This window comes from Neobacillus sp. DFD-2R (assembly GCF_057747865.1).
Window position 1 is genome coordinate 4875343 of the sequence record NZ_CM173228.1, and the last position, 57671, is coordinate 4933013.

At 39.8% G+C, this 57671-nt stretch carries 62 protein-coding genes (2 of these 62 only partly in view); 19 read left to right on the plus strand and 43 right to left on the minus strand.

Going from position 1 to position 57671, the window contains the following annotated elements; genetic code table 11:
- The 10 genes from AC3ANV_RS24465 to AC3ANV_RS24510 form a co-directional block, all read right to left on the minus strand.
- Positions 1-387 carry the beginning of a DUF418 domain-containing protein gene (locus AC3ANV_RS24465; protein ID WP_488311195.1) on the minus strand. It extends 630 nt beyond the left edge of the window, so the window shows 387 of its 1017 coding nt (coding positions 1-387); it begins with the start codon at positions 385-387; its stop codon lies off the left edge, out of view.
- A 128-nt stretch (positions 388-515) separates the two neighbouring features.
- On the minus strand, positions 516-1289 hold the full coding sequence (locus AC3ANV_RS24470; protein ID WP_488311196.1) for an SDR family NAD(P)-dependent oxidoreductase: 774 nt from the start codon (positions 1287-1289) through the stop codon (positions 516-518).
- 112 nt (positions 1290-1401) lie between these two features.
- Positions 1402-2835 carry an aldehyde dehydrogenase family protein gene (locus AC3ANV_RS24475; protein WP_488311197.1) on the minus strand — a complete coding sequence of 478 codons (1434 nt, stop codon included), beginning with the start codon at positions 2833-2835 and terminating at the stop codon, positions 1402-1404.
- A 27-nt stretch (positions 2836-2862) separates the two neighbouring features.
- Entirely contained in the window at positions 2863-4071 is a 1209-nt protein-coding gene (locus AC3ANV_RS24480; RefSeq protein WP_488311198.1) for a M20 family metallopeptidase, read from the minus strand.
- Between the two features lie 98 nt (positions 4072-4169).
- Positions 4170-5135, minus strand: coding sequence for a P1 family peptidase (locus tag AC3ANV_RS24485; protein WP_488311199.1), 966 nt, complete (start codon positions 5133-5135; stop codon positions 4170-4172).
- Positions 5135-5686, minus strand: a complete 552-nt coding sequence (locus AC3ANV_RS24490; RefSeq protein ID WP_488311200.1) for an ECF transporter S component — start codon at positions 5684-5686, stop codon at positions 5135-5137. The genes AC3ANV_RS24485 and AC3ANV_RS24490 overlap by 1 nt, the downstream gene beginning before the upstream one ends.
- A gap of 151 nt (positions 5687-5837) precedes the next feature.
- Entirely contained in the window at positions 5838-6680 is an 843-nt protein-coding gene (locus AC3ANV_RS24495; RefSeq protein WP_488311201.1) for an energy-coupling factor transporter transmembrane component T family protein, read from the minus strand.
- Positions 6664-7557, minus strand: a complete 894-nt coding sequence (locus tag AC3ANV_RS24500) for an energy-coupling factor transporter ATPase (protein WP_488311202.1) — start codon at positions 7555-7557, stop codon at positions 6664-6666. The genes AC3ANV_RS24495 and AC3ANV_RS24500 overlap by 17 nt, the downstream gene beginning before the upstream one ends.
- On the minus strand, positions 7557-8420 hold the full coding sequence (locus tag AC3ANV_RS24505) for an energy-coupling factor transporter ATPase (RefSeq protein ID WP_488311203.1): 864 nt from the start codon (positions 8418-8420) through the stop codon (positions 7557-7559). The genes AC3ANV_RS24500 and AC3ANV_RS24505 overlap by 1 nt, the downstream gene beginning before the upstream one ends.
- Positions 8421-9263: 843 nt before the next feature.
- Entirely contained in the window at positions 9264-10277 is a 1014-nt protein-coding gene (locus AC3ANV_RS24510) for a TDT family transporter (protein WP_488311204.1), read from the minus strand.
- A gap of 404 nt (positions 10278-10681) precedes the next feature.
- Between AC3ANV_RS24510 and AC3ANV_RS24515 the strand changes: the two genes are divergently transcribed.
- From AC3ANV_RS24515 to AC3ANV_RS24540, 6 genes are all read left to right on the plus strand, one after another.
- Entirely contained in the window at positions 10682-10906 is a 225-nt protein-coding gene (locus AC3ANV_RS24515) for a hypothetical protein (RefSeq protein ID WP_488311205.1), read from the plus strand.
- Positions 10907-11008: 102 nt separating this feature from the next.
- Complete coding sequence (locus AC3ANV_RS24520; protein WP_488311206.1) at positions 11009-11716, plus strand: response regulator transcription factor; 708 nt, start codon at positions 11009-11011, stop codon at positions 11714-11716.
- A 47-nt stretch (positions 11717-11763) separates the two neighbouring features.
- On the plus strand, positions 11764-12777 hold the full coding sequence (locus tag AC3ANV_RS24525; protein WP_488311207.1) for a HAMP domain-containing sensor histidine kinase: 1014 nt from the start codon (positions 11764-11766) through the stop codon (positions 12775-12777).
- Complete coding sequence (locus tag AC3ANV_RS24530) at positions 12767-13993, plus strand: molybdopterin-dependent oxidoreductase (RefSeq protein ID WP_488311208.1); 1227 nt, start codon at positions 12767-12769, stop codon at positions 13991-13993. The genes AC3ANV_RS24525 and AC3ANV_RS24530 overlap by 11 nt, the downstream gene beginning before the upstream one ends.
- A 294-nt stretch (positions 13994-14287) precedes the next feature.
- On the plus strand, positions 14288-14800 hold the full coding sequence (locus tag AC3ANV_RS24535) for a DinB family protein (RefSeq protein ID WP_488311209.1): 513 nt from the start codon (positions 14288-14290) through the stop codon (positions 14798-14800).
- 225 nt (positions 14801-15025) lie between these two features.
- Positions 15026-15457, plus strand: a complete 432-nt coding sequence (locus tag AC3ANV_RS24540) for a VOC family protein (protein ID WP_488311210.1) — start codon at positions 15026-15028, stop codon at positions 15455-15457.
- Positions 15458-15737: 280 nt separating this feature from the next.
- On the opposite strand, the gene AC3ANV_RS24545 is transcribed toward AC3ANV_RS24540, so the two are convergent.
- Complete coding sequence (locus AC3ANV_RS24545) at positions 15738-16616, minus strand: LysR family transcriptional regulator (protein WP_488311211.1); 879 nt, start codon at positions 16614-16616, stop codon at positions 15738-15740.
- Between the two features lie 109 nt (positions 16617-16725).
- Here AC3ANV_RS24545 and AC3ANV_RS24550 point away from each other — a divergent pair, with 109 nt between their 5' ends.
- Positions 16726-17820, plus strand: a complete 1095-nt coding sequence (locus AC3ANV_RS24550) for a citrate synthase/methylcitrate synthase (RefSeq protein ID WP_488311212.1) — start codon at positions 16726-16728, stop codon at positions 17818-17820.
- 99 nt (positions 17821-17919) lie between these two features.
- Here AC3ANV_RS24550 and AC3ANV_RS24555 read toward each other — a convergent pair whose 3' ends face one another.
- The 3 genes from AC3ANV_RS24555 to AC3ANV_RS24565 form a co-directional block, all read right to left on the minus strand.
- On the minus strand, positions 17920-18549 hold the full coding sequence (locus AC3ANV_RS24555; protein ID WP_488311213.1) for an exonuclease domain-containing protein: 630 nt from the start codon (positions 18547-18549) through the stop codon (positions 17920-17922).
- Between the two features lie 186 nt (positions 18550-18735).
- Positions 18736-19311, minus strand: coding sequence for a TetR/AcrR family transcriptional regulator (locus AC3ANV_RS24560; protein WP_488311214.1), 576 nt, complete (start codon positions 19309-19311; stop codon positions 18736-18738).
- Positions 19312-19323: 12 nt separating this feature from the next.
- Complete coding sequence (locus tag AC3ANV_RS24565; protein ID WP_488314328.1) at positions 19324-20025, minus strand: MBL fold metallo-hydrolase; 702 nt, start codon at positions 20023-20025, stop codon at positions 19324-19326.
- A gap of 244 nt (positions 20026-20269) precedes the next feature.
- Between AC3ANV_RS24565 and AC3ANV_RS24570 the strand changes: the two genes are divergently transcribed.
- The 4 genes from AC3ANV_RS24570 (at position 20270) to AC3ANV_RS24585 (ending at position 21535) form a co-directional block, all read left to right on the plus strand.
- Positions 20270-20590: an ArsR/SmtB family transcription factor gene (locus tag AC3ANV_RS24570; RefSeq protein ID WP_488311215.1), complete on the plus strand. Its 321-nt coding sequence runs from the start codon at positions 20270-20272 to the stop codon at positions 20588-20590.
- Positions 20577-21032 carry an SRPBCC family protein gene (locus AC3ANV_RS24575; RefSeq protein ID WP_488311216.1) on the plus strand — a complete coding sequence of 152 codons (456 nt, stop codon included), beginning with the start codon at positions 20577-20579 and terminating at the stop codon, positions 21030-21032. Before AC3ANV_RS24570 ends, AC3ANV_RS24575 begins: the two co-directional genes overlap by 14 nt.
- Before the next feature lie 116 nt (positions 21033-21148).
- Positions 21149-21328 carry an SRPBCC family protein gene (locus AC3ANV_RS24580; protein ID WP_488311217.1) on the plus strand — a complete coding sequence of 60 codons (180 nt, stop codon included), beginning with the start codon at positions 21149-21151 and terminating at the stop codon, positions 21326-21328.
- A gap of 15 nt (positions 21329-21343) precedes the next feature.
- Positions 21344-21535, plus strand: coding sequence for an SRPBCC domain-containing protein (locus AC3ANV_RS24585; RefSeq protein WP_488314329.1), 192 nt, complete (start codon positions 21344-21346; stop codon positions 21533-21535).
- A 104-nt stretch (positions 21536-21639) separates the two neighbouring features.
- Here AC3ANV_RS24585 and AC3ANV_RS24590 read toward each other — a convergent pair whose 3' ends face one another.
- Both AC3ANV_RS24590 and AC3ANV_RS24595 read right to left on the minus strand, forming a co-directional pair.
- Positions 21640-21861 (minus strand): hypothetical protein, encoded by a 222-nt coding sequence (locus tag AC3ANV_RS24590; RefSeq protein WP_488314330.1) that lies wholly within the window; start codon positions 21859-21861, stop codon positions 21640-21642.
- Positions 21862-22150: 289 nt separating this feature from the next.
- Entirely contained in the window at positions 22151-25432 is a 3282-nt protein-coding gene (locus AC3ANV_RS24595; RefSeq protein WP_488311218.1) for a family 78 glycoside hydrolase catalytic domain, read from the minus strand.
- Positions 25433-25694: 262 nt separating this feature from the next.
- On the opposite strand from AC3ANV_RS24595, the gene AC3ANV_RS24600 reads away from it, so the two are divergent.
- The 4 genes from AC3ANV_RS24600 to AC3ANV_RS24615 all read left to right on the plus strand — a co-directional run bounded on the left by AC3ANV_RS24600 (position 25695) and on the right by AC3ANV_RS24615 (position 29560).
- Entirely contained in the window at positions 25695-25994 is a 300-nt protein-coding gene (locus tag AC3ANV_RS24600; protein ID WP_488311219.1) for a YciI family protein, read from the plus strand.
- 425 nt (positions 25995-26419) lie between these two features.
- Positions 26420-26983: a biotin transporter BioY gene (locus AC3ANV_RS24605; RefSeq protein ID WP_488311220.1), complete on the plus strand. Its 564-nt coding sequence runs from the start codon at positions 26420-26422 to the stop codon at positions 26981-26983.
- A gap of 35 nt (positions 26984-27018) precedes the next feature.
- Positions 27019-28467 (plus strand): AMP-binding protein, encoded by a 1449-nt coding sequence (locus AC3ANV_RS24610; protein WP_488311221.1) that lies wholly within the window; start codon positions 27019-27021, stop codon positions 28465-28467.
- Between the two features lie 52 nt (positions 28468-28519).
- A complete protein-coding gene (locus tag AC3ANV_RS24615) occupies positions 28520-29560 on the plus strand; it encodes an acetyl-CoA C-acyltransferase (protein ID WP_488311222.1) in 1041 nt (346 codons plus the stop codon).
- A 122-nt stretch (positions 29561-29682) separates the two neighbouring features.
- Here the strand turns inward: AC3ANV_RS24615 and AC3ANV_RS24620 are convergent, their stop codons facing one another.
- The 9 genes from AC3ANV_RS24620 to AC3ANV_RS24660 form a co-directional block, all read right to left on the minus strand.
- Entirely contained in the window at positions 29683-30132 is a 450-nt protein-coding gene (locus AC3ANV_RS24620; protein WP_488311223.1) for a Gp49 family protein, read from the minus strand.
- A 173-nt stretch (positions 30133-30305) separates the two neighbouring features.
- Positions 30306-31376: a sulfate/molybdate ABC transporter ATP-binding protein gene (locus AC3ANV_RS24625; RefSeq protein ID WP_488311224.1), complete on the minus strand. Its 1071-nt coding sequence runs from the start codon at positions 31374-31376 to the stop codon at positions 30306-30308.
- Position 31377: 1 nt separating this feature from the next.
- The gene (gene cysW, locus AC3ANV_RS24630; RefSeq protein WP_488311225.1) at positions 31378-32256 is read right to left on the minus strand and encodes a sulfate ABC transporter permease subunit CysW; all 879 of its coding nucleotides are present in this window, start codon (positions 32254-32256) and stop codon (positions 31378-31380) included.
- A gap of 16 nt (positions 32257-32272) precedes the next feature.
- A complete protein-coding gene (cysT, locus tag AC3ANV_RS24635) occupies positions 32273-33100 on the minus strand; it encodes a sulfate ABC transporter permease subunit CysT (RefSeq protein ID WP_488311226.1) in 828 nt (275 codons plus the stop codon).
- A gap of 57 nt (positions 33101-33157) precedes the next feature.
- A complete protein-coding gene (locus AC3ANV_RS24640) occupies positions 33158-34234 on the minus strand; it encodes a sulfate ABC transporter substrate-binding protein (RefSeq protein WP_488311227.1) in 1077 nt (358 codons plus the stop codon).
- Positions 34235-34466: 232 nt separating this feature from the next.
- Complete coding sequence (locus AC3ANV_RS24645; protein WP_488311228.1) at positions 34467-34628, minus strand: YezD family protein; 162 nt, start codon at positions 34626-34628, stop codon at positions 34467-34469.
- 324 nt (positions 34629-34952) lie between these two features.
- Complete coding sequence (locus AC3ANV_RS24650; protein WP_488311229.1) at positions 34953-36197, minus strand: MFS transporter; 1245 nt, start codon at positions 36195-36197, stop codon at positions 34953-34955.
- A gap of 317 nt (positions 36198-36514) precedes the next feature.
- Positions 36515-36910: a sporulation protein gene (locus tag AC3ANV_RS24655; RefSeq protein WP_488311230.1), complete on the minus strand. Its 396-nt coding sequence runs from the start codon at positions 36908-36910 to the stop codon at positions 36515-36517.
- A gap of 243 nt (positions 36911-37153) precedes the next feature.
- Positions 37154-37357, minus strand: a complete 204-nt coding sequence (locus tag AC3ANV_RS24660) for a hypothetical protein (RefSeq protein WP_488311231.1) — start codon at positions 37355-37357, stop codon at positions 37154-37156.
- Positions 37358-37568: 211 nt separating this feature from the next.
- On the opposite strand from AC3ANV_RS24660, the gene AC3ANV_RS24665 reads away from it, so the two are divergent.
- Positions 37569-38036, plus strand: coding sequence for a hypothetical protein (locus AC3ANV_RS24665; protein ID WP_488311232.1), 468 nt, complete (start codon positions 37569-37571; stop codon positions 38034-38036).
- A 284-nt stretch (positions 38037-38320) separates the two neighbouring features.
- On the opposite strand, the gene AC3ANV_RS24670 is transcribed toward AC3ANV_RS24665, so the two are convergent.
- Positions 38321-39373 carry an iron-containing alcohol dehydrogenase family protein gene (locus tag AC3ANV_RS24670; RefSeq protein ID WP_488311233.1) on the minus strand — a complete coding sequence of 351 codons (1053 nt, stop codon included), beginning with the start codon at positions 39371-39373 and terminating at the stop codon, positions 38321-38323.
- A complete protein-coding gene (locus AC3ANV_RS24675) occupies positions 39370-40023 on the minus strand; it encodes an MtnX-like HAD-IB family phosphatase (RefSeq protein ID WP_488311234.1) in 654 nt (217 codons plus the stop codon). Before AC3ANV_RS24675 ends, AC3ANV_RS24670 begins: the two co-directional genes overlap by 4 nt.
- Before the next feature lie 159 nt (positions 40024-40182).
- Between AC3ANV_RS24675 and AC3ANV_RS24680 the strand changes: the two genes are divergently transcribed.
- On the plus strand, positions 40183-40593 hold the full coding sequence (locus tag AC3ANV_RS24680; RefSeq protein WP_488311235.1) for a VWA-like domain-containing protein: 411 nt from the start codon (positions 40183-40185) through the stop codon (positions 40591-40593).
- A 107-nt stretch (positions 40594-40700) separates the two neighbouring features.
- Here AC3ANV_RS24680 and AC3ANV_RS24685 read toward each other — a convergent pair whose 3' ends face one another.
- The 8 genes from AC3ANV_RS24685 to AC3ANV_RS24720 form a co-directional block, all read right to left on the minus strand.
- Positions 40701-42080 (minus strand): NAD-dependent malic enzyme, encoded by a 1380-nt coding sequence (locus tag AC3ANV_RS24685; protein WP_488314331.1) that lies wholly within the window; start codon positions 42078-42080, stop codon positions 40701-40703.
- A gap of 72 nt (positions 42081-42152) precedes the next feature.
- Complete coding sequence (gene dcuS / locus AC3ANV_RS24690) at positions 42153-43751, minus strand: DcuS/MalK family sensor histidine kinase (RefSeq protein WP_488311236.1); 1599 nt, start codon at positions 43749-43751, stop codon at positions 42153-42155.
- 37 nt (positions 43752-43788) lie between these two features.
- Positions 43789-44472 (minus strand): response regulator, encoded by a 684-nt coding sequence (locus tag AC3ANV_RS24695; RefSeq protein ID WP_488311237.1) that lies wholly within the window; start codon positions 44470-44472, stop codon positions 43789-43791.
- A 118-nt stretch (positions 44473-44590) separates the two neighbouring features.
- Positions 44591-45844 carry a C4-dicarboxylate transporter DctA gene (gene dctA / locus AC3ANV_RS24700; protein WP_488311238.1) on the minus strand — a complete coding sequence of 418 codons (1254 nt, stop codon included), beginning with the start codon at positions 45842-45844 and terminating at the stop codon, positions 44591-44593.
- A 281-nt stretch (positions 45845-46125) separates the two neighbouring features.
- Positions 46126-46449: a nitrite reductase small subunit NirD gene (nirD, locus tag AC3ANV_RS24705; protein ID WP_488311239.1), complete on the minus strand. Its 324-nt coding sequence runs from the start codon at positions 46447-46449 to the stop codon at positions 46126-46128.
- 214 nt (positions 46450-46663) lie between these two features.
- The gene (locus AC3ANV_RS24710) at positions 46664-47911 is read right to left on the minus strand and encodes a cation:dicarboxylate symporter family transporter (RefSeq protein ID WP_488311240.1); all 1248 of its coding nucleotides are present in this window, start codon (positions 47909-47911) and stop codon (positions 46664-46666) included.
- Between the two features lie 395 nt (positions 47912-48306).
- Positions 48307-48735 (minus strand): VOC family protein, encoded by a 429-nt coding sequence (locus AC3ANV_RS24715; protein ID WP_488311241.1) that lies wholly within the window; start codon positions 48733-48735, stop codon positions 48307-48309.
- A gap of 117 nt (positions 48736-48852) precedes the next feature.
- The gene (locus AC3ANV_RS24720; protein ID WP_488311242.1) at positions 48853-49239 is read right to left on the minus strand and encodes a VOC family protein; all 387 of its coding nucleotides are present in this window, start codon (positions 49237-49239) and stop codon (positions 48853-48855) included.
- Between the two features lie 56 nt (positions 49240-49295).
- Between AC3ANV_RS24720 and AC3ANV_RS24725 the strand changes: the two genes are divergently transcribed.
- A complete protein-coding gene (locus tag AC3ANV_RS24725) occupies positions 49296-49445 on the plus strand; it encodes a hypothetical protein (RefSeq protein ID WP_488311243.1) in 150 nt (49 codons plus the stop codon).
- On the opposite strand, the gene AC3ANV_RS24730 is transcribed toward AC3ANV_RS24725, so the two are convergent.
- The gene (locus tag AC3ANV_RS24730; protein ID WP_488311244.1) at positions 49435-49671 is read right to left on the minus strand and encodes a hypothetical protein; all 237 of its coding nucleotides are present in this window, start codon (positions 49669-49671) and stop codon (positions 49435-49437) included. The two genes, AC3ANV_RS24725 and AC3ANV_RS24730, sit on opposite strands and share 11 nt — an antisense overlap.
- A 628-nt stretch (positions 49672-50299) precedes the next feature.
- Positions 50300-50989, minus strand: a complete 690-nt coding sequence (locus tag AC3ANV_RS24735; protein WP_488311245.1) for a class I SAM-dependent methyltransferase — start codon at positions 50987-50989, stop codon at positions 50300-50302.
- A gap of 120 nt (positions 50990-51109) precedes the next feature.
- Here AC3ANV_RS24735 and AC3ANV_RS24740 point away from each other — a divergent pair, with 120 nt between their 5' ends.
- Positions 51110-51985 (plus strand): LysR family transcriptional regulator, encoded by an 876-nt coding sequence (locus AC3ANV_RS24740; RefSeq protein WP_488311246.1) that lies wholly within the window; start codon positions 51110-51112, stop codon positions 51983-51985.
- An 85-nt stretch (positions 51986-52070) separates the two neighbouring features.
- Here AC3ANV_RS24740 and AC3ANV_RS24745 read toward each other — a convergent pair whose 3' ends face one another.
- From AC3ANV_RS24745 to AC3ANV_RS24770, 6 genes are all read right to left on the minus strand, one after another.
- Complete coding sequence (locus tag AC3ANV_RS24745; protein WP_488311247.1) at positions 52071-52514, minus strand: ferritin family protein; 444 nt, start codon at positions 52512-52514, stop codon at positions 52071-52073.
- A gap of 225 nt (positions 52515-52739) precedes the next feature.
- On the minus strand, positions 52740-53447 hold the full coding sequence (locus AC3ANV_RS24750) for an ABC transporter ATP-binding protein (RefSeq protein WP_488311248.1): 708 nt from the start codon (positions 53445-53447) through the stop codon (positions 52740-52742).
- A gap of 13 nt (positions 53448-53460) precedes the next feature.
- On the minus strand, positions 53461-54237 hold the full coding sequence (locus AC3ANV_RS24755) for an ABC transporter ATP-binding protein (RefSeq protein ID WP_488311249.1): 777 nt from the start codon (positions 54235-54237) through the stop codon (positions 53461-53463).
- 17 nt (positions 54238-54254) lie between these two features.
- Complete coding sequence (locus tag AC3ANV_RS24760; protein ID WP_488311250.1) at positions 54255-55538, minus strand: branched-chain amino acid ABC transporter permease; 1284 nt, start codon at positions 55536-55538, stop codon at positions 54255-54257.
- 9 nt (positions 55539-55547) lie between these two features.
- The gene (locus AC3ANV_RS24765) at positions 55548-56534 is read right to left on the minus strand and encodes a branched-chain amino acid ABC transporter permease (RefSeq protein WP_488311251.1); all 987 of its coding nucleotides are present in this window, start codon (positions 56532-56534) and stop codon (positions 55548-55550) included.
- Positions 56535-56704: 170 nt separating this feature from the next.
- Positions 56705-57671, minus strand: the 3' portion of a protein-coding gene (locus tag AC3ANV_RS24770) for a branched-chain amino acid ABC transporter substrate-binding protein (RefSeq protein WP_488311252.1). The gene runs 233 nt beyond the window's last position; only the last 967 of its 1200 coding nucleotides appear in the window; the start codon falls outside the window, past its right edge; the stop codon is at positions 56705-56707.

Sequence of the window (57671 nt, forward strand, 5' to 3'; positions counted from 1 at the left end):
ATTGACTTTGTAAAACGGTAAAACTAACAGGCCGCAGCTTGCGTAAACCGTCAATGCCTCACCCGGCTGAAATAGCAAGTGAACAAATCCAAAGACAAATAAGGCTAGAATTCTTCGCAAAAACAAAAGATAACCATTTTCCCCTCTCGCATTAGCTCTTGAAATGAAAAGATAAAAGCCAATCCCAAACAAAAAGGAGAAAATAGGATAAAAGCGGCCTTCAACAAATAAATATAACAACTGCTGATAGCTAGCATCCATTGAGTGCGGGACAGGCAGTTTCACAGAAAGCAATGGAAGGATGTTTACGAGTATGATCCCAAGCAATGCAAATCCTCTTAAATAATCAAGTATATCGATTCGTTTGCTTAGTTCAGTTGGATTCATGTTAACAGCTCCTTCCCAAAAACAATCATAACTTATTTCCAAACCGTACTCAAAAAAGGGAGACAGATCTCAACACATACGTGTTGAATATCCGTCTCCCTTTTTTGTGTATGTTTTTTTCATGAACCTTATATACCTCTCCCTCCATCTATATTAAGGATGGTTCCTGTAATTTTTTGCGCGTGCGGGGAGCATAAGTAAAGGGCAGCTTCGGCGATGTCTTCGGGTTCGATCAGTTTACCTAACGGGATGCTGCTCAGAAAAACATCCTGTTTTAGCTGCTGCTCCCTTTCCCCTTCGTCAGCAGATAGGAATTTGCCAAGCATTTCCGTGTTGGCCGGTCCCGGATTAATTGCATTGACTCGGATGCCAAAAGGTGCAAGCTCTAAGGCAAGAGCTTTTGTTAACACCCCCACTGCTCCTTTAGAGGCACAGTATGCATTGAGACCGGGCCGGGCCCGTTCTGATGCAATCGAGGAGATATTCAATATCACGCCATCGTTTTGCTTTTTCATAATAGGAACAGTATATTTTGACGTCAAATAAACCGACTTAGCGTTCACATTCATAATTCGATCCCAATCATCTTCTTCTAACTCTTCGATAGACGTGAAAGCTTGCGGTAGACCTGCACAATTGACGACGATATCAATTTTCCGTTCTCTCTCATAAACATCACTGATGAGTTCTTTCACTGATTTTGCGTAGCTGACATCAACACCATGAACGAAAGCCTTCCCGATATTTTGCTCTTGAATAAGCAGAACTGTTTCGATCGCAGCATTCACGTTTATATCGGCAACCGCAACGGTTGCCCCTTCTCTAGCAAAAGATATTGCCATTGCTCGGCCCATTCCCGAACCCGCTCCTGTAATTATCGCTACTTGATCTTGTAATAGCATTTGCAGCCCTCCATTTTTTAAAAATTGAGAAAATTTTTCACGCAATTTTTCTCTAAAAGTCTCCTATTGGCGAATCCTACTATTTTATTTGCGAAATACTCTATTTACCATTTTAAAATACGTTCAGAACGACCAACCGCTCTTCCGTCATTTCTTCAATCGCATAACGCGGACCTTCCTTTCCAAGGCCGCTGTTTTTTACACCGCCATATGGCATGACATCATTTCGATATGTAGAAACATCGTTGACAATGACTCCTCCATACTCTAATTCTCTTGAGGCTTTTAATGCGAGATTAATATCCTTAGTAAAAATTCCTGCCTGAAGTCCATATTCCGATTGATTGGCTAAATGGATAGCTTCATCAATAGAGTTATAAGGAATAATGGTGACTATTGGAGCAAAGACCTCCCTGCAAACCACCTTCATTTCAGGGCTAACGTTCATTAAAACAGTCGGGTAGAAAAGAGACCCCTTTCTCGGGCTTCCATATAAAAGTTTGGCACCGGCGGCAATCGCCTCTTGAACCCACTCTTCTGACCGGCAGGCTTCCCGCTCCTCAATCATCGGGCCAACATCTGTTTCCGGATCTTTTGGATCACCTACCTTTAACTCTTTTACAATACTAAGATATTGATTTATAAAATCATCCAAAACATTCTGATGGACATAAATCCGTTGGACGGCAATACAAGCCTGACCTCCGTTATGAAAGCTGCGCCGTGCTGTCTGTTCTGCGGCCAATGATAAATCGGCATCATCATGAATAATGTTCGGAGAATTATTCCCAAGCTCCAGTGCTACCGGCCTCATTCCGCTTTTCGCTTTAATCACCGCTCCTACTTCACTTGAGCCGGTAAAGGTATACATGGAAATTCTTTGATCAGCCAGCAGCCAATCACCAACATCCTTGCCTGAACCGGTGATGACTTGAAGGTAGCCTTTGGGAAGCCCTGCTTCATGAAGCAGATTTACTAAATGGAAGGACGCAATCGGCGTCATGGTTGCCGGCTTTAACACAACGGTATTTCCTGCCGCCAATGCCGGGGCAATTTTGTGGGCGCCTAATAAAAGCGGATAATTAAACGGTGTAATCGCGGCAATAACCCCTTTTGGGACGCGAATCGTGAAGCCGAGGCGATTTTCAGAACCGGGCACTCCTTGTAATGGCACCATTTCACCTGCAATTCTTTTTCCCTCTTCTGCCGAAATACGAAACGTGCTTATGGCACGGTCCAATTCCCCTTTGGCATCCTTAACGGTTTTTCCAACTTCCTGAACTAATGAATATTCCAACAGCTCACGCCTTTGTTCCATTAACTCAGCCGTTTTTAATAAAATTTCATACCGTTGAAAGGCGGTAAGCTTGTTTTCCTTAAACGTTTTTTGCGCCGCCTTTACTGCTTGATCAACATGACTTTTCTCAGCCTTGGCAATTTTAGCGATTGTTTCGCCGGTATACTTATCTTGAACATCGGTATAGTCATCCGTCTTAACCCATTCCCCGTTAATAAACAAATGAAAAACAGGAATTTCTTTTACCATAATCCCGCCCTCCAATCTCAATTTCTCCTAATCATTTAAAAATAACAAAGCCGTTTCAGCATAAATTCGCGATGCTTCCACCAATTCAGCTAAATCAATATATTCATTGATTTGATGCGGAACATGCCTGTCCCCTGCCCCGGTCGTGACAATCGGAATCCCTGCGAGATGCAAAAATGTACCGTCGGTAGCCCCGGGAACTCCGTTATAAACAGGTTCTTTACCCACAACCGTGCGATATGACTCCACACTTGCCTTTACAATCGGAGCGTCCAAATTGGTCTCCGTCCATGGCCTGCTTTCGATGATTTCCACTGTTGCCTTAAAATCCCGGTCTTTTGAACCCAGATTTGTGAAAATATCCTCGATTTCATCCCGAAGCTGATCATGATTCTGCCCGGGCACAGTACGAATATCAAGTGTCGTCATACAATGATCAGGAATCACGTTAATTTGCGGCTCACCTTTTTCCGGACCTAAAATAATGGTCGGTGTAATGCTCGGCCACCCTAAATATTGGTGTTTACCCACCCTCTGTTTTTCCTTTTCTTCAAGCGCCATCAGCTCACAAATAATTTGCGCCATTCGGGTATTAGGGTTCACCCCAGCAAGCGGCATCGCCCCATGCGCCATTTTCCCGGAGGTTCTTAGCACCGCCCTCATAGCTCCTTTTTGCGTGATGCAAATTTGGTTTTCCTCCGGCTCGCAGATTATCGCCCCATCTACCCCCTTAGCCCAGCCCCGCTTAATAAAATGCTTAATGCCAATCATCATGCCTTCTTCATCGCAAGGAATACATAAAATAATTTTCCCATTCCATTTCAACCTACTTTTTTTGATTGCATGGACAGCGGCAACAGCAGCCGAGAGATTCCCTTTTGTATCATTTGTGCCGCGGCCGAACATCCTTCCACCCTCAATGGAGGCTCCGAACGGGTCATAGCTCCAGGAAGCCCGGTCCCCTTCCGTCACCACATCGGTATGACCCTCAAAAAGAATCGTTTTCCCCGGTCTGCCTGAATCAAGGATTCCGATTACATTCGGCCGTCCCCGCACCACTTCTTCGATGTATACTTCAAGCCCTAAATTTTTCAAATAATCATAGACAAATTGGGCAGCCCTGCTTTCATTTCCCTCGGGGTCATTTGGACGGTAAACACTCGGAATTCGTACTAACGATTGCGTTATGTTAATTACTTCCTTGTCATCAACAAAATCACTGATAGTTACAGCCACTTAATCCCCTCCCTTTTTTGAAAAGCTCTCCTATTTGATAAAAAGAACCTGATTTGGTTTTCCGAACTTTATTCGTTGTACCAACCAGGTTCATTTTTCTACATCTTTTTCAAATCACAAGAAGCAGGAATTCCTGCAATGCTTTCGGCGGATTCAACGGCATTAAGAATCGCCATGGCCATCACCTTAGCAGCCAGGCCGCCAACCACGTCGACCGGGACCCGTTCTCCTCCGGTCGCTACAGCAAAAATGGTATCACCGTCATACATTGTATGGGATGGATAAATTGTCCTCGCATAGCCATCCTGAGCCATTTGTGCCACCTTCGTTGCTTCCGTTTTGGTAAAATCCGCATTAACGGCGACCACTCCAATCGTGGTATTTGTGCCGGTTGGAATCGTTGGCCGATAGTTTTGTTCTAATAGCTTTATACTATCCAGGAGTGTGCCGGTTTCTTTCAAATAGGGACCGGCAATTATTTTCCCTGTTGAGGGATCTCGGACATCCCCTGCAGGGTTGACGGCAACAATTGCGCCAATCACGACGCCATTTTCCAAACGCAAGGAGGCCGTTCCAAGTCCGCCTTTCATGCAATGATTCAAGCCGGCAAGCTTGCCCACTGTTGCCCCGCAGCCGGCGCCCGCATTACCTGTTTGGAATATGGCGCTCGTTGCTCCAGCCGCGGCTTCGTACCCCATTTTTTTATCAGGCCGAACTTTCGGATCTCCGTGAACCAGGTCGAATAACACGGCGGCGGGTACAATCGGCACCTTTACCACCCCAACATCCAAGCCAATTTCCTGTTCCTCTAAAAATTGCATCACGCCTGAGGCTGCGTCTAAGCCAAAGGCACTGCCCCCGCTTAATGTTACCCCATGAATTTTTTCGACAAGATTAATCGGATTCAAAAGATCCGTCTCCCTGGTTCCGGGAGCAGACCCGCGAACGTCCACTCCTGCAATACCGCCATGTTCAAACAGGATGGCTGTACAGCCTGTCAATGCGTGACTGTCCTCTTTATTACCTACCTTTACTCCGGGTACATCGGTGATTTGTCCATGCATTATAAATCCTCAGAGATCTTTGATTTCTTGTTTTTACCGATTTGTTTCCAGCCTAACACAACCGCTAACGTGACGATCGTACCGACAATCGCTTCGGGAATTCCGTTTGTTAAACCAACTGTCCAAGCGACACCGGCAGTTAAATAGTTTCTTAAGACCGCCATTGTTAAAACAAGAATTGTATTTGTCAATGTTCCTAAAAAGGCTGAAACCCCAATCGCCAAATATTCATTTTTACGGCGAAGGCCGGCATACACAAGCCAGGCGACAACCCCGATAAAAAGACGCGGCAGGATGGCTACTAATGGATCTTTAAATAATGGAACCGTCGCATTTAAGAAAGACGAGATTCCAAAAATAGCGCCGACAATTAACCCGACAACCGGTCCTTGCATGATCCCGCCAATAATCGCAGGAATGTGCATGATCGTCGCGTTCCCGGCAGCAGTTGGGACCGGAATATACCCTAAACGTGTCACACCCAGAAGAATAGCCACAGCACCCAACACACCCGCGATAACGATATCACGAACCGTTAATGACTTTTTCATTTTTTTCTCCCCTTTTTTAAAAGATTAGAACGGATAAATATTTGAACTTTGATAACTGTCTAGTTCCATAAAGTAAGCTTCGGAAGCGATAGCTTTTCCGAGGAGCGCCCGGCGGCGAGACTACTTCGCTAAACGGGCGCTTCCGCTTTTCTTAATACGGAAACGGATAAAAAAGTAATAGAATAGCAAGTAAAAGTCCAATCAGTAATGCGAAATAATCTTTTGGCAGTGCTTTGTACACCGAATATGTGCTTCGGTCATTTCCCGGTGTATAGCAGCGCGATTCCATCGCTAGGATCAGGTCCTCTGCCCTTGATAAGGCGATATTAAACAAAGGGATGATAATCGGAAACATATCCTTTGTCCGTTGGATGATTCTCCACCAGCTTCCCGAACCGAAGTCAGCTCCCCTTGATGCTTGTGCTTTCATCATTTTTTCCATTTCCATCGCAAATGTCGGGACAAATCGAATCGATATCGTGGTAATCAAAGAAATTTCGTGAACAGGAAAATGGATTTTTTTTAACGGACTTAAAAGACTTTGAATGGAATGGGTTAACTCCGTAATTGAGCTTGATAGGGTCAGAACACTGCTTAAGAAAATAATTTCCACAAAACGGACGGCAGAAACCACCACTAAGCGAATACTATCGCTCGTAATCAGGATAAATCCCGAATGGAAGAAAACAGTGCCCCCTGAAAAGAGCTGCCCCTGGAACAAAAGCTGCAGGACTGCCAAAATTATAATAAACGGTATTGCCGGCTTTACGCCCGATAACCCGTAGCTAATCGGTATTTTTGAAGCCCAAAATAAATAAAAAGCTATAAAAAGTCCATAGGCATTTCCCAAATAAGAAGTATTAAAAGCAATCGCTAATACAAGAATGATAAAGCTTAACAGTTTAATTCTCGGATCTAATCGATGAATAAATGAACCTGTCGGGACATACTGACCGATTGTAATATTTCGGGACAGTTCAAACTCGCTGGACATGGTTCCCCTCCTCTCTGCCGGCCAAAACCTTTATGATTTCGTCCGCTGCTTCAGAAATCGAAAAGGCTGCAGTATTGACACTGTATCCAAGGTCTGTAAGCCGGTATAGGATCTGTACCGTTTCAGGAGTTCCAATTTGATAACGCTGCAGTTTTTCCTTGTCAGAAAAAATGGTTTTAGGAGTGCCGGTTAACACATCTGTACCGTCAGCCATGACATAAACCCGATCGGCTAAATAGGCAACCTCTTCCATATTATGTGAAACGAAAACAACCGTTAGCCCCTCTTCTTTATTTAAAAATTTGATTTTATCCAGTACCTCGTTTCGGGAGCGTGGGTCTAAACCGGCAGTTGGTTCATCGAGCACTAAAATTTTCGGCTTTAGCGCAAGTATGCCCGCTAAAGCCACTTTGCGCTTTTGTCCGCCGCTTAAGGCAAACGTTTGTCTATCCTTCATTTCTTCATAATCCAAACCGACAACGTCCATCGCCCATTTTACCCGCTCCCTCACCTCCTTTAATGGCAAGCCTAATTTAAACGGTCCATAGGCGATATCGTCACCGATTAATTTTTCAAAAATTTGGTCCTCAGGGTTTTGAAAAACAAGTCCGACTTTCCGCCTCAGTGATTTCAAATCGAGTTTTTTTTGTGATAAGTCTTCGCCATCGATGGCCACCCTTCCCGTTTCCGGTCTCATCAGGCCATTGAAATGCTGGATTAAAGTGGATTTTCCCGAACCGGTATGACCGATAATCGCGATACATTCTCCTTTTTCAACATACATGTTGGTCCCTTTTAAGGCGTTATGCTCCATTGGTGTTCCCTTCATATAGGTATGAGATAAGTTTTCTACTTCGATGATAAGGTTTTGCGGCATTAGATCACCCCCTTCGGTTTCGCCCTTTCGAATCTTTTAATTTCATTAATAAGCTCGTCTTCCTGAATTAGATCCCTTGAAAAGGTTTCGGATAATTGATTGTGGATGATTTCAGCCATTTGGCTGACAGCCGGTACTTCCAATTGCAGCTCATCTAACTCCTGCTTATGTTTAAAGATTTCACGGGGAGTATCATCCATTACGATTTGCCCGTCCTCAACCACAATGATACGGTCCGCTTCAGCCGCTTCCGACATACGATGAGTGACCGTAATAATCGTCATACCCATATTGTTCATTTTCCTCATCACCTGAAGCACTTCTTTTCGGCCGAAGCTATCGAGCATGCTCGTTGCCTCATCAAACACGATTGTATCCGGATGCATGGCCAGGACTCCGGCAATCGCAATCCTCTGCTTCTGTCCTCCCGATAAATGATGCGGAGGTCTTTTTCTAAATTCAGACATTTTTACAACTTCTAATGCTTCGTCTACTCTTTTTTTCATCTCCTCCCGCGGTACGCCGATATTTTCCAGTCCAAATGCCACATCCTCTTCAACAATGGTGGCGACAATTTGATTATCGGGATGCTGAAAAACCATCCCGACTGCTTTCCGGATATCTCTCTTGTTGCCGGCTTCCTTTGTATTCAAGCCGTGTACCCACACATCTCCTGACCCCGGGGTTAAAATCCCGTTAAAATGCTTGGAAAGCGTCGACTTTCCCGAACCATTGTGACCGATTATTGCGACATATTCCCCCGGGAAGATAGAAAAGGATACATCTTTAAGAACCGAAACGGAAGTTTTTTCATTGATTTTATAGGAAAAGGATACATTTTCTAAGCGAATAATGGGCTCCATTTAATCTCCCCTTATTTATTTATAATATTCAGAAAACTAAAGAGCATGTCTTAAATTTTAACAGGTAATACCCCTATTGGAAAGTCTAACCTTATTTCATTATACCAATATCCTCTCAATTTTCGAAATACCCTTAAGTAATACGCAGTAACGCAGAAACGCAACGAAGGCTGTGCTCCGTTGCGTTTAACTTACAATTCAGTATTCTATCTAATAAGGCTAAAAAACGCCTCGGATTGAGGCTTTCTTTCGGGTGCAGCTGTTATATTTTTTGAAATAGTATTTTCCAGATGGCTTTCTTTGGAATTTTCCGGCCAAGCCTTGAAAACCATACATTAGTACCGATTTAGTCACGAATATAAGTAATAGCTGATAATGTTTTAATCTGACAAGGGAGACAATCCCCATTTTTTTTAACAAAAATATTCCCGGATATACAAACATAATGTCCACAATGAAATTTACTAAAAAATAGCGGCGAAATTTACCCCACGTAAACTTTAAAATCCAAAGAGATCCTACAAAAAAAGGGCCTATTATTAATGGGAGTTCGCCCAATACATTGGGGAAGAGCTTTTCATAAAACCTCCACCAGTTCCTTTTATTTGCAATCACACTTTCTACGGCAACCCAAACACAAATGAACAAAGCGCCTGGTAAAAAGCGGCGAAATGTTTGTTTTTTTATAAATGGCACTGACATCCAAGGTAATAACATCATTCCCAGCAGAAACATTTTATTGTTCTTCATGATCGACATTCCTTTTTTTCTTTTAGAATGCACATAATGGAAAAAATTATGAAAATATTTCTAGGAATATTTTCAATGTAAAAAACTCCCCAATTATAATGAGGAGTTTACATTCGTTGTATTTCTATGAAGTTTAGGTGAATGAATTCGATAAATTTGGATGACATGATTTAAACAAAGGAAAATTTCAATCATCACAAGAAGGAGTATCACCCATATTCCTGTCTTGATAACCGTTTTTCGGATGAGTAAAAAAAATAGATTACTCGTGTTATTTAAATACGTGAACGTATAAAACATTCCGAAGGTAAATACTCTGCTCCATTGGCTAACATCATAGATTAGAATCCCCTTTTTCCAGCCAAAGCTTTTAATCCGCTTAACGAGTCGATAAACCTCAAGTAATTCAACGATAAAGAAAACTGTAGCTGCACAAATCCAAATAACAATTACTCCATGTGTGCTCGCCGCATGTGTCACCAAGCTTGCGAGGCCGGTAATCGATATTGCCCCATGTAAAATACAATTTGTATTATTCCAATCCACTTCAATTGAACTGGAAACAGAGCTGATGCAGTAGCGTCTAATGATTAAAAAGCTACTAAGGATGTAGAAGGTTACTCCTAAAGAGATAAACAAAATATCCATTTTCAAAGGTATATGTTTAAAAACGGTACTAATTAACAGGACAATTGATTGCGTACTTACAGTAGTTAACAGTAGAATGCCATGAACGTTTTTTGAAAGCTTTTTCCGATAAATTTCGTAAAAGGCTTTCAAGCATAAGCTGATATAGATCGACCATAAACCTACATTAAAATAGGAAATAAATTTGGCAATCAAAACCCATTCATTAAACTGTTTATAAATTAATATCCCACAAATCGATGTTCCCGCCACCCACGTTCCCATCCCAAATCGATTGATTGGACGGAAGTAATGGATTTCTCTAAATTTTTTACTAAAAAATGACATTAAAAAAGAAAAGGAAAATGAACTCCACAAGGCTAAGTCAATGATCGTAAGGGCTTTTCCGAAAACACCCTGAAAAAAGTGAGGTCCAAAAAAATTTAATAAGACACCTTGTGTAATGATTCCTAATGCCATCACAACCGCCATTGTGGAAGTATGGATATATATTTTGTTTAAAAAAAGAAAACCAACTATACAAACACTAAAAACTATAAATATAGAAAAATAAAACACCATTGATCACCCTAAAACATTCTACCTTATTACTATATTGTAACATTTATCACAGACAAAATGATTAATTTTATATTTGAAATAACTGTAAACCTCAGTAAAGTATTAACGCACTGAAGAAAAGTTTCCCAGTGCGTTAATACTTTACTGAGTCAGGAAGAAATGCCCCTTTTTTATGCTTGTGTAAAAACCCTGCTGTTCTCTATTTTTATTAAAATGTTAGACTTTTGTAATGTTTTATTTCTATACAAGTAAGATTTGTCTTTTATGATTGAATCTATCCAAAAGACAAAGGAGAGAAGAAAATGAAAAGTTTTAAAGCTTTGAGTATGGTAATGGCTATTTTAGGATTGTTATTATTAGCAGCATGCGGGAATGGTGCTATGGATGGTTCAAAATCCAGTAATATGAAACAAAGCGAAATGCAGAAAAACAAAAATAGTATCGGTAAAAACAATAAGATGAAAAATCAGGATATGAAAGATAAAAACGATATGAGCAATAAAGATACGATGGATAACGAAAAATGATGAGCATTGATTTAAAATATCAATACAGTTAACATTGCAGCTTATTTCTTTTCAATTGGGAGTGGTAAAATAATAGTAAATTTCATTAAAGGATGAATTTCTGTGACAAAGCGGATTTTACTGGTAGATGATGAGCCTTCTATTTTGGATGTTTGCACACGTTATTTGGAGCGCGAGGGATACCTTGTTTTGACGGGAAAAAATGGAGAAGAAGCGATTAGGCTCTGGCAAGATAACGATTTTACACTCATCATTTTAGATTTAATGATGCCCGTTCTGGATGGTTGGAAAGTGTGTGAAACCATTCGGGAAAGCGACGATATCCCGATTATTTTTTTAACTGCAAAAGGCGAGGAGTATGATCGCTTAGTCGGTCTTACCATTGGCGCTAATGATTATATAACAAAACCATTTAATCCAAGAGAATTAGTCTTAAGGGTTAATAGTATTTGCCGCTTATTGGATTATCAAAAAAAAACCAATGTCAATGATCATAACCATATAATCACAACCAATCCATTTACGATCAATGTGGCGAATCGTGAAGTTTTTCTAAATCAAAATCAAATTGAACTGACGATGAAAGAATTTGATTTGCTATTTTTGCTTGCTTCACATCCGAAGCAAGTATTCTCCCGTTCCCAGCTTCTTTACCAAGTTTGGCAAACCGAGTTTGATGATGATACAACAACTGTTACCGTTCATATCAGACGATTAAGGGAAAAAATTGAAGAAAATCCTTCTAATCCAAAATATATTCAAACGGTCTGGGGTATAGGCTATAAGTTTATGCCAAGTGAAAGCCAATGAAAATAAAATCGATTTTTTTCATAGCCAATAGTGTGAGTGTTCTTATTATGTTTACATTTTTATTTGTAAGCTATGTGTATATGGTACTACCAAATAAAGTGATTGTTTGGCTGTCATTGATTACTATTTTTTCTTCGATTATCTCGGGCTATATCCATTATTTATTTACAAAGCCGATAGAAGTTTCAATTCAGCTTCTCGCTAAACAATCGCAGCAAATTGCCAAAAGAAAATTTGAAGGTTCACTTCCGGAAAAAGGGCCAACAGAAATAAAGGAACTGACAAAACAATTTAATTTTATGAACACTCAGCTAAATAAAGCATTTATTCAAATTAACAAAACGGAAGCCTCCCGCAGAGAATTAGTGGCGAATATTTCTCATGACTTGCGAACGCCTATGTCATCCATCAAGGCGTTCGTATCCGCCATTGAAGATGGAGTTGTGGAGGATGATGCCACCTTCAAACGCTATTTAAAAACGATTTCATTGGAAACGGAAAGAATGGATCAGCTTATTCAACAGCTCTTTCAGCTTTCTCTGCTAGATTCAGGAGGTATTAAGCTAAAAAGAGAAAGAACAAATCTAGATGAACTATTGCTTTCCGTATTACAGCACGAACATATCCATTTAGAAAAGAAGAATATTGAAATGAAAATTGACATACCTAACCAGATTCCAGCCATCTATGTCGATCGACTCTATTTTCAAAAATTATTATTTAATCTATTAGATAATGCTATTCGATTTTCTAATGTAAATGGAACGATTAAGTTACAGGTTAACCTCCTCCCAGAACAAGAGCTTGGCATTTCAATCTGTGATTCCGGAAAAGGAATTTCTAAAGATGATCTTCCTCATATTTTTGAAAGAACATACCGCGTTGAGAAATCACGTAATCTTCAATTTGGAGGAGCAGGACTAGGACTTGCGATTGCAAAAACGATAGCGGAAAGTCATGACGGAACAATCATCGTCACAAGCGAACTAGGAACAGGAAGCACTTTTACGATTATTATCCCCATTCATAAATATAAGGAAGGAGAAAAGGATGAATTATAGATACTTTTTTCAAAGAAATTTACATTTTGGAAAAAGACTTATTCGATTGCATCATTCCAATGCGATTTTATTTCTTGTGTTAAGTGTAACTGGTTTTATCTTGTTTTCTACATCATTTCGATCATTATTTCCGTCAGTCAGGGTATGGATAAGAGATTTTCATATTTGGGTCGGCGTGATCCTTTGTCTGCCATTGCTATTTTATCTTCCTAAAATAAAACAGCATGTAAAGACACTTCAAAAAAAGAAAAATAACCGCCTCAATCTTTACTTTATATTAGTTATCTTAATTTTATTGATCGTCTCCGGTTTCTTGTTAACTTACCATAGACTATTCCCACCGATTGTAAGCTCATGGTCCCTTTTCATCCATGATTTATCCACATGGTTTGGGGTGCCGTATGCCATTTACCACAGCATTACCCGTAGCCAATGGTTTAAGCAGATCGTGAAAACAAAACCGGAAAAGAGATTACTAGAACCTTTCATAATCAATGAACAGAATCCTATTTACAAAAGAAGAACATTTTTAAAGGTGTTAAGCGGCAGCATTATTGCTATTGCTTTTTTACCTTCTATGACAAAATGGCTGCAGGCTTATCTCCCCGGTGCCGGACCGACAGAAGCTTTAACAGATGGAAATCGGCTAACGCCATTACCACAGCCTTCTGCAAATTCTTTCCCACCCATTGGCGGCGGTAAAAAGGGGGATTTTCGGTACTATACGGTCACTGAAATTCCAAAACTAACTAATGAGAATTGGAGTTTCACCCTTGATGGTTTGGTCGAACAGCCAAAACATTATAATTGGAGTGAGTTTTTAAAGCTTCAAAGGAATGTTCAAGTAAGTGATTTCCATTGTGTAACCGGATGGAGTGTATACGATATCACTTGGGAAGGGATTCCATTGAAAAAGCTTCTCCGGGATTCCATTATCAAAAAAGAAGCGAAATACGTTAAATTTTATTCGGCTGATGGGGTTTACACAGATACCTTAACCATAAAACAGGCAATGCAGGATGATATAATGGTCGCTGTTTTATTGGACGGAAAGTTAATTAATCAAAAGAATGGCGGACCTGTTCGATTACTCGTTCCTAAAATGTACGCTTACAAATCTGTTAAATGGTTAAATAGGATAGAACTGATTAAAGATGAACATACAGGATACTGGGAAAAACGAGGTTACTCAAAAGATGCCTGGGTCAATACGTAAGGAAGGAAAAGGATGACGGATCATTTAGTTGTTTTTAATAGCAATATAATAATATAGAAATTAATTCTTCCAAAAATTTCAATACACCAATATAGCTATCCTAATTTATGTGAACATTATGAATAATATGGTAGGATTGTTTTGTGTGGTTATATTGGCGTAAAGGGTTATTTTCCGCTATCCATGCCACATGTTGTTTCACCAATGGTATATAAAAATTAAAATGGCCGAGGTTCCGAGTAATATTAACTTGATTCGAGACTGATGCCGTAAAAATGGAAGGGAGAGAATCAAATGCTACAACGTCCAAATCAAAGTGAGTATCCTGAGCATTATGTTCCTTATGTTCAACTAGTTCCAGAAGGTGACCTGCTACAGACTCTAGAAAAAAATCTAGTTGCGATGGAAAACCTGTTAGAGGGAATTTCTGAAGAGGATGGTCTTTTTCGCTATGCGGCAGATAAATGGAGCCTCAAAGAGGTGCTAGGGCATATAACAGATACGGAAAGAATCATGAGTTACCGCCTTCTCAGGGTTGGCCGGGGTGATAATACGGCTTTAGCGGGATTTAATGAAACCCTCTACGTTGAAGGATCCCAAATCAACAAACTTCCTATCAAAAACATCCTTAATGACTTTGTCGCAACAAGAAGGTCCACCATCACTCTCATTCAAAATATGCCTGAAGAGGCGTGGTCCAATAAAGGAAATGCAAATAACTTCGAAATTACCGCAGGTGCCATCGCCTACATCATCGCAGGACATGAAATGCACCATCGGAAACTTATCAACGAAAAGTACTTGTAGTGCCCGACACCGTTCGTGGACAATATACTATTTTGTCCACGGGGTGAGGACATTCTCAAAATCTCTATTGCGAACAAATGTTCTTTGTTTTATAATCTATTTAGGGGGTAATAATAGGATGTATGCTGTTTTCTTTGACAAGACGAGCGGATGGCTGCCTTTCAGAGATTGGCACATAGTAGGAAAAAATAAAAAATATTTTATGAACCAAGGAGCTGTTTATTTATGTCATTGAAATTGATTCCTTATTTAGTGATGAACGGAAATGCTAGAGAAGCTATCCACTTTTATGAAAAAGCAATGGAAGCCCAAGTCCTCTTTGTTCAATCTTTCGGTGAAATGCCGGAAAATCCTGATTTTCCTTTACCGGAGGAAGCAAAGGAACGTGTGTCACACGCGACTGTAAAAATCGGCGAATCTGAACTTATGCTTTCCGACACATTCCCAGGTCAGCCACACCAAAGTGGAAATCAGGTTACTATTTGTATTTCTACTGACGACGCAGAAAAAGCAAGAAAAATTTATGATACATTAACGGATGGCGGACAAGTGACTATGCCGCTGCAGGAAACTTTCTTTAGTCCTGCTTATGGAAGTGTAACAGACAAGTTTGGTGTAAACTTCCAAATTTTTACTGAAGGTAAACCACATAAATAATTTATTGCAGCTGATGTTTCTCTGATTGGGACTTTAACCCTTATTGGCATACTCGCTTAATTACGTTTATTAGCGTTTTAATCTTGTTTAAATCAGTATTTTGAATCCTTGTATTCTCCCATACTATAACAACATGCGATTATACATACGAAAAAAAGTTATTTAATGGCTCTATATCATTTGATACAGAGCCGTTTTTCTTTCGTTTAATCAAAAAATAGCCCATCCTATGATAACATTACAAATTTCTTTTTCTCACTAAGTAGCGGGGGTCAACCTTCTACAGCCGATAGTTTGAAATAAACCTTAAAAATTCCTTTTGCGTTGAATGATCATATTTCATAATGGCATACGAGTTGGCTTCGGGTAAGGTAATCTTGTGACAATTTACCTCCAGAAGGCTTCCTTCTAATAATTCCCTTCTGACGGTCGAAGTCGGCAAAAAAGAAACCCCCAGACCTTCAATAATAAACCTTTTGGTAATGTGAGTTTGTGATACCTTCATCATTCGGACACTTGGATATTTACTTTTTACGATTCTGCAAAGATTATCCCAATATCCGGGATGATTGTGTGTTAATAGATAATTAGTTGTCAACACCTCTTCTTCATCTAATGGGACTGCTGATTCAGAATCTCTACCATCATGCGGTGCAACCAATATGACTTCATCGTTAGATAACAACTGACAAATCAAATTTGGATTGCTGCTGTTTAAGCAGGAAAGCCCAATATCGACTTCTTCCTGTAAGAGCGACTGTTCAATATGAATAGATTCGATAATTTTTACTGAAACCTCTACTTCCGGATGCTTATTGGTATAACTTTTTAAGACATACGGGAGGATGGTTTCAGCTAATAATGGGGAAATTCCAATAGATAATTGTGTTATATAACCTTGCCTAAAAGAATTTAAGTCCTCAAGACCGCTTTGATAAACCTCAAGCATTCTTTTTGCGTGAGCTAAATATCTTTTCCCCTCTTCGGTCAGTTTTATTTTTTTCCCTTCCCGATGAAACAGCTGGATACCGAGCTCTTTTTCAAGCTGTTTTATATGGACTGTTACGGAAGGCTGGGAAATATATAAAAGTTCAGCTGTTCTCCGAAAATTCCCACATTCTGCAGCTGTTATAAAGGTGTTTAGCCACTGAAATTCCATATTTCTGCCTCCTTATTAAAAAAAGTAATCAATCACTTTAAAAATATTCAATATTCTTAATTATATTTATTCTATAGAATATTACTAAATAATGAAAGGAGCGATTTTCATGATTGAGAAAGGTTTAAAAGGCATTGTCGCGGCGGAAACATTAATCAGTGATATAGATGGGGAAAACGGTCAATTAATTTATCGGGGGTATGAAATCAGAGAAATAACGAAGAGATTTTCTTTTGAGGAAGCAGCCTATCTTCTCTGGTTTGGCCATTTTCCAAATGAGGAACAATTAAATATCCTTAAAGATCAGTTAAAACGGAACCGTGATCTGCCGGAAAATATAATGGCTATTTTAGACCAGCTCCCTTCATGCATGGATTTAATGAGTGTCATTAGGACCGCCATTTCAGCGGAAAGCGGCAATTCCGATTATGACTGGAAACCGACAATCTCACAGGCTATTAGATTAACAGCAATGGTACCTACAATTATCGCCTATCGGAAAAGACAGTTAGAGGGGCAAAAATTTGTTCCTCATCGAAGCGATTTTGACTTTGTTGCAAATTACCTATATACGCTCAATGGAAAAGCACCTTTAGCCGCCCATGTTGAAGCACTTGAAACATATATGATTTTAACCCTTGAACACGGTATGAACGCATCTACCTTCTCAGCAAGAGTTACAGCATCCACCGAGTCAGATTTAGTTTCAGCCGTTACATCAGCGATTGGTACTATGAAAGGCCCACTTCATGGCGGAGCCCCGTCAGGAGTCATTGAGCTGCTGAATGAGATTGCTTTGGTTGGTGATGCTGAAAAAGTGATTCGCGAAAAGTTAACTAGAGGAGAAAAATTAATGGGTTTTGGACATAGAGTCTATAAAAATCACGATCCTAGGGCCATTGCCTTAAAAGCAAAATTATTGGAGCTGGTTGGCGTGGATGAATGGCTTGATCTAGCTATGAATGTAGAAGATATTGTCATTAAAATATTAGCGGAACTTAAGCCCGGCCGCTCACTATACACTAACGTAGAGTATTATGCGGCAGCCATCATGAAAGCAATAAATATGGGACCGGAACTTTTCACACCAACTTTTACAGCCAGCAGAATGGTTGGATGGACTGCACATGTCCTGGAACAGGCCGAAAATAACACCATATTTAGACCTCAAGCAAGATATGTTGGGACATTTTATGGTGCCTGACACCATTCGTGGACATTTCTAGAGATTTGTCCACGCTGAAAAGACAAAGCTCCAATGCTTATAAAATTCACAGGCATTGGAGCTTATTGATTCGCTATTTTACCCCATTTTCTTTCTGGAAGCGGTCGGCTGATATTTTCTCATTGGTCCATATTCGAGGACTTCTTGAAGATAGAGATTCCCGTTTGGACTCGATTTTTTGAGCAGTTCCATCAGGTATGTAATGTCGTCAAGTGCTCTATGTGTTTGGTAATTTGTAATGTTATGAGATTGCAGAAGTGTAAGGAGTTTCGCATTTGCAAAGCCATAGTTTTTCCAAGAAACACTTTTCATTGTGCAATACCATTTCAAATCATTGACCTCCGGATACATGTGATAAAGAAAGCTGCGGTCAAATGAGGCATTGTGAGCAAATACAGAATCGGTTCGATGGAAGTATGTTTTAATTTTTACATCATAAAAACTTTTTCCCCTGACAGATTCATAAGGAATTCCGTGGACTCTAAATGCTCTATCGTAGTTGTTCCGTGCGGAATTTGAAAGAGGCTCTCTTAAAAAGGAATCCTCCTCAAGCACATCGATGATCTCTCCCGTATCGGTTCGATAGGAAAATAATTTTAAAGCGAGTTCGATAACTTCATCCGTTGCCGGTCCAAGACCTGTAGTTTCAACGTCCACTAACAATCCTAATTTTTCTATTTTCCTCAAAGTAATCACCTTTTTATCCATTTGTTATTCCTATTATAGCAGAGGTTAGGCTCCTATCCTATTTCCAAAAAGCCCCTAAGGGAAACAGAAATCCTTAGGGGCTTAAAAAACGATAGAACGCGAAGTTACAAGTTCCAATCAGAGTAAAATTACTAAACTCCCTAGCACTTTAAAGGAATGGGGACTGTTCCCCGTCGCTTCAAAGTGTTAACGTGTTCTTTCTGCCATCCCTTTAAGAAAAGCCTTTATGATGATGTTTAGGCTCTCATCAGCATCCAATGCAAGGTTAAATCCACGATTTTGCTCGAGTGAGGAAAATCCATGTAAGATACTGCGCAAACCTCTAACCGCATGTATAGCATCATCCCCCTCCAAATGATAGGTATGTAACACACGAACGGATAGGTCAACAATTTGTGCCCCGGCTTGCTGTACGTCTTCATCTCCCGGAACCGATGTCAGCAATGCCGCCTCATATATTCCGGGATGATTTCGGGCAAAATTGACATACGCTTTACTTAATGCAATCGCAGCCTCTTCCCCTGAAACACCAATAGCTGACTGAGCTAATTTATCATAAAGCTTCTCAATTCCATAAATCGCCAATTTCTTCTTTAATCCCGGTAATCCATCAAAATGGTTATACAATGAAGGCGGTCGGATATTTAGCCTTTTTGCCAGGTTTGCTAAAGTGACCTCTTGCATCCCATAATGATCCGCCAGCTCCCCCGCTGCTTCAAGAATAGTCGTTAATTCGAGTCCAACTTTTGGTCTGGGTGACATGATAAATACTCCTTATATTAATTTCCGTTCTAAATTGTTTATCGCCTGTTCCATTACTTTTACAGGGTTCTCCACCATTTCCCCATGCCCGACAGCAAGCAATTTCGGTTCATATCCCACCAATTTTTTTGCACTCGCTAAGGCTGTCTTTTTACTCCAGGTACCAAAAGCCGGGAAAGGAAACCATGGTTTCATATCTCCAGCAACAGCAATCCCTCCTCTTGTTTGCAGGGCATCACCGGCAATCAAGGCATGAGTCCGTGTGTCTAAAAACGACATCGAACCTGGTGTATGACCTGGAGATTCGATGGCAGTTAACGATCCGACCTGGTCCCCATCCTTCAATAACACATTGGCTCTTGTTTTAAGTTTCTTAGGAGCGCCGCCTTTTATCGGTGTTTGGTCCTCATTTGCATCAAGAGTTTGGTCACCATTCATAAGTCTGTAATCCCGGTGAGAAATATAAACAGGCACATCTGGATAACTTTCTTTGATGGAATCAAGTGCACCCACATGGTCCACATGGGCATGGGTCAGAACAATTTTTGTAATCGGCTTTCCAATTTTTACAGCTGCCCCCAAAATACCTTTTGCACTATTAGGTAAAGCCGCGTCAATCAAAGTTAATCCATCCTCCTCCTCCACCAAATAGCAATTTACTGGAAAAACTCGGGGCATAAACGTGATTTGATACAGAAAATCATTTTTAATCATTCGCACCGTAATCCATCCTCCTTAACTAATATCGTTAGTTTTATTTTAACTAACAATATTAGTTTTATCAAGTAATTTTTGGAAATAATTCTAAGCTTTTTTTAAAGATTAAATCACCAATCCTTTGCCTTTTATGAATTCGGTGTTATATAATCCTTTATTTTTCCAAATGATACATATGTGATTTTTAATAACTTTTATTAGTTAAGTTGACACTTAATTAAGTGTTTGCTAAATTAACATCATGATTGAAAAAGTTATTCAAGCTATTGCAGAGCCAAGACGCAGAGAAATCCTTTATCTCGTTCGTGGTGGAGAGCTTACCTCCAGCGCGATTGCCTCACATTTTGACATTTCCGCTCCTGCAATTTCTCAGCATCTCAAAGTTCTCGAAGAATCCGGACTCGTCGTAGTCCGGCGATCGGGTACAAAACGGTATTACAGGATTAGAAGGGAAGGTTTTGCAGAAATAAAACAGTACATTGACCGTTTTTGGGATGATAGTTTACTTCTATTGAAAGAAACTGCAGAAGAAGAAGAAAGGAGAAATCATGAATCAGACTGACAATGAAAAAATAACGAAAGAAATTTTTATCGAATGTCGTCCGGAAACATTATTTTCATTCTTTACCGACCCCGACAAAATGGTTCGGTGGATGGGAAGACACGTCCTCCTAGAGCCAAAAATCGGCGGTAAATACCGAATCGATGTCAATGGATCAGATATCGCTATGGGAGAATATCTAGAAATTGTCCCTTATGAAAAAATTGTCATGACTTGGGGCTGGGAGAAATCAAAGGTTGTACCTCCCGGAACGAGCAAGGTGGAATTTCAACTGTCGCCGAAAGAAAACGGTACAAATTTAATCCTTACTCATTATGATTTGCCAGTTGAAGAAATCCCGTCACACCAAAATGGATGGTCTCATTACATGCCACGTATCAAGCAATTTGCAGAAGGCCAAGATCCCGGTGTGGATCCTTGGTCCATCGTAGCTATGCATTAATATATATAAATAATTTTTAGGGAGAGGTAAACTAAATGACAACTTCAAAATTGACAAGCAGTTAACCGGTTCTAAGTAGAAATTTGTTATAGATTGTAAAATTGGAGGAAAATAAAATGTCTGCAACCATTCACCAAGAAGTTGAATTCTCAGCAAGCGCGAATCGTATATATGATGCCCTTACCGATGGGAGGAAGTTTGGTGAGCTTACAGGAGCACCAACAGAGATTAGCCCTGAGGCCGTCGGCACCTTCTCCTGTTTTGGAGGCATGATTTTAGGAAGAAACATTGAATGAGTTCCAAATCGGCGAATCGTCCAAGCGTGGCGAGTTGCTAACTGGCCTGAGGGTGTTTATTCTATCGCTAAATTTGAGCTTAAAGAACAAGGCCCCAAAACACGTTTAGTTTTTGATCATATCGGTTTTCCGGAAGAAGAATGGAAACATCTTGCAGCCGGCTGGCAGAAGAATTATTGGAACCCATTAGAAAAATACTTAGTCTAACACATAAAAAAACACAAAGCGCTTTCCCTCCGGTATCTCCATGGTGTGAGGCGCTTTGTGTTTTTAAGCACATAGGATTATTTTTAATTGTTCAGAAAATGGGGTTAAAAGCTATTATCTTCCTCGCCTTTTTCAAATCCTTCCCTGTTTTCATACCAATTTGTAAGTTGGGTCAGTATGGAATAAACCAAGAAAAAATTCATTGCCCATACATTTATAAAAGGGGTTAATCCTCCAAATTCAATTGTTTGATCCCCTTTTAAATGCATAACAATCATAGACTCCAAAAAAATAAGAATAAAACCTGCAACACCCGCTACAGCCATTTTAATCAAATTCGTTTCCCCTCCCGGACCCTTCAACAGAATATTAATTTTTACTTTATCAACGGTAAAAAGATTGTAATAGCAACAAATTTGTGAACACCCTTAACCTTATTATACGGCTATATTCATTAAACAACATCCATTATTAGTTGTTAAAAAGCCGGAGGAAAAATCCTCCGGCTTTGATCTTGATTAACCTAGTAAGGGAACACCAATGCTTTAATGCAATAATCTAGTGCAGACTGCACAAAGTATTTTACCGTGCTAACACATCAGAGTCTGTACTCAATTATCTAAGCCTGCCTGATGAATCAAAATAATAGTTTTTACCCTGGATTTTAGCTTTGCCGGTGGTCATAGCTCCACTGCTTTGTAAGTAATACCAATTTCCTGCATCCCTTATCCAACCAGTAGCCATTTTACCGCTTTGAATGAAGTAATACCATTTCCCATTTATATTTTCCCACCCAATAGCCCTATCCCCGCTGCCATTTAGAAAATACCATGAGTTCCCTGATTTCAGCCAACCTTTTTGCATTTCGCCCAATTGGTTTAGGAAGTACCGCTTCCCCCCCGATTGAATCCAGCCCTTTTGCATTACACCGTTATCGTTCAGGAAATACCATTTTTTATTATAAAATACCCACCCGCGACTCATCGCACCGTTGTTATCAAAATAGTACCAATCCTGGTTATATTTAAGCCACCCCATAACCATATCGCCATCATTAGTAAAGAAATATCGACCTGTTTTCCAATCTAACCATCCCGTTTTCTTTTCGAAGGTGGTTGGGTCATAATAAACCCTTTTTCCATTTTCAAGCTGCCATTCAGCCGCCATTTGAGAATGGAATGTGTAAGTCCCTGAACCGACACTATAAACTGCATAACTTTTCTCCATTCGAAGAAACTGCACCGGCGCTTGGTTTTCCACCACTATAGAAAGCTTGTCCTTTGCAGGGATATAAACTGTCGCCGTTGTATTCACAGGAATTGAAACATCAAGGGTAAATGTTTTGTCTTCTAGTTTCCAATTGCTTTTAATCAATCCGTACCCCGATTTATATTCCCCTTTAGCATATGTAAGTCCACCGCCGGGTTTCGGGTAGATAATAATGTGTTTAAACCCCGGTTGAGAAGGGTCAGGATTTATTCCTAAAATATTTTGATACAACCAGTTTCCAACAGCGCCAAATGCATAGTGGTTAAAGGAATTCATGGAAGGATCGGAAAACGTGCCATCAGGCATAATCGATCCCCACCATTCCCATGTAGTGGTCGCACCATTTTTAATTTGATAGCCCCAGGATGGATAGGAGTCATTCAATAACAACCGATAGGCAACATCTCTATGACCCGTTTCTGTTAATACAGGCAAAAGCTCCCTTGTTCCCAGAAATCCAGTGGAAAGATGCCAATTACGTTGTTTAATTAATGTTACCAGTCGATCAGCTGCGGCCAGCTTTTTAGGATCAGGCACTAAATCCATAGAGAGTGCCAGGACATAAGCGGTTTGACTATCACCTTTGATGCGTCCATCCGCACCTACATACGCTATATTAAATGCGTTTTTTATATTTCTCTCCAGTTCTTGGTAGCGTTTGGCATCGTCCTGTTTTCCAATAGCTTCAGCCATTTCTGAAAGCAATCCTGTACTATAGGCAAAATAAGCCGTTGCTATCACATCTTTTGGAGTTTCATCACCAACGTTCAACCAATCGCCATAACCAATGGCAGGCCGTAAATATCCATTACTATTTTCTTTTAAATAATTAATCCAAGCAACCATCGCAGCGTAGTTTTCTTCAATTACTTGAATATCACCATATCGCTGCCAAATGGTATATGGAACCGTAATTCCCGCATCCCCCCACCCTGGAGCGCCTCCCTGCCAAATAATATTGGGAGCAACATCCGGAAAAATTCCATTGGTTGATTGCGCATCACGTAAATCGCTTAGCCATTTATCACCAAGAAATTTTGCAACATTCATATTGAAGGTTGCTGTACCGGCAAAAATACTGATGTCTCCCGTCCACCCCATTCTCTCATCGCGTGCAGGCGAATCGGTGGGAATACTAAAAAAATTCCCCTTTTGTCCCCAGATAATATTATGTTGAAGTTGGTTAACCATATTGTGCGATGTTTCAAATTTACCGGTACTTTCCATTGCAGTATGGATAACTCTACCTGTTATCAAACTGATGCTTGGAGCAGTAATAAGCCCGGTTACCTCAACATATCGGAAACCATGATAAGTAAAATGCGGTTCATACACTTCATCTTCAGTACTGCCTTTAAGTATATAAACATCTGTTGCTTTGATTGTTCGAAGATTAGCAGTATATAAGGTTCCATCCGGGTTAAGGACTTCACCGTGTCGAATAGTTATTTTTTGTCCGGGAGTTCCTTTTAATTGGAGCCGGACATTGCCCACCATATTTTGACCAAGATCGAAAATAAAAACGCCGGGCTTTGGTTCGGTTATTTTTACCGGTTTTATCTCTTCCATCATTTGAATAGGAGGCTCTACCTCAGCAACTAATTTCCCTGTCCCCTCATTCGCAGGTTTCACTTTTACCGGATTCCAATTTAATTCCTGAAACTCAGGTTGATTCCAACCCGGCATTTCAAGCCGGGCATCATACGTCTCTCCCATTAGCATATCTTGGGAGATTATCGGTCCATATCCCGATTTCCATGAATTGTCCGTTGCAATGATTTCAGAGGTTCCATCTTCATAGGTAACTTCAAGCTGCATGAAAAGATAAGGCTGACTGCCATAGTATCCTCTAGGAAGATGGGCAATCTGTCCTGAATACCAGCCATCACCTACTATAGCTCCAATTGCATTTTTCCCTTGCTTTAATTGATTTGTCACATCATAGGTTTGGTATTGGATGCGTTTTTTATAATCAGTCCATCCCGGTGAAAACAAATCTTTCCCTACACGGTTACCGTTTATATACGGTTCATATAAACCTAGGGCGGTTGAATATAAACGCGCTTTCTTAATCACCTTTTGAATGGTAAATTCATTTCGTATGTAAGGCGAAGGCGGCGGAGTACTACTTGCAGGTGTCTTTCTCCCATCGGAAATCCATAACGCCTTCCATTCTTTTGCGTTCAGGATGCCCATTTCCCACCAAGCAGCCTCACTCCAATCGGTTGGTTGTCCATTTTTATCCCAAACCCGGACCTTCCAGTAATATCGTGTTTTAGATTGCAAGGTACTTCCGCTATATGGAATATTTACAGAATGATCGGACAAGACCTTTCCAGTGTCCCAAATGTCTGCCTGACCTTGGTTCAATTTTTCTTCGGTTGTGGCTACCTCCACTTGATATGCAGACTGATTTTGGGCCTGTTCGTTGGATTCCATAATCCAACTAAGTCTGGGATGCATGTCATCTATCCCAAGTGGGTTTTTCGAATACTCTGTTGTTAATTCCGTTACCATTAGCCCTTTCTTCAAATTAACTTGTTCTGCCTGGCCACTAATTGGTATCATTCCTTCAAAAAATACGGTAAGCACAAGCAGACATGCCACAAAATTTATCAATTTCTTCATTTCTTTGACCTACCTCTTTGCATAGCAGTCCCTTTGATTTTTCCATTTTACGGTAAGAAAAAAACAAACAAAATTCAACGATGTTTTTTTACATTCTACTTTACTACACTTACGTATTAAAGGCAGTCGGTTCGGTATCGTTTAACTAAGACTCATTAATACAGCTCAAGTTTAACCTATTGCCGGGATTTTTTTGCAAAAAAAGCCAACTATCACTATAGTTATTTCTGTGAGACTACAATAACAAAAAGGAGTGTTGACCATGGAACTTCTATATTTTGTAGGACAGGCTAGACCAAAAAGGGAAAATTTCATTCAAAGTATGACAACGGAAGAACAGGCAATTTTTGCTCAGCATTTTGCCTATTGCGAAAAACTGCATTCAGAGGATAAGCTGCTTTTGTCAGGGGCATGCTCAGATGGGGCCTTTGGAATGGTCATGTATAAAGCTGAAACAGAGGCAGAAGCGCGCAGTATGTTTGAAAATGACCCTCTGGTCCAATCAGGAATAACCGATACAGAATTCCATCCATTTAAAATTGCAAGGCTGCAGCATCCATAAAAAAATACCGCAGTATCGTTTTAAAGCACCGGTAAAAATACACCGGTGCTTTAAAGAATGAAGATAAATTATCTATGTTCATCTTCACAATTTCCACATAACTTCCCCCTAAATTCTCCATAAGATTCATTTATTATAAAAATAACTTAATTAGGAAATAGGTTTGAAAAACTCATTTCTTAAAAACTTCCCATTTATTGATTGGTACAGTTACCAATCTTTTTTTTTGCCTATTTTAGCAGTTTAATGCGGCCAATTAGCAGTTAAACTAACCTCTGGAATATTACCTCGCAAACCCGCTGCCAAACAAACCTATAATTATATGTAAACCTAAATATTTTATAAGTTGACACAATGCCAATCCCCTGTATAAAATTAAAAATGAAAAAATGAAGAATCTACTACTTATAATTGGGAGATGGGTTATGAAGATTTTAGACATTACTTTAATCGCTTTATTTGTTGCTTTTATGGGAGCATTAGGCTTGGTACCGCCCATCATGCTTTCGTTCACACCGGTTCCGATTACCCTCCAAACTTTAGGAGTCCTTCTTGCCGGCGGCGTATTAGGTGCAAGACGCGGGGCATGGTGCATGATCGTATTTCTACTACTTGTTGCAGCTGGAGCACCTCTTTTGTCGGGAGGCCGCGGCGGAATCGGTGTATTTTTTGGACCGAGTACCGGATACTTACTCTCTTATCCAATCACCGCTTTTTGTATTGGGCTCCTTATTTCACGTTTTCGTAAATTACGATTACAAACTATTTTACTCGTAAACCTAACCGTCGGAATCTTCTTAATCTACTTAATTGGGGTTCCTGTGCAGGCCTTTGTTATGCATATTTCATTAGTAAACGCGGTTAAATTAAGCCTAGTCTATATTCCTGGAGATATCCTGAAAGCATCACTCGCTTCTTATCTCGTTTTCAGACTCTTGAAGTCCCCTTCCATTTATCGTACACTACAAAAAAATGCTGAGACACTATAAAATGTGTCTCTTTTTTTTAAAAAAGGAGAATTCACGTGTCCACCATTACTGAAACATATGCAAAACATTCCCCTGAAAAAATTGCCGTTCATACGCTCCATGACAGAATCACGTATCGGACATGGAATGAACAAGTGTGCAGAACAGCCAATTGGCTTGATTCTCTTAAGCTTTCAAAGCATACATTGGGCTTCTTACTTCCAAATGGCATACCATTCCTATTACTGTATACCGGGACTTCGATGGCCGGCTGGACTGCGGTTCCCTTTGATCTTAAGTGGACAGAGGCTGAACTGCAGCAGCGCCTGGCCCTTTCCCTCCCTTCCGTATTCATCACTACAAAAGAGTTTTATCCACATGTAAAACACCTCCATCATACTGTCATTATCTGGGAGGATTGTTTGGAAAAAATAATGCAATGCTCCGCCCTAAGAACAAAGCAGATCGACGGAAATCTGCCATTTTATATGGGCTTTACCTCAGGTACAACAGGTGAGCCGAAAGCGTTTATTCGCTCACATGACTCTTGGGTGGCCAGCTTTGACTGCAATCGTATTGATTTTCATATAACCGAAAATGACCGGGTTCTTATCCCGGGAGCACTTATTCATTCTCATTTTCTCTACGGGGCGATTAGCACCTTGTATATCGGTGGAACCGTTTTTCTGCTCGAAAAATTCTCGGCTTCTCAAACACTAGCATTCATTGAAAAACAACCGATCACTACTATTTACTTTGTCCCAACGATGATTTCGGCCCTTTTAAAACATAATCACACCATCGAAACACCAATCAAAATCCTTTCTTCCGGTGCCAAGTGGGAGGACCATTCAAAGCTACAGATGCAGAAGACGTTTCCTAAAATGACAATGTTCGAGTTTTATGGGGCGAGCGAACTCAGTTTTGTTACCTTTGTATCTGAGCAAAAAAAACCGGGATCTGTTGGAAAGCCATGTCACGACGTAGAAATTCAAATCCGCAAGGCAAACTCAGAACTTTCAGTTCCCTACGAAACGGGGAAAATTTTTGTCAGAAGCAAGATGACGTTTATTGGATACCTAATCGGAGATACGGGCACCCTCCAAACCATTCATGATGAAAATGGCTGGATCACGGTTCACGATATGGGCTACCTTGACGAAGACGGATTCCTCTATATCCAAGGCCGTGAAAAAAACATGATTTTATATGGTGCAATTAATATTTTTCCAGAAGAAATTGAAAAAGTGTTAGATGGGCATCCATGTGTCGAGGAAGTAGCAGTAATCGGTATCAATGACCCATATTGGGGCCAAATCGTGGCGGCTGTTGTTAAAGGCAGTGCTTCCAAACGGGAATTAAAAAGACTGTGCAGGCAACATTTATCATCCTATAAAATTCCCCGTAAATGGTTATTCGTCGACGAAATGCCGCATACAACGAGCGGGAAAATTGCTCGTCCAAAGGTGAGAGAATTATTTGAAAGTGAGGTGAAAAGTCATTAACAGAGCAGTTATCGTAAACGCAAAACGGACTCCAATCGGTAAAAAGAATGGCATGCTTCAAACCCTTCAGCCGCATGAACTTGCGGCACCCGTCCTCTACGAGCTTACTAGCGGCATCGAAGAACTTGTTGATGAGGTAATTTTAGGTAATGTCACAGGACCTGGTGGAAACGTCGCAAGGGTTTCGGCCCTTCAAGCCGGGCTCCCCTTTTCAGTAACCGGATTAACGGTTGATCGTCAGTGCAGTGCAGGTCTCGAAGCCATTCGGATGGCCTGTTATTTGATTCAAGGCGGAGCCGGTCAGTGCTACATTGCCGGCGGGGTCGAAAGTACGAGCACCTCCCTATTTGAAAAAAGAGCGCGATTCTCTCCTGACAGCATTGGAGATCCGGATATGGGAACAGCCGCCGAGTATGTCGCACGGAAATACGGAATCACAAAGGACAAGCAGGATCAATTTGCTTTACTAAGTTATGAACGCAGCCGGGCAGCTTTTAAAAAAGGACTTTATCAGGAAGAAATTGTTCCGATTGTGCAAATCGACCAAGATGAAGAACTTCTTAAGGAGCGAAATATGCCTGCCCTTCTAAAACGGGCAAAGCCCATTTTTATTAAAGAAAATGGCTCTGTCACGGCAGCAAACAGCTGTGGGATTCATGACGGGGCCGCGGCAGTCTTGGTGATGGAAGAGGAAAAAGCCAATAGACATGGCTTTCAGCCTATTCTTCGCTTTGTCGACAGCGAGACGGCAGGCGTGCACCCTCATTATCCGGGAATCGCCCCCGTCCCCGCCATCCGGACTCTATTAAATAGAAACAAGCTGACAGTTGAGGATATTGATTTGTTCGAAATCAATGAAGCATTTGCCTCGAAAATAGCTGCCTGCTCACAGGAACTCTCTATCCCATATGAAAAATTGAATGTGTCAGGAGGCGCCTTAACCATCGGCCATCCATACGGGGCGTCTGGTGCCATCTTGGTGACAAGGCTTTTTTATGAAGTACAACGGAGAAAAAGGGCTAAATACGTACTTGCCGCGATTGGTAGCGGCGGTGGAATTGGGGTTGCATTGTTATTTGAAGTTCTCAAGTGAAGTGATGTGGTCTTTAACGATAAGTTGTAGTAGTAAATCATTTCTATGTTGTTTAAAAAAAGGATAGATAAAGCATTATTGAATGCTTTTATCTATCCTTTTTGAAGCAATTACAGTTATCTCTAATATTCAGGTAACATGCTTTGTAATTTGTAAGCTTCTAATTCCCAAATTTTATTTTTAATACGTTCTAAGCATATTTGTACATTTATCTCTTTATTATAATTTGCAGGATCATCACAAGTACTTGATTCGGTAATAATAAAACCATTCTGGAGCTGAACAGCGACCACTGTGCATTTACCAAACAGTTCGATGATTTCCATTTGTGATTTATCTAAAATCGTATCTATATCCGTTTGTGTTATCTTCTGATTCATCACTTGGCCCTTTACTTTTTCAACGGCTGCAGCTGTGTATCCTGATGGCTCAAATGCCATGTCAAAGGCTAGTTGTGTTGTTTCGATGATTTCATTGTTTGCTAAACTTCTTACCTTTACCGTCCCATTTGGTGTATACTCCAACAATTCCACTTTATTACCGGGTGTTCCTTTTACTTGGTATAACCTCATCTTCCACTCCCCCATTAAATATTCTTTTATTAAAGAAACCCAACACTTAAATAGTTTATTCATTAAATATTTATGCTATGAAACTTATACAAAATATGAAGGCCCATAACATAAAAAGACGGGGCTCAATGGAGCCCCGCCTAATTATTTTTTACTTACTATTTATTTCTATTTTAAATCGAATAGTCCTCCGGTATAAAAACCCGCAGCTGTTTTGGTTTCACAAACACTTCCTCACCGGTTTTCAAGTGTAAAGTGCGAAAGCGTTCCTTCGTTAACTCCGCTTCTAAAAATTCTCCGGTATCTTTTCGGATCAATTCAAGCTGGACGGCTGCTCCGACTAAATGAATATGACTAATTTCAGCTGAAACTGCATCCTTGCCGGATTCTCGCTCGATACTAATATCATGCGGCCGAACATAACCAATTGCTTCTTTATTTTCCGCTCCCGCGAACTCAGGTGCATCGACTTCAAAATTGCCATGCTTTAATTTCCCATTGTGCAAACGGCCTTTAAATAAATTGACATTCCCTAAAAAGTGATAAACAAACGGACTTTTTGGAAATTCATAGACTTCTTCAGGGGTTCCGATTTGTTCAATTCTCCCTTCATTCATGACGACAATCCGATCAGCAACATCAAGCGCTTCTTCCTGGTCATGCGTAACAAAAATGCTGGTAATTTGGTAATCATCATGAAGCTTCCGTAACCATCTGCGAAGATCTTTACGGACCTTTGCGTCCAGGGCACCAAACGGTTCATCTAATAACAGAACCTTTGGCTCAACCGCCAATGCTCTCGCAAGCGCGACACGCTGCCGCTGTCCTCCTGACAAATGGTTCGGATAACGATGGGCAAAAGCCTCCAGCTTTACTAGCTTAAGCAGTTCATTAACTTTCTCTTCAATCTCCTGTTTGGAAGGGCGCATTTTTCTAGGACGCACTTTTAATCCATAGGCGATATTTTCAAACACCGTCATATGGCGAAACAAGGCATAATGCTGAAACACAAAGCCGACTTTACGTTCCTTTGGACGAATGTGGGTCATGTCTTCCTCACCAAACAAAATGGCTCCCTGATTAGACGCCTCCAATCCGGCAATAATCCTTAGAAGCGAGGTTTTTCCTGACCCGGATGGTCCAAGAAGCGCAATAAGTTCACCGGTTTGAATATCAATATTAATATTATCAAGTGCTTTAAACGCACCGAACGATTTTGAGATATTTTGTATTTGAATGCTCATCTTAGGAATCCCCTTTTAATGACTTTTTCGCTTTCCGTTCAACTAAATTTTTCACAATTAACGTGATAATAGCAAACATTGACATTAACGAAGCAACTGCAAACGCTGCGGAAAATTGATATTCATTGTATAAAATTTCAATATGAAGCGGCATTGTATTTGTCATCCCGCGAATATGACCTGATACCACCGACACGGCACCAAATTCACCAATCGCACGGGCACTGCACAATATGATTCCATATAATAAGCCCCATTTAATATTTGGCAGAGTCACCAATAAAAACGTCTTCCACCCGCTTGCACCTAACGTCAATGACGCTTCCTCATCGGCAGTTCCTTGTGTCTGCATCAACGGAATTAACTCCCGGGCGACAAAAGGCAATGTCACCAAAAGCGTCGCGAGGACAATCCCCGGCACTGCAAAGATGATTTTTAGATTATGATTCATCAGCCATTGTCCAAACAAGCCGTGGGCACTGAATAGTAAAACAAAAACCAACCCCGCAATCACAGGAGAGATTGCAAATGGGATGTCAATAATCGTAATCAAGAGACTTTTTCCCTTAAATTGAAATTTCGTGACTGCCCAAGCAGCGGCAATTCCAAATAGCGCATTCAGCGGAACCGTAATCAGTACAATTAGAAAGGTTAACTTTATCGCTGATAAAGCATCAGGATTGCTGATGGCGGAAAGAAATATAGCACCGCCCTTTTCAAATGCATTGATAAAAATTGCCAGAAGAGGCAGTACCAAAAACAAACATAAAAATCCTAATGCCACCGTAATCAGTACCCATCTTACTATTCGTGGTTCAGAAGCTTTGTTTGCGTTCTGAAGGGGGGTACTTGAATATTGCAACGATACACTTCCAGCCATATATACACCTCTATGTTTAAATAAATTTTTTGTTAGTCCACCATTGTAATATATTAATAATTAGTAGAAGAATAAAAGAAAATATAAGCATAACTGCTGCAATGGCCGTAGCCCCTTCGTAATCATATTGTTCCAGCTTTGTCATGATTAATAGCGGGGTTATTTCTGTATGCATCGGCATATTCCCTGCAATAAACACCACCGAACCATACTCCCCAAGGGCCCGGGCAAATGCAAGGGCAAATCCCGTAAGAGCAGCGGGAAACAATTCCGGAAAAATAACTTTTACAAACGTCTGAAGCCAGTTAGCTCCTAAACTTGCAGATGCTTCTTCTATTTCTTGATCCAGGCTTTGCAAAACAGGCTGCACCGTGCGTACCACAAAGGGTAATCCGATAAACGTTAAAGCAATCGTTATCCCAAGAGGTGTATAAGCCACTTTAAAGCTGAGGAACTTGCCAATCCAGCCATTTTGCGTATACAACGTCGTTAACGCAATCCCCGCAATTGCCGTTGGTAAAGCAAATGGTAAATCTACAAGTCCATCGATTATTCCCCCTCCCTGAAACCGATAGCGAATCAATACCCATGCGATTAAAACGCCAAAAATAATATTAATAAACGCGGCTGCAAAGGAAGCGCCGAAACTTAGCCGATAGGAGGCAACCACTCTTGGGTCTGAAATGGTTTCCCAAATTTTTGACCATTCAACGGTGAAGGAATTAATAAATATCATCGATAATGGTAGGATAACTAGAATGCTAATATAAAACATCGTAAACCCAAGAGATATTCCAAATCCGGGGAGGACACTATTTTTCTTTATACGTAGAATTCGAGCCATGGAGTTGACTCCTTTCGTAAGGGGATCTACCTCTCAGATTTGGTCCCCTGTTAATTTTTACTTTGGTTGATAGATTTGATCAAACGTACCGCCATCATTAAAGTGCTTTTCCTGTGCTTTTTTCCAGCCGCCGAAGTAGTCATCAATCGTCACTAAATTCATTTTTGGAAATTGCTCTTGATACTTCGCCAGAATCGTTTGATTTCGCGGGCGGTAATAATTTTTTGCGATAATGTCCTGCCCTTCATCTGAGTAAAGATAATTCAGATAAGCTTCTGCTACCTTTCTGGTACCTTTTTTATATACATTTTTATCAACTACGGCTACAGGAGGTTCCGCCAGAATACTAAGGGAAGGAATCACAATTTCAAATTTGTCCTTTCCTAATTCATTGAGCGTTAAGTAGGCTTCGTTCTCCCAAGCAATTAAGACATCTCCAATTCCCCTTTCAACAAAGGTGGTCGTTGCACCACGTGCTCCGGAATCCAATACCGCGACATTTTTATATAATTGACTCATAAATGACTTAATTTCTTTCTCATTGCCTTTATATTTTTCTTGCGCATAAGCCCAAGCCGCCAAGTAATTCCATCTTGCTCCACCTGAGGTTTTAGGGTTTGGAGTGATAACGGAAACGCCTTTTTGGGTTAAATCATCCCAATCCTTAATGCCCTTTGGATTCCCTTTTCTGACTAGAAACACAATTGTTGAAGTATACGGTGTTGAATTATCCTTTAGTTTTTTTTGCCAATCGTTCGAGAGCAGCCCCCCTTTATTAGCGATCTCATCGATATCATGGGCCAATGCTAATGTAACAACATCGGCTTCGAGTCCATCAATTACCGCACGTCCTTGACTTCCCGAACCGCCATGCGACTGTTTAACCGTAACAGGTTGGCCTGTTTTACCTTCCCAATATTTAGAAAATGCCTTATTAAACTGTGAATAGAGCTCCCGGGTTGGGTCGTATGATACATTCAATAATTCAACCGGGGTTTTCTTTTCTGTGGTTTTTTGGCTTATTGTCCCGCTGCTTTCACTGCTTGACTTATTACTGCTGCATGCTGCGAGAAAAATGGTCAATACGATTAGAACCAGTGCAAATTTGAATGAATTTTTTTGATTTTTCAACATTTGATTTCCCCCTTTTTTTATATACAAAAAGGCTGCATACTTTTTTTGTAAATGTAAAGGAGGCTTGTTTTGTTTCGACTTATGCGCCAGTATAAAGCACTTGAAAGTCCAATTAACAAGCATCCTTAACACAATCAAAAAAAATAAGCAGCCTTCAGTAGACTGATCGGCTAATTTAAGATAAGTAATGATAATGAATTTTGTGAGTGTTGACACCTATATATATTTCTATTTAATTTTTTGAAAGAGGCTTTTTAACCCCAAATCGGGTTTTCTCTGTCTTATCTATTTGAGTGATAGTGCCCTCATGAACTGTAATATTGACAGAACCATACTCCATATTCTTCAAAGTTGATAAGATAAAATTTATCTTCGCTTGATCAACTACCGCCATTTTATCCTCTCCTAACTTTTCAATCTCTTAATATCTTATAAGATTACTAGGTTTTTATGAAAAAAAAATCTTATGAATTTTTTTAAACAAGTAACAGTGCGTTTTTAAAACAACAATACGGACTGTACTTACTAAGAGGATGGATCATACTGCTCAGGCTCCTTTCTACTAAAAAAAGGCTTATACTCATGTTTGTGAGTATAAGCCTTTGGTTATCCAATCAGCTTAATATAAAATGTTTTAACAGGCTTCCGCTTCGTAATTGGAAATCCTTTAAATTATTTACATTTTATTCTGACTTTTCCTACGTGTCAAGTAGGCTTTTTAAACTTTTTCGCTATTTTCCAATACTCTAGGAGCTCGCTTAAAAAGCGGTACGAGGGCCAGAACACCGATAAATAATAACAGTGCCGAGGTTTCATACATGGCAAGAAGCGAAAAGGTTTGTTTCAGCCAGCCGCTGGCACTCATGCTGATAACCATCGTCCCCATAAATAACGGGTTTAAAATACCGTTTACCCTGCCAATAAAGGCTTCTTCTGTGTTTTGCAAAATCATCGTATTGATGCCGATGTGAATGCAAGGCATAAACAAGCCGCTGATAAATTGTGCTATTAAGGTGAGCCACAATTGATCAGACAGCCCAACTACAACTAATCCGACAGCATTGACAGTCATACCGACAGCTAACAGGATTTGAGGAGGAGTTTTTTTCGCCAGTCCCATCGTAAGGCCGCCGCCCAAAATCATCCCGATTCCAAAAGCAGCCATCAACCACTGCAGCTGCTCTTTCGGCAACTCTAATCGCTCGGTAATAATGAAAACCCCAAGCGGCTGCGTCAATCCCAATGCCAAACCTGCTGCCGCAAAACAGCCTCCAAGCAATGTCAGCGCCCTGCTGTTCCAAACATAGCTGAAACCTGCCTTCATTTCCTGCATCAGGGTTGATTTCACCTGACTTTCTTCAATTTCCCGGTCAGGAGGCAGCATAAATAGAATACCGGCAGAAAGCATAAAGGCAATTCCCATGATGGCAATGGCTGCACTAATGCCATAGTGCTGATAAACAAAGGTTCCGATAATTGGACCAAGAATCATAAATACAGCAAATATGGTTTGATACATCGACATACCGAGCTGAATCAGTTCTTCCTTTACATGAAGCTTGAACAATTTCATGCCGGATGGCTGTGAAAACTGCGAAAGAATGGACGAAACAAGTGTCGCGAAGAATATAACCTTCCAGCTTCCAAACAAAAGCGTGATCAATACGACAAAAATCGAAACTCCACTAAGGAAATCACACCAAATCATTGTTCGTTTCGGGCGCCACCTGTCCGCAAATGTCCCACCGATAAATGAGAATAGAAAAATCGGCGCAAATTCGGCAACAGAAATAAGCGACACCGCCACAGGATTTGCATGCGTTTGTTCAATCACGTACAACAGGATCGAGTAATTGCGCACCCAAATGCCAATTTGAAGAAAAAACGCTGACAGTAAAATGGTGCGGATCACTGGATTTTGGAACAATGCCCCCATGTTAATCTCTGAATTTGTGTTCGTCATAAAAAAACCTCCTTATCCATCATTCCGGACAGGAGGCAGACAAAAGAATCACAAAAAGGCGAAATGCACCAAATTTTCTGTAAATTCTTTTATATTAAAAAAGCCCGCACTAAACCTATCCAGAAATATGTTCGTTTTTAATACGAATTTTTTTCTAAAAAATAGGATTAGTAGATCATCGGCTTAATGGTCACCCTTTCAAATCATCGTCCTTTTATCTTAATTCATTCGATTTTAAGTTTCAAGAGGTAATTTGTTATTTAATGGAATTTTTTCATTAGAACTGGGATTTCTTTCTTATTGATTGAACAAAACTTCTAAACCTTACTTATAATTTTTATAATATCCTGGTCAAAGCTTTCAACACCTTTTGTAAAAGTAAGTTTTGTCCTTAAACGGTACGATATTTTTTCCGAGGAAACGGGGACCGAACCGGGCAGCTGAAAAGTAAATTCAATTTTATTTGATTCCTCAGGATCAATACGGGTTGTTAACAAAATAGTAGTAGTGTCAATTACTTCTTCTTTTTTCTTGACTTTGTCGATTAAGACCAGCTCACATTCAATTTGTTTGATTTGCTGTTCAATTGTTCCTCCTTTAATTAAAAAATAACCTTGAACAGAATCACCTTGCCTATATGTTACCTTTTGAAGGACGAGATCAATCTGTGCTGATCCAATTCCTAAAAGAGACAAATACTTCCTCAATATCATTCTGTTACCCCCTAGTTAACTTTTACTGCTGATTTAACATTTATATGGCTTAACATTTTTTTCATCCCTTTACTTTTTGAATTTTTTTAGCTGAAGGAAAAAAGAAACGGCTATCTTCCTGACAACCGTTTCTTATGATGCTATTTATTTAATACCGTTTAGACCGTCCACAGGTAAACGATGTTTTTATTTTCATGAATTGATACATTAAAGTTGCATTCCTGCCTTTTTGTGTTTGGGGATTCATTTTCCTGCGAAGGCATCCCATAAATTCGTAATCACAGCGGCATGATGCAATCCCTTTACTAAGGCATAGATCATGCCGCTGGCAACAGGCATCAACATCATTAATTGGAGCACCCGGTCCGCTGCATCCCGGACCGCACCATCGATATCCCGGAAAAATACAGAGAGGTATCGTTTTTCTTCTTCGCATTGCCAACACATCTCCTAAAAGTTTTATTCCTATATAAATATGAGTGATTTAGGAAAGTGAATTGGCTAAACCCCATGCTTGTACACTTTTATTTTAAAAAAGGCCCTAGGAATGGGTTCGGCAAATTTGTCGAGTTTTGTTGAAAAGTTAATTTCCAGAGATTTGGTAATTTTAGTATAGGGTCCTTCATTCGGGGTAATTTAAACTAAAAAGGAAATATCTATGATAGGACTAATAGCTGCGATAATCGTATATAACTTTATTGCCTTTAAGACTAACAAAAAACTGACAGCGAACCAAATTGTTCATATTTGGACATTTACAATTGCTTTCCAGTCACTTTTTGATTTGTTTGTAGAATTCAAATACCACGGATATTGGTATTTTGCCAAAGGAGTGGAATGGACAGGAGTGCTTCCGCATATTTTTTTGGTACCGGCTGCTAATATAATATTTTTAAATTGGTATCCTCATAAAAACACTGTCATTAAAAAAATGTTTTTTGTTGCTCTTTTTGTTATTGTTATTTTAATTTACGAAATAGTAACCTTACTTCCTGAGCCATGGGGTTACTTCCATTACGGCTGGTGGAAGATTTGGCATGCAGTAATTCTTAACCCGATTCTCTTGCTTATTTTGTTAGGATATTATAAATGGATTTGTAAACTCGAAAAAAAAGCTGTTTGCTAGTTGGCCATTTGCACCGGGCTCAATTAAGCAAAATGAGCTTGCAAATTTTAATTAATAGGCTCTATTAAATTTGCCTGTTAATTTCCGCTCCAGGCATTCGCTTTCCGCGGGCGGCCAGGGAGCCTCCTCGGCGCATGACGCGCCTGCGGGGTCTCCCTTGACCCGCTTTTCCCGCTGGAGTCTCGCGCCTTCCGCTCCAATCAACATAGTGAGCAAAATCAACAATGAGCTTTAACATAGCCAATTAATAAAAAAAATCGTAGAATTGTCCTACGATTTTTACATTATCGAAAAATTTCTTGTAATGTCTTATTCTCATCCAAAAATTGCAGCGCTTTCTTCCGATACACCTCATTATGCAAATAGGTGTATCGGTTCGGTTTAACTGTTGGAGCCAGTTCAATGGCTTGACGGTATTCTTCTTTATTTAAACTCAGCCCTTTCACATAATCAAAAAAGCCCGTTCTCGTAAAAATTTTTGTCATTCGTTCAGCACGATGCTGTTGAATATTTGCGATTATATAGGTAGCGATACCGACTTGAATTCCGTGCATTTGGGGGTGCTTTGAAATTTTATCAAGCGCATGGGAAATCAGGTGCTCTGAACCGCTTATAGGTGAACTATTCCCGCTAATGACAGTTGAAATACCGCCAAGCGTAAGCGAACTGATGAGTTCTTTTAGGAAAATAGGGTCTTTTATGTTGGTCATAGGCGTCCGAATAAAACTATTAACTGCTTTTTTACTGAGCATATAGGCGAAATGATTCACACGAGCGACCTCATGCTTTTCCTCGAACTCCCAATCATAAAGGGCCGTGATGTTGGACATCAAATCACCAATCCCCGCCAAAATAAATCGGTCAGGAACATGTCGGATGATTTCGAGGTCGGCAATAATCCCATATGGCACCCTCGCAGGAACAGTTGTTTTCTTTTTGTTCACAATAAGGGAGCAATTGCTACTGGCAAAACCATCATTGGAGGCAGAAGTCGGTATGCTAAGGAAGGGGCTTCTTCGTGAAAAGGCAATATATTTTCCGTAATCAATTACCATCCCGCCGCCCATGCTAATGACAACATCATATCGCTCCATCTCAAAAGCCTTTTTAATCAACTCCTGAATGTCCATATTCGAAGGCATTAGGAGAGCTGTTATTTTGGTTAAGGTAATCGAATTAAGTATATCTTGTTTATACGTTTGAAACGTAAAATCATCAAACAAGAATACGGCATTCATGAAGCCGTGTTGTTTCAATATCTTATCCAGATTAAAAACTGTGCCTTCACCAATCTCTAAAATCGCAGGTATCGGAACACTCGTTACAGCAGTCGTCACGAAGGCATTACCCCTTTTTCAACCAAATAATTTTCAACCTCTTTAAAATCATTCACTGCAATAAAAGGCTGCTTTTGTTCACGCAGCAGATCTTGTAAACCGTTTTTAGCAAAGGTAACATCGGCAACTTTTGCAGGGTGCGAGTCCGGTTCACTATCACCGATAAAATAAACAGTTTCATACTCTTCCTTCAATTTCTGAATCACCTTGGATTTGTCGATTCCATATCGCTCGGAATAATGCCACTGATTTTTGTCAATGTTCATATGGACGTTTTTTTCACGGTAGTAGCCTTCGTTTGAAAAAACCTTTACATTTTCAACACCGTATTTTTTCAAAATATGATAAATATAATAGTCTGTTCCGGCACTTAAGATATAAAAATCCGCACCATTCTTTTGTACCTTCTTAATAAAATCGGTCACATACTCATCTATTGGGATGGATAACGTATCCTCAATAATTTTTTCTTCCTCTTGATTGATGGATTTAAAAACAGTGCCTAGGAAATCTATATCCATCATCTCCCCTGCTTTCCATTTTTTAAAAAGCTCACGGCCTTCCGGGAAGTATTTGTCCATCATGATGATATAGAAATCCTGTTTCGAAATAGTACCGTCAAAATCAGAAACAAACGCCCACTTTTTCACTTATTAACCCTCCATGGCATTAGTTTTTTATTATATATATTGCCCAGATTACCACAAGCTGTTTCAGAAATGAATGTTAGAAGGATTAACCAACATATTTTTCCGTAGAAAATACAAACTAAAAACTGTTGTTCATTCAACAAAGGGAGATGGTTTATTTTGAAATGGCAAATGAGGATTTTATCGATGATCCAAAAAAGAGAAGATAAAAAAATAGCCCTTGCAGTTGATACCTCTACGGTCGAAGTTCGTTCCATACTCATTAATAACATTGTGAAATTATTTGAAACGGTTAAACCCGATACCATTCTCGTTCAGGCAGACTTTAAAATACGCAGCATTACCCCTGTGAAATCCGATACCATCAAATATTATACACACGGAAAATCTTCCTATACCGATGTACTTGAATGGGCCAAAAATGAACAGATTGATACACTATTTTATATTACGGATGTAACGGGTTATATTTATGAAGAAATAAAACATGTAGACTTTGAACTTTACTGGTTAGTTCCTGATGAATATCTGCCTAAAGTACCATTTGGGAAGGCGATAAAGGTTGCGTAACAGTGGTTAGCGGGAGTATCGCTATAATTTTTTAATCGAAAAAGGTACCTGTCCCTAAACATCCCGGGACAGGCACCTCACTTGCAGCTTTCATAACATTATGTTTTCTAAACGCGCGGTTCTTTACGTGCGACTCCTGTTTGTTGTGCCGCTTTGACAACTGCTGCTTGTACACGCTTTACCACCTTGTCATTGAACACACTCGGGATAATATACGATTCATTCAGCTCCTCGTCCGTTACAACGGAAGCAATCGCTTGAGCTGCAGCTACTTTCATTTCCTCATTAATTTCACTTGCACGGCAATCCAGAGCACCGCGGAAAATTCCCGGAAAACAAAGTACATTATTGATTTGATTTGGAAAATCGGACCGGCCGGTTGCCAACACCCTCACGTACGGCTCAGCAAGTTCAGGATCAATTTCCGGCTGAGGGTTGGCCATGGCAAACACGATCGGATCCTTTGCCATACTCTTTACATCCTCGACTGTTAAAATTCCGGGAGCGGAGACACCGATAAATACGTCTGCCCCGGCAATCACCTCTGAAAGTGTTCCTTTTAGATTATCCGGATTGGTCATCTTTGCATAGGCATTCCAATGAGGATTTTCATAGTGAACATCACGGTGAATAGCACCCTGTCTGTCCACCCCAATAATATTGCGAACACCTGCGGATAGAAGGATTTTTGTACAGGCAATTCCTGCTGCACCTATTCCCGTGAACACTACCTTGATATCTTCAATCCTTTTCCCGGTGATTCTTAAGGCATTTAAAAGTCCTGCAAGAAGAACCACTGCTGTTCCATGCTGATCATCATGGAACACAGGGATATCAAGCTCTTGCCTCAGTCTTTCTTCAATTTCAAAGCATCTAGGTGCTGAAATATCTTCTAGGTTGATTCCCCCAAATGCCGGTGCAATCGCTTTCACAGTACGTATAATTTCTTCTGTATCCTCCGTGTCCAAACAGATTGGGAAGGAATCGACATTTGCGAGCTGTTTAAAGAGCATGGCCTTTCCTTCCATCACAGGCATCGCAGCGGACGGTCCAATATTACCAAGTCCGAGGACTGCCGTTCCATCCGAGATAACAGCAACGGTATTCCGTTTAATTGTCAATGAATACGCTTTTTCCGGCTCTTCTGCAATCGCGGTACATACATTCGCTACACCCGGAGTATATACCCTGGCCAAATCCTCCCGGTTCTTAATCCTGGTTTTTAGCGCTGTTTCAATTTTTCCACCGATATGCATAAGGAAGGTACGGTCGGAAATTTGCAATACCTTGACACCTTTCAGCTTTGGAAGCAACTCACCAATGAGCTCCCTTTGCTTTATTCCATGAACATTTACCGTGATATCGCGAACCGATTGGGTTTTACTTGAGGAAATAACGTCAACTCCGATAATATCTCCACCTGCAGCACTAATACAGCTGGCAATTTCGCCAAACGAAAAAACCTCAACATCTAATTGTAAGCGCATAATAATATGTGTGCTTGTACCTGTTCCTATTGACAAGTTAATCTCCTCCTGCAGTTTAAAAAATTTCTAACTTTACTCTTTGATTGGATAGGGAATCGTAAATATAAATCTTGTTCCTTCTCCGGCTTTCGTTTGAAGCTCCATGTTACCATGCAGTTTTTCCAAGCTTCGATTGACTAGAAATAAACCGATTCCACGATTGGTTCCTTTGGTAGAAAATCCTTTTGTAAATACTTTGTCTACGATTTCATCCTTTATTCCGGGACCATTATCAGCTACCTCTAATAAAAGTTCAAAATCATCGTATTCGAAATGAACCGAAAGCTTTTTGTTCTCCTGCTCTGTAAGAGCCTCTAAAGCGTTATCCACCAAATTTCCTAAAATCGTGATTAATTCGTGAGTCACTTCAGGCATTTTTGGTTCGGGAAGTACACCTTCTCCCGTGAAGGATAGTTCAGCACCGAATTCTCTTGCATAGCTCATTTTTCCGAGAATGAATCCGGCTAAAACCGGGTCCTTTAGTTTACTTACGATATACCCGACCTCATTTTGAAGATGGTCTGAGATCCGGTTAATGTATTCGGCTAGCTTTTCATAACGCTGTAAATGAACCAGTCCTAGAACAACGTGAAGCTTATTCATGAACTCATGGGATTGTGCCCTTAAAGCTTCCGCATAGAGCTTCACACCAGTAAGCTCTTCCGCTAACAGGTTCATTTCAGTTTTATCACGAAACGTGGTAATCGCTCCAACAATTTGACTTCCCACACTGATTGGCAGGTGATTTGCCAGTAAGGTAATGCCTGATAAATCAATCTCTTCGTTTATTCCGGGGCTGCCTGTTTTCAGCACGTTTTTTAAATGAAGTTGCGGTATGTATTCCTCCACTAAGTGCCCAACCGGATTGTCCTTGATCCCTGCTTCTTCGAATAGCCGCAGTGCTTCATTATTTATTAATGTGATGCGTGCGTCCTGATCGACCGCCAGAATTCCTTCCTTTGTCGACTGCAGCATAGCGCTTCGCTCTTCAAGTAGTTTTCCGATCTCAAAGGGCTCAAGTCCAAACATACTTCTTTTTATTTTACGCGCTAAAATAATAGCCCCGATCACCCCTATTAATACTCCGAAAATAACGGCTAAATAGATAACTTTTTTGCTGTTCCTTACGTCCTGCATTACCTTATCCAAGGATATACCAACTGCAACAGCGCCAATTTGTTTTCCATTCGCTAAACGGACTGGTGTAAAGGCCCGCAAAGAGTATCCTAACGTACCTTTCGCCGTGGAGATATGTTCATGGCCATGGAGCACAGGACCCTCATCGCCACCAACAAACCTTTGGCCAATCTGATTCGTATTAGGATGTGATTTTCGAATCCCCTTCATATTCATGACCACGATGAATTCGACATTCGTTATTTTTGTCATTTCATTGGCATACTTTTGAATGTCCAGCTCGCTTCGCTTGCCGCTCAGGGCTTCCACGATAATGGAAGAATGGGCGGCCATCCTGGCAATATTTAATGCTTTTTCTTCCTGATTTTTTTGTGTAGTATTCCCAACTTCTTCACTGATTAGCAGGTCCGTCACAAATAATGCCAAGGCCACAACGCTGCAAACCAGTAAGGTAATGGTCGTTTGAAGACTAAGCAGAGGCTTTTTCCTTCGCACAGGTATCCCCTCTTTCACGGTGTTTTTTTGGGTCGACTTATAACCTGTACTTATTGATTGGCCTGCCAACGGAGCCATACTGAACTTCCATTACGATATCGCCCTTTTTCTCCAAATACTCTAAATAACGGCGGACCGTTACCCTTGCTAACCCTGTGCCTGAGGCAACATCTTCAGAGGAAAGCGGTGCCACTTGTCCTTCTAAAAATTGCAGGATTTGCTGCAAGGTTCGATCGTTCAACCCTTTTGGCAGAAGCTCTTCAAATAATACTTCGGATTGATATGGCTGGATTCTTTTGATGGCATCCAAATCCGCCTGATCAAATGGCCTATTTTCCTTAAATTTTCTAAATGTAAGGCGGTACTGTTCCAGTGCTGTTTGAAAACGATCAAATTGGAAAGGTTTGACGATATAATCCACAACACCTGCCCGAAAAATCTCCTGGATATGCTGCGGATCCCGATTGGCGGTTAGAAGAATGACATCCATTGGATAGTTATGTGTACGAATGTCCTGTAATAGAGAAAGTCCATTCGTGTCCGGCAAAAAATAATCTAGCAGAACGAGATCAGGACGTAATTCTTTAATTAACGAGATTGCTTCTTTGCCATTGAATGCCTTTCCTGCTAACTCAAAGCCCGACAGCTTGGAAACAAATTCAGCGTTAATCTCCATTACCATCGGATCATCCTCGACAATCATTACGCGGATTGGCTGCATGAATGCTCTCCTTTAAAACTTTTTCTTTCATTATAGACAACTTATTTTCCTATAAGCAAAGAAACAGCCACGGAATCCGTGGCTAAATCTTTTTATACTCAATTCTTGTAAACGATAGTTAAGCAGTCTTCTCAACGGATTGGTCAATTAACATATTCTCATCGAACTCATTTTCCATTTTGGATACTACAACTGTTGCTACACCATTGCCAATTAGGTTGGTCAGGGCACGGGCAGTAGACATGAAACGGTCAACGCCTAGTAGCAAGGCTATTCCTTCCACCGGAACACTTGGGAACGCAGCCAAAGTCGCGGCCAAGGTGACAAAGCCGGAACCTGTTACACCTGCTGCCCCTTTTGAAGTAAGCATCAAAACACCAAGTAACGTTGCTTCTTGTCCAATGCTTAGGTTTACCCCAAATGCCTGAGCAATGAACAGTGCTGCCATGGAAAGATAAATGGATGTTCCATCGAGATTAAAGGAGTAACCCGTAGGAATAACAAGACCAACAACAGACTTGGAGCAGCCGTATTTCTCAAGCTTTTCAACCATTTTTGGCAAAGCGGATTCAGATGATGATGTACCAAGAACTAAAAAGATTTCGTCTTTGATATAACTGATAAACTTGAAGATGTTAAAACGATAGAATTTCGCGATCGCACCGAGTACAACAACAATAAATACGACCATCGCACATACTGTTAAACCAAACAATTTTCCAAGGGATACGAGTGAACCAATCCCGAATTGACCGATCGTATAGGAGATTGCACCAAATGCTGCAATTGGAGAGTAATACATAATAATGTTAACAATCCGAAAGAATGTGTCCGATAGTTTTTCAAATAGTGCAATAACAGATTTTCCTTTTTCGCCAAGTCCGGATAACGCAATTCCAAAAAGTACTGCCAAGAAAAGAATTGGAAGGAGCTGGCCGCCTGCTAAAGCACCCATAAAGTTATCAGGTATGATTCCCATAATAAAATCCATAATACCATGGCTTCCCTGTGCTGCTGCTTTTGTAAATTGGGTAATGTCACCCTTCGCGCTGTGTGCATTCACTCCTGCTCCAGGCTTGAACACGGTCGCAAACAGAATTCCTAAAGCCAAGGAGACAGTGGAAACGATTTCAAAATAAAGAATTGCTTTTCCGCCAATCCGTCCGACTTTCTTCATATCCCCCATACCCGCAATTCCCACTACGATAGTTAAGAAGATAATCGGCGCAATGACCATCTTGATCATTTTAACAAAAATATCAGATAATACCTTCAATTCCGCCCCTGTTTTCGGAAACAAGGCTCCAAAGATAATTCCCAAAACAATAGCAATCAAAACCTGTGTTGTCAGACTCTTAAAATTGATCTTCATTCAACCATTCCCCCCATTTTATTAATCATAAATTTGTAAACACTTACAAAACCTAATATTTGAAAGTGATCCAACATGTTTATCACCTAAACATAGTATATAAATTTCACAAATAATCTGACAATATTTTGGTTATATCGTTCTTTTTGGTGATTTTGGTCACAATTTGTTCACAAGTTAACACACTTGTAATAAAACGTAACACAGCCGTGTATTCGAAGTGACAGGCACCAAAAAAGCAGCGGGGATTCCTCCCGCTGCTTTACCTAGATGAATTGCCCTTATAGAATCACGATTACGTCCTCGCCCTGGATTTCAGTTTCATAAGTTTTGACACATCCGACATCAGGCGCTTGGACCTTTCCATCTATTAAACTAATTTTCCAATCATGCATCGGGCAGAAGACATTCTTCCCGCTAATTATCCCTTCAGCTAAAACGCCCCCTTTATGCGGACAACGATTTTCTATGGCTCGAATTTCCCCATTTGCAAGACGGAAGAGAGCAATCTCAAGCGGCCCAATTTTTACAGTTTTACCTAATTTTCTTGGCAGCTCATTAATAGTCGCCACTTTTATTCGATAACGGATCTTTTCCACGCCCATTCCCCCATAATTAGAATTCGGTAGGTCCTTTTACAATGATTTAGTTTTCTTAATATAAACAAAATGGTAATTTTATTTGCCCTACAGTTCAACAATCATGTAACAAAACCTAACACACAATTGTTACGGAGGTGCCTGTCACCGCAAAAAAGGCGCCTGTCCCTAATTAATTAGGAGCAGACGCCTTTTCTTTTCGTTATAGGTTGTCTTATCTTTATGCTACTTTTTCTTCTACTTCGTCTTTGAGCTTATGGCCTTCCCATTTCGCAATGACAATGGCAGCAAGGGAGTTTCCAACAATGTTGACTGCTGTACGGGCCATATCCAGAATCCGGTCAATCCCGGCAATAAAAGCAAGTCCTTCTACCGGAATACCAACGCTTCCTAATGTTGCAAGTAAAACGACAAACGATACACCCGGAACTCCAGCAATCCCTTTGGAAGTAAGCATCAATACCAGAACCAGTGTGATTTGATGCCCGATACTCATGTGAATTCCATACATTTGGGCAATAAAAAGTGCCGCTATCGCTTGGTATAATGTGGAACCATCAAGGTTAAAGGAATAGCCGGTTGGAATAACGAAGGATGTAATCGCCTTTGGACAACCGAGCTTCTCCATTTTTTCCATAATTCTTGGGAGTACAGTTTCCGAACTCGCTGTTGAATAACCTAATAATAATTCGTCTTTTAAATACTTGATAAATTTAAAAATGTTAACCCCGGCAATTTTTGCAGTTAATCCAAGAACTACAAGAATAAAGAATATCATGGCACCGTATACAACAAGAACAAGTTTCCCAAGGGGAATTAATGAAGTTAATCCGAATTTGGATACGGTGATACCGATTAAAGCAAACACACCGATTGGAGCAACTTTCATAATCTGATTTGTTACGTAGAACATAGCATCTGCTGTTCCTCGGAAGAAGTCGATAATCGGCTTTCCTTTCTCTCCGATTGCTGCTACACCTAGTCCAAACATGACAGAGAAGAAAATGATGGCAAGCATCTCACCATTTGCCAGTGACTGAATAATATTAGTCGGAACAATATTCACAAATGTGTCGGCCATCGAATGGGATTCTGTTGTTTTAGCTGTAGTCGCATAGGTACTAATATCCGTTTTCGTTAAATGGGAGCGATCGACGCCTGCACCCGGCTGAAACACGTTCGCCGCCAAAAGTCCTACTACAATGGCGATCGTCGTAATGATTTCAAAATAAAGAAGGGTTTTCCCCCCAAGCTTCCCCAAGGACTTGATATCACCAACGCCTGCAACGCCAACGATAAGACTTGAAATAACGATCGGAACAACAATCATCTTAATTAAGCGAATGAATATATTTCCAATCGGCTGAAGATAATCTGCCACATGCGGATTTCCATAAAAGATCGCACCGACAACAATACCAAGAGCCAGTCCAATGAAAATTTGCCAAGCCAAACTAATTTTCTTCAAATGTGCTTCTCCCCTTTTTGTATAAATTGGTTAAATAGCAAGTGAATGCTACTAAAACACAAATTAACGGTAAAAACCTTTAATACTTTTTTATCATTTGCTATACTAGTATATTTTAGTTAAAATTATCTAATTTCACAATATGAAATTATTCTCATTTCAATATTTTCAGTTTTTAATTCGTAAAAAAGCAGGGGCTGTCCTGCTTTAAGCGTAGCGGTATACTAACAATAAGGTTATGCAAATACTTACAAATAAGAAAAAGTAAAAATTCTAATACAAAGATGTTTATTACCATGATTGTTACGTTTTATGTTTTACTAAACGCATTGGTTTTAATAAAAAAATGTAAAGAGCTAGGAATCCCCAAGTTCCTTTGGATTTTTTCCATTTAATCACATTCCCATTTCTCCATTGTCATAATTAAATTGCCAATGGATTCCAAACTTATCTGTTAATTGACCGTAGCATTTACTCCAGAATGTTTCTTGAAGGTCCATGCTAACAGTGCCGCCTTCCTTCAGTTTATTAAAGGATGATTTTACATCATCCATGTTCTTACTGACAAATGAAAGACTAATGTTGTTCCCTTCAATAAAAGTCATACCGGGAAAAACATCTGAAAACATTACAGTGCTTCCATCAATATTTAGCCGTGTGTGCATAACTAAATTTTTTGCTTCCTCCGGAAGAGGGTATTCCGGGTTAGGCGGCATTTCTCCAAAAGTCATAATATTTGGCTTTTCAGTTCCAAAAACCTGTGCGTAAAATTCAACAACTTCACGGCAGTTTCCATTAAAATTAAGATAAACATCAACAGACATTTTCTTCACTCCTTCGATTTATTTCTCCTTGTCATATATTACTGCTATGGTTTCAGAGGAAAGTAGGTCAACCTCAATAAGTATTTCCGATTGGCGGTTACATAACCCTTTTATGTCTTAGTTTTTCACAAGGTTTAATTGCCAAGAAACGCCATATTTATCTTGTACCCAACCGAACCGTTCACTAAACGGAGTTTCATCTAACGGCATTAACACTTGCCCTTCCAGAGATAACTTCTCAAAAACCTCATCTATTTCTTCTACTGAACCACATGTTACAAACAATGACATTGCAGGAGTAAAAGAATGTTCTTGCCCGCTGCTATTATCAATACACATGAATGTTTGTCCTTTTAATGTAAAAACTGCATGTAATACAGTTCCATTTTCATGATGAAAAACATTATTTATTTCAGATTGATCAAAAACGGAGGTGTAAAAATTCATTGCCTCTTCAGCCTTGCCAGCGAACATGAAAAACGTAGTAATTTGTTGATTCACCATAACAACTCCTTTGATTTCTGTCATTTCCATTTTATTTTACATGGAAACCCTATCTTATGGAAAAAAAAACAGCCTATATCGTAAAAAAGAGTAAAAACCCCATTCCGGCAAAAGTAAAGAGCCCTTCTCAATTGAGAAGAGCTCTTTACTTTTTAGTTCCAAAGGTTGGCGGCAAATTAAAAAACGGAAATGTCATTATTCAATAGAATGGTGTCTTTTTTGCCTATTTCTCTGTAATTCTCCTTGTTTCCAAATGTATTTTTTCATATATAACGTTAATACATCCTTCATTGTCTTTCCGTTTCTTTCTACTGCATCTCGAAAATCATCTCTAATCGATTCCTGAATTCCGATACTTAAACGAACGGTTTTTCCCTGTATTTTCTTTACTGTTTTTCTCCTTGTTATTTTTCTAGTGCGTATCTGCTGCATTAAAAATACCTCCGAGTGCGTTTCTAAGATAACTGGTACTTCTTCAAAATAGGTATTGGCAAAAGATTAAATATTTTAAATATTCGATAGACAGAATCGATTTTACCAACTGAAAGCGGATACACCGAAATAATATTTATCGATAAATATCGACATTTTTTCGTAAGACAAGCAGGAAAGGGGGAGATGACATTAGTTGGTGCCGGTTTCCAATGACGGAAAGATCATTAATAAAGATGGTCCGTCCAATATGTACTGAATGGATTTTGGCTGTTATAAAGACTAAAAGAATTTATATAATTGAACTAGATGTCTTTTGCTTATGAAAGGGGCTGGATGTTGTGAACAGAAATAAAAATACGGCTCTAATCATTTTTTTGACCTTCACCTTACTTATATTTCTTGCTGTGAATGGGTTACGCCACATTACTGTATACTTTGTATATAGTTCAGGGTTAGGTCCTTTAATTATTACAGTGGCAATAATTATTACAATAATTCTTCTACTTTTAAGGGCTCTATAAGCAAATCGGATTGTATTTTCAATAATCAAAATCATTAATAAAAGCAGTGATTTTTTTTGTATGAAATCTCACTGCTTTTAACATTATTTTTGGAGCTTCCTCCATTATTTCCTTCCAAAAAGGACAACAAAATTAAAATATTTAAAGATACAGTCCACGTCCTCGAATCCACTTTCTTTTAACCAGTTTAATTGGTCATCTAACGGGGACATCTTATCCAATTTTGTCCGTTCATAGGCTGATTGGACTTCTTCTTGTGTTAAGCCGCTGTTTTCGACCTTGTTTTTCCAATCATTTTTGTAAATGGCATCAAGAAAAGGTGTGCGCCCCAACACCTGGTCAGCATTCAGAAACATTCCATCCTTATTTAATAAAGAATAAACTCGCTTATATAAACTTCTTTTTTCCTTATCAGTCAAATGATGTATGGATAAAGACGATACAATAATATCAAAGGTAGTATCAAATTCATGCGAGGTGTAATCATCAATAATATAATTTATATTTGAGCTACAGGAGAACCGTTTTTTCGCGATATCAATCATTTTCTCAGAAATATCAATGAGCGTTATATTCGCTTCAGGATATTTTTTTAAAATAAAGGATGAAAACAAACCAGTTCCTGCCCCAATATCAAGGATATTTGGGGCTATTTTATGAGTTTGCATGATTGATACAGGAATCGAATAAAAATCATCAAAGCAAGGAATCAATTTGCTTCGTTGAGAATCATATTGATTGGCATTTTCATTAAATTTTTCAACAACGGATTGTATAGAGTGATTGCTAGTCATATGTAACTCCCCCTTTAATTTTGTTAATTGAATTATAAAGAATATTATTTATAATGGGAATTAACAAAAAATACAGTTTTTAATAACAATTTGTTATTAAAACAATGGGAGAAGTATTTTGTGGAAATAAAATGGATGAAAACATTTATTAGTAGTGCTGAGTATGAGAATTTTCGAAAAGCCTCAGAAGAACTGTTCTTAAGCCAGCCTGCTGTAACCAAACACATCAAATTGCTTGAAAAACATCTTAATATACAGTTGTTTGAAAGAATGGGAAAAACCGTTGTTCTTACTTCAGCAGGTTATAAGTTTCTTCCTTATGCAAAAGAGATTATTGCAAAATATGAGCAAGGAATAGTTGACTTTGAAGCGTGGAAACAAGGGTATCAACGGAAGCTTATTATTGCAGCTGCACCACAGATTGCCTCCTCTCTTCTCCCTTCACTGTTACGGAATTTTATCGATAAAAATCCTGATATAGAGGTGATCATAAATGTTCTTAAATCCTATGAAATTGGAGAAGAAGTCAGTGCCGGAAGAGCTGGCTTGGGATTAACAAGGATACAACCGCTACAAACAAATATTAAGAGTGAAATTGTCCATAAAGACCCGGTTATATTGGTCGGGCCTAATGTTGATACAGAAGAAAATTATTTAGATGAAAAGATGGCTTTGCATCAATATAGGTTGATCACACACAACCATCCAAACTATTGGGATCAGCTTTTAAACGACATTAAAAAGGAATATCCCACTATTCGAACAATGAAAGTGGATCAGGTAGAAGTAACAAAACGGTTTATCGAAGAAGGGCTGGGCGTTTCCTATTTACCGCTGACAATGGTTAAAGATGAAGTACGAACGAATAAATTAGTAGAAATCAAGCCAAATAAAGTCGCTCCACCCAAATCTACAACTTATTTGTTAACGAAAGTAGAAACCGATGAAATAATTATTTTTACGAATTTTTTAAAAGAGGCTATCTCAGAGTTTTAATTTGCTTTTCGATCACTTTGTGTGAAGTATATCCAACGTATCATTTCCGTCAAAATGTACAGAACGATTTATTAAAACGTTTGAACTATTTTTTATTTTTTGAAAAGTAATAAAGGAACCACACGGCATGATTTTGTTCATCCGCGGCTGCACGAAGAAATGCTTGTTTGATGTGTTGATTTGTGGAACTATCGGCTATTTCCATGTAAAAATCCACGGTTTTTTGCTCATCCTGCAGTGCAAATTCTAAGCCATCTAAATAAACATTAGGACATTCTTCAACGATCTTTGGCTGAGGTTGTTTCCCGGTGAGACTCAAAAAAATCTTTTCAAATTGTTGAAAATGTTTTATTTCATCCTTACGAATTTCAAGTATCCGTTTTCGTTCATCCACACTCGAAGTTAAATTTGCCAGCTTGCCATAACAATGTATGGCGCTATACTCACCATTAATGGCCTTTTCAACGTCATTAATCAATTTATTCGATGGTCTATTTAAAGCATCATGATAATTTGTATAAGGATACATACCTTGACCTCCCCGTTTTATTCTCATTCTATCCTACGGGTAAATTAGGTGCCGTGTGCATATATTTTAGAATGTTCTTCGCTCGATTAGTTCACATCATACAAGAAAATTTTAAAACTATGGTTGCAAAAAAAATAAAAAACGAGTCCGGGCTCCCAAACTCGTTTTTTGTATTCAATGTAATCAATCCAAGCCACCTGGATTTTTTTGAAATAAAGCAGCTCCTTATGCCAAATACGCTTCCTGGACTTGTTCATTGGTCATTAGCTCTTTTCCATACCCTTCAAGAACAATTTCACCTGTTTGGATCACATAACCTCTATCGGCAATTTGTAAGGATTGAAAGGCATTTTGCTCCACCAGTAAGATAGTCATACCCTCTTTGTTAAGTTCTTTTATGATTTCAAATATTTGTTCTACAATAATCGGGGCCAGTCCCATGGAAGGCTCATCTAACATCAATAATTGCGGATTCATCATTAATGCCCGGCCAATCGCCAGCATTTGCTGCTCGCCTCCGCTCATGGTTCCTCCTTTTTGATCGAGCCTTTCCTGCAATCTAGGAAAATAGTGAAAAACTCGTTCCATTCTTGTTTCAACCGTTTTTTTATCTTTTACTGAAAAAGCACCAATAAGTAAATTCTCTTTCACGCTTAGCTTAGGGAAGATCCTCCTTCCTTCCGGAACTTGTGCGATCCCCAGTAAGGACGTTTGATGGGCCGGGACATTCGTAATATCCTTACCTTTATAATGGATGGTTCCATTTTTTAATTTTATTTGTCCGCTAATCGATTTTAATGTTGTAGACTTCCCTGCGCCATTACTTCCAATTAAGGTGACGATCTCTCCCTCATCAACAAATAAATGCATATCCTTTAGCGCTTGAATGCCCCCATAGTTTGCTTTGACATTTTTTAAATCAAGTAAATGCATGCTCCTTCCTCCTTTACGCAAGTGATAACGCCCCTTTGCCTAAATAAGCTTCAATTACCTTAGGATTTTTTCTTATTTCACGCGGTTTTCCTTCAGCAATTTTTTCACCATGATCTAAAACAAAAATTTGATCAGAAATTCCCATTACCAATTTCATATCATGCTCGATTAAAATAACGGTAATATCCAGCTCATTCCTCAGAGTATGAATTAAGGACGTCAATTCCTTAGTTTCCCTTGGATTCATTCCTGCCGCCGGTTCATCTAACAGCAACACACTAGGCTTCGTGGCGATTGCACGGGCAATCTCTAACCTACGCTGCGCACCATAGGAAAGGTTCCCGGCATTTTCATTTAACAAATCTGCTAATCCTACAATTTCCAGTAATCGATAGGCTTCTTTTTGTGCCGACTCTTCTTCCTGCCTTACTTTTGGTAAATTCAAGAACAAACCCAGCCAATTGGTATGTAAATGGTTATGCATTCCTACCAAAACATTATCCAAAACCGGAATCCGGTTAAAAAGTCGTATATTTTGAAATGTACGGGCAATCCCTCGTTTTGTTACGGCATCAGGCTTTAAGCCGACCAATGATTTGCCATTTAACACAATCTCGCCGGAAGTAGGCTTATAAACACCCGTAATCATATTAAAGAACGTCGTTTTTCCGGCACCATTTGGCCCAATAACAGCCGTAATGGAATTTTTCCCGATGCTCATGTCGATATTTGAATTGGCGAAGAGTCCCCCAAAACTTTTCGTCAACCCGGTTACTTCCAAAACATTCACTGGTTTTCCCTCCCTGCTTAAACCTTCAATTTTTCTTTTGCTAAAAGTAAAAATTTTGTACTTTTGCTCTGCATTTGTTTCAATTTCTCCTGGTTATATTTAATATTTTTGGCGGGCATAAGGCCTTTTGAACGGTATAATGCAAAAACAATCAATAAGGCCCCAAAGATAAACCGCTGCATTTTAACTGGTGATAGCGCATCGGGAATCGATAAAACGCCATTATTACTTAACTGATTCAACCAATTGGTTATTTCCGTCAATACTTGTAAATTTAATATCGTAACTACTGCAGCCCCCAAAATGACTCCAGGTACACTGCCCATCCCTCCTAGAAGTACCATTACGAGGATTGTGGTAGATTCCAAAAGAGTAAAACTAGTTGGATCAACAAATGTTTGTTTGGCTGCGAATACGACTCCCATCATTCCCGAAAATGAAGCACCAATTGCAAAAGCTGTCAGTTTTGTTTTAACAAGAGGGACACCCATTGCCTGTGCAGCTATTTCATTTTCCCTTACCGCTTTCCAGGCACGGCCGATTTTGGAGTATTCTAATTTTCGAACCAGATAAATGACGAGAATCACAATAATTAGGACCACATAGTAAAATTGATTTGGATAAATCAATTCGATGCCAAATATTTTTGGAGGCGTAATGGAGGTAATCCCCATTGCTCCATTGGTGATATTGACTGGCTTATCCATATTATTAAAAACAATCCGAATGATTTCACCAAAACCCAATGTAACAATCGCTAAATAATCGCCTTTTACGCGAAGAACGGGGATTCCAAGCAGGATCCCAAATATAGCAGCAACAACACCGCCGATCAAAATAAAGACCCAAAAGCTTTCTCCTGAGAGCGGGAAGTTGCCAAAGGGCATAAAATTTGCTGCTTGAGTGGTGGAGAAGATGGCGTATGTATAGGCTCCCACGGCAAAAAAAGCAACAAATCCCAGATCCAGTAATCCGGCAAAACCCACAACAATGTTTAAACCTAATGCCATAGCTACGTAGATCCCAACTAACGTCGCTATTTCCATATAGGATTCGTAAGATGAGCCATGACTTGCAGAGAAAGGAAGCAGGACCCCAAGAATCAGCAGGCCAATCATCCATTTCAGTTTGTTAGGAAGGTTTAAAAAATATAAAATCAGAACGGAAAAGATCAATAACAAAAAGGCAACAACTGATTTTTCGGCGAGATACAAACTCGTTGTTGTAACCAATACATATGCAAAAAATAATAGTATTTGTACTGAACGATTATGAGATATTGTATTTACTAGTTTTTTCACGATTCACACCTACACTTTCTCAATGATGGCCTTTCCAAACAGCCCTTCCGGTTTGAAAATGAGGACAATGATTAGAATAATAAACGCAAATACATCTTTGTACTCTGCACCAAAGACTCCGCCTGTCAAATCTGATAGATTAGCAGCGGCAAACATTTCAAGCATCCCAAGCAGCATCCCGCCAACCATGGCACCGCGAATGTTTCCAATCCCACCGAGAATGGCAGCCGTGAAGGCTTTAATTCCAAGAATAAATCCGATATAGGGATCAATGGTTCCATATTGAACTGCAAATAAAACACCTGTTGCACCGCCAAGTGCGGATCCGACAAAAAACGTAACAGAGATGACTTTGTTTACATTAATCGTCATCAGTGAGGCTGTATCACGATCTTGAGCAACAGCCCGCATTGCCATACCCCACTTGGTGCGATTAACAAAAAAATCAAGTCCTATCATCATCACTATGGCAACAACCAATACAACGAGAAACGTACTTTTAAATGAAGCATCATGCAATTGAGGTAAGATCGCTGAAGTCTTTAATTTAATTTGATTCGTGAATAAATCTGGACCGGTAATAATATAGTTCCCTTTCTTAATCTCAGCAATAAAGCGAACTATATCCTGAAGCAAGAAAGAAACACCAATAGCTGTGATGAGTGTTATTAGTTTGGGCGCATTGCGGAGCGGCCGGTAGGCTACTCGTTCAATCCCCATTCCGAGAAATCCTGTTAGAATACCGGTTGCCATTAGGACGATGATTAGCGCGACTACGGCAGGCATCACCGAAAGCCAGCCTACGCCGGTAAATGTTAGTAATAAAGCGGTTCCTATAAAGGCTCCTGTCATAAAAACCTCGCCATGAGCAAAATTAATCAGCTCGAGTATTCCATAAACCATCGTGTATCCAATGGCAATGACAGCATAAACCGCTCCTAATGTAAGTCCATCTACAACCACCTGCGGAAGGGATTGGATCACTTCTGTAAACATGCTTTTCACCATCTTTCATTTTAATAAGAAAAGCACACGCGCCCGTTTAGTAAAGTACACTAGTCGCTGGGCCCTGGAGCTAGACAATTCTCAAAGTCAAAAATTTATACTTATACTTTAAAAAAGGGGTACGCCCTACTACAGTTCATACCCTCTTTTAAACCTACAATCTATTTGCTTATTTCTCCGTCCATAGTTGCCGGGTATGAAACTTTAGTAAACTTATAGATAAAGATTTTTGCATATTTATTATCACCTTTATTATCGAATCCTACCTTCGTCGCAACACCTTGGTAATCCTGAATTGCACGAACAGCATCTCTTACCTGGGCACGGGATGGTAATTTGCCGCCATTCTTTTCGATCGCATCCATTAGACCTTTTAATAAAATTCCCATACTGTCATAGGCATAAGCAGAATAGGATTCAATATTTTTGTTATATTTTTTCTTGTAATCCTCTGCGAATTTTTTACCCTCCGCTGTTTTGGTCGCGTCCCCTGCAACAGATGTCAGGTAGGCATTTTTAACGGCATCTCCGGCAATTTCCACAAAGGAGGAAGAATCTAAACCGTCGCCGCCCATAAACGGAATATTGATACCCTTATCATGGGCTTGTTTAACAATTAGTCCGCCCTCCGCATACAGACCGCCAAAGTAAATCATATCCGGTTTCTTTGATTCTACTTGGTTTAAAACACCATTAAAGTCTTTTTCACCGACAGTAATCCCTTCATAAGCTACAATTTCAGCACCAAGATCTTCTGCCGCTTTTTTGAATGCGTCAGCTAGACCGGATCCATATGCTGTTTTATCTTGAATAATAAAGATCTTCTTCGCTTTTAGCGTCTTCACCGCATAATTTGCACCTGCCGGCCCTTGAAAATCATCACGGGCAACCACACGATTCGTCACTTTTAATCCGCGATCGGTCACTTTTGTTGCGGTTGCTGCCGGCGACACCATCGCAATTGAATATTTTTCATAGGTTTCAGAAGAAGGAATGGTCACACCTGAATTCAAGTGTCCAATAACCCCCAATACATCTTTATCAGATGCAATTAATTGAGCATTCGCTACACCCTTTTTCGGATCGCCTTGATCATCATAGGGAACAAGCTGTAAATCAAACCCTTTT

What these genes read in the sequence shown, in the direction of transcription:
- AC3ANV_RS24560 (WP_488311214.1), bottom strand. Translation starts at nt 19,311, where the DNA reads ATGTCACCCAGACCAAAAGTTGGACTCGAATTAACGACTATTCTTGAA.
- AC3ANV_RS24490 (WP_488311200.1), bottom strand. Translation starts at nt 5,686, where the DNA reads ATGAAAAAGTCATTAACGGTTCGTGATATCGTTATCGCGGGTGTGTTG.
- cysW (WP_488311225.1), bottom strand. Translation starts at nt 32,256, where the DNA reads ATGGCTGGAAGTGTATCGTTGCAATATTCAAGTACCCCCCTTCAGAAC.
- cysT (WP_488311226.1), bottom strand. Translation starts at nt 33,100, where the DNA reads ATGGCTCGAATTCTACGTATAAAGAAAAATAGTGTCCTCCCCGGATTT.
- AC3ANV_RS24665 (WP_488311232.1), top strand. Translation starts at nt 37,569, where the DNA reads ATGATAGGACTAATAGCTGCGATAATCGTATATAACTTTATTGCCTTT.
- nirD (WP_488311239.1), bottom strand. Translation starts at nt 46,449, where the DNA reads ATGGGCGTGGAAAAGATCCGTTATCGAATAAAAGTGGCGACTATTAAT.
- AC3ANV_RS24525 (WP_488311207.1), top strand. Translation starts at nt 11,764, where the DNA reads ATGTTTACATTTTTATTTGTAAGCTATGTGTATATGGTACTACCAAAT.
- AC3ANV_RS24730 (WP_488311244.1), bottom strand. Translation starts at nt 49,671, where the DNA reads ATGCAGCAGATACGCACTAGAAAAATAACAAGGAGAAAAACAGTAAAG.
- AC3ANV_RS24725 (WP_488311243.1), top strand. Translation starts at nt 49,296, where the DNA reads ATGGAAAAAAAAACAGCCTATATCGTAAAAAAGAGTAAAAACCCCATT.
- AC3ANV_RS24555 (WP_488311213.1), bottom strand. Translation starts at nt 18,549, where the DNA reads ATGGATAAAAAGGTGATTACTTTGAGGAAAATAGAAAAATTAGGATTG.
- AC3ANV_RS24505 (WP_488311203.1), bottom strand. Translation starts at nt 8,420, where the DNA reads ATGGAGCCCATTATTCGCTTAGAAAATGTATCCTTTTCCTATAAAATC.
- AC3ANV_RS24580 (WP_488311217.1), top strand. Translation starts at nt 21,149, where the DNA reads ATGTCTGCAACCATTCACCAAGAAGTTGAATTCTCAGCAAGCGCGAAT.
- AC3ANV_RS24660 (WP_488311231.1), bottom strand. Translation starts at nt 37,357, where the DNA reads ATGTGTTGGCAATGCGAAGAAGAAAAACGATACCTCTCTGTATTTTTC.
- AC3ANV_RS24625 (WP_488311224.1), bottom strand. Translation starts at nt 31,376, where the DNA reads ATGAGCATTCAAATACAAAATATCTCAAAATCGTTCGGTGCGTTTAAA.
- AC3ANV_RS24735 (WP_488311245.1), bottom strand. Translation starts at nt 50,989, where the DNA reads ATGACTAGCAATCACTCTATACAATCCGTTGTTGAAAAATTTAATGAA.
- AC3ANV_RS24620 (WP_488311223.1), bottom strand. Translation starts at nt 30,132, where the DNA reads ATGAGGTTATACCAAGTAAAAGGAACACCCGGTAATAAAGTGGAATTG.
- AC3ANV_RS24595 (WP_488311218.1), bottom strand. Translation starts at nt 25,432, where the DNA reads ATGAAGAAATTGATAAATTTTGTGGCATGTCTGCTTGTGCTTACCGTA.
- AC3ANV_RS24500 (WP_488311202.1), bottom strand. Translation starts at nt 7,557, where the DNA reads ATGCCGCAAAACCTTATCATCGAAGTAGAAAACTTATCTCATACCTAT.
- AC3ANV_RS24540 (WP_488311210.1), top strand. Translation starts at nt 15,026, where the DNA reads ATGTCATTGAAATTGATTCCTTATTTAGTGATGAACGGAAATGCTAGA.
- AC3ANV_RS24570 (WP_488311215.1), top strand. Translation starts at nt 20,270, where the DNA reads ATGATTGAAAAAGTTATTCAAGCTATTGCAGAGCCAAGACGCAGAGAA.
- AC3ANV_RS24685 (WP_488314331.1), bottom strand. Translation starts at nt 42,080, where the DNA reads ATGCGCTTACAATTAGATGTTGAGGTTTTTTCGTTTGGCGAAATTGCC.
- AC3ANV_RS24575 (WP_488311216.1), top strand. Translation starts at nt 20,577, where the DNA reads ATGAATCAGACTGACAATGAAAAAATAACGAAAGAAATTTTTATCGAA.
- AC3ANV_RS24605 (WP_488311220.1), top strand. Translation starts at nt 26,420, where the DNA reads ATGAAGATTTTAGACATTACTTTAATCGCTTTATTTGTTGCTTTTATG.
- AC3ANV_RS24720 (WP_488311242.1), bottom strand. Translation starts at nt 49,239, where the DNA reads ATGGTGAATCAACAAATTACTACGTTTTTCATGTTCGCTGGCAAGGCT.
- AC3ANV_RS24600 (WP_488311219.1), top strand. Translation starts at nt 25,695, where the DNA reads ATGGAACTTCTATATTTTGTAGGACAGGCTAGACCAAAAAGGGAAAAT.
- AC3ANV_RS24715 (WP_488311241.1), bottom strand. Translation starts at nt 48,735, where the DNA reads ATGTCTGTTGATGTTTATCTTAATTTTAATGGAAACTGCCGTGAAGTT.
- AC3ANV_RS24615 (WP_488311222.1), top strand. Translation starts at nt 28,520, where the DNA reads ATGCTTCAAACCCTTCAGCCGCATGAACTTGCGGCACCCGTCCTCTAC.
- AC3ANV_RS24655 (WP_488311230.1), bottom strand. Translation starts at nt 36,910, where the DNA reads ATGATATTGAGGAAGTATTTGTCTCTTTTAGGAATTGGATCAGCACAG.
- AC3ANV_RS24650 (WP_488311229.1), bottom strand. Translation starts at nt 36,197, where the DNA reads ATGACGAACACAAATTCAGAGATTAACATGGGGGCATTGTTCCAAAAT.
- AC3ANV_RS24545 (WP_488311211.1), bottom strand. Translation starts at nt 16,616, where the DNA reads ATGGAATTTCAGTGGCTAAACACCTTTATAACAGCTGCAGAATGTGGG.
- AC3ANV_RS24640 (WP_488311227.1), bottom strand. Translation starts at nt 34,234, where the DNA reads ATGTTGAAAAATCAAAAAAATTCATTCAAATTTGCACTGGTTCTAATC.
- AC3ANV_RS24590 (WP_488314330.1), bottom strand. Translation starts at nt 21,861, where the DNA reads ATGGCTGTAGCGGGTGTTGCAGGTTTTATTCTTATTTTTTTGGAGTCT.
- dctA (WP_488311238.1), bottom strand. Translation starts at nt 45,844, where the DNA reads ATGAAGATCAATTTTAAGAGTCTGACAACACAGGTTTTGATTGCTATT.
- AC3ANV_RS24645 (WP_488311228.1), bottom strand. Translation starts at nt 34,628, where the DNA reads ATGGCGGTAGTTGATCAAGCGAAGATAAATTTTATCTTATCAACTTTG.
- AC3ANV_RS24565 (WP_488314328.1), bottom strand. Translation starts at nt 20,025, where the DNA reads ATGATTAAAAATGATTTTCTGTATCAAATCACGTTTATGCCCCGAGTT.
- AC3ANV_RS24750 (WP_488311248.1), bottom strand. Translation starts at nt 53,447, where the DNA reads ATGCATTTACTTGATTTAAAAAATGTCAAAGCAAACTATGGGGGCATT.
- AC3ANV_RS24470 (WP_488311196.1), bottom strand. Translation starts at nt 1,289, where the DNA reads ATGCTATTACAAGATCAAGTAGCGATAATTACAGGAGCGGGTTCGGGA.
- AC3ANV_RS24530 (WP_488311208.1), top strand. Translation starts at nt 12,767, where the DNA reads ATGAATTATAGATACTTTTTTCAAAGAAATTTACATTTTGGAAAAAGA.
- AC3ANV_RS24485 (WP_488311199.1), bottom strand. Translation starts at nt 5,135, where the DNA reads ATGCATGGACAAATCACCGATGTACCCGGAGTAAAGGTAGGTAATAAA.
- AC3ANV_RS24475 (WP_488311197.1), bottom strand. Translation starts at nt 2,835, where the DNA reads ATGGTAAAAGAAATTCCTGTTTTTCATTTGTTTATTAACGGGGAATGG.
- AC3ANV_RS24515 (WP_488311205.1), top strand. Translation starts at nt 10,682, where the DNA reads ATGAAAAGTTTTAAAGCTTTGAGTATGGTAATGGCTATTTTAGGATTG.
- AC3ANV_RS24745 (WP_488311247.1), bottom strand. Translation starts at nt 52,514, where the DNA reads ATGTATCCTTATACAAATTATCATGATGCTTTAAATAGACCATCGAAT.
- AC3ANV_RS24535 (WP_488311209.1), top strand. Translation starts at nt 14,288, where the DNA reads ATGCTACAACGTCCAAATCAAAGTGAGTATCCTGAGCATTATGTTCCT.
- AC3ANV_RS24495 (WP_488311201.1), bottom strand. Translation starts at nt 6,680, where the DNA reads ATGTCCAGCGAGTTTGAACTGTCCCGAAATATTACAATCGGTCAGTAT.
- AC3ANV_RS24550 (WP_488311212.1), top strand. Translation starts at nt 16,726, where the DNA reads ATGATTGAGAAAGGTTTAAAAGGCATTGTCGCGGCGGAAACATTAATC.
- AC3ANV_RS24510 (WP_488311204.1), bottom strand. Translation starts at nt 10,277, where the DNA reads ATGGCATTAGGAATCATTACACAAGGTGTCTTATTAAATTTTTTTGGA.
- AC3ANV_RS24695 (WP_488311237.1), bottom strand. Translation starts at nt 44,472, where the DNA reads ATGCAGCCAATCCGCGTAATGATTGTCGAGGATGATCCGATGGTAATG.
- AC3ANV_RS24765 (WP_488311251.1), bottom strand. Translation starts at nt 56,534, where the DNA reads ATGTTTACAGAAGTGATCCAATCCCTTCCGCAGGTGGTTGTAGATGGA.